Below are 49497 nucleotides of genomic sequence, written 5' to 3' on the forward strand. Positions count from 1 at the left end.
GCGCGCTCGCATCGCCGCTGGCGAGTACCCGCCCGGTGAACGCCTGCCCACCTACAAGGAGCTGGCCGAGATGTACTCGGCTGGCGTGTCCACGATCCAGAAGGCCGTGCTGCTGCTGCAGTCGGAGGGCGCCGTGGTCGGAGTCCAGGGCGCCGGCTTGTACGTCCCCGAGGACTGGAAGCCCTGACAGGATTGGGCTACCCAGCTAGCCCACCGGCGCTGCATAGGGCTGCATCTAGCCTGCACCCGTGATCTTCCCGGGGCAGGGCCCGGTCGGCTACCTTGAGCTGGCCGAGATCCTCCGCGCGCAGATCACCTCCGGCGACCTCGGACCGGGCGCCCGGCTGCCGTCCGAGGCCACTCTCTCGCAGACGTACGGGGTCGCGCCGAAGACGGCCCGGGCTGCGCTGATGCAGTTGCGCAACGAGGGCCTGGCGACCGCCGTGCGGGGCTACGGTGTGGTGGTGCGGGAGCCCGTCGAGCCCGAGCTGGTGCGCGCCGAACCGGGCGACCAGGTGTCGGCGCGCAACCCGACGCCGGGCGAGCGGGAGACGTACGAGGTGCCGGAGGGTGTGCCGCTGATCGTCGTCATCCACGCGGACGGTCTGATGGATCTGTACCCGGCGGACCGCTACCGGGTGGAGATGTCGCCGGCATAGAGCCGGACGCAGGGGATTAGATCGGCCGGAAGTTGCAGCCTGCAACGCCATGATCACTCATGTTTCGCCATCTGCGAAACATGCTCGCCCTTGGGCCACGGCAACCATCGATGGGCCACACTCCTGCGATGGGTGATCAAGTGGGGACCAGAGAGCAGCCGTCCGATCGAGATCCAGGGAGGCTGTGCGCCGAGCACGCCTACCTCCTACTCGCCGCCGTCAGCCTGACCGCCGCCATCGTGGCGTACATCGCAGACAGCGAACTGCCATTCGACCTCAACCGTGGCGCGTACGCGATCATGGTCGCCTTATTCGTGGCCGGCTACTGCGGCTGGCTTTCCCGCTCCGCCGAGCGGCGGATGCGCCGGGAGTTGGGCGCCGAGCACCGCCGGCTGGCAACCGCGCTGGAGGATCTGCGCGACCATGTCGCCCGCCAGCGGGTCGTCCACCTGCCGCCGGCGGCGAAGCAGTGCGAGGGGGTGCGGCACCTGCATGCGGCGGTGGGCGGGCAGGACAGCCCGGTCCCGATCGGGCCGCAGAGGGTGGGGCTGGACCCGGAGACGATCGCGGCGGCCCGGGCCCTCGCTCGGCGGATCGCGGACGGCCCGCGGGCGGAGAACCAGGACGGGTGACGCTCCGTAAGGGTGGAAGGGTGTACTAGAGGGTGTACTGCACCCCGCCGCAGGAAGCCGCACGGAGTACCGAAAACGCAGGTCATGCGGTGGGGTGCGGTACCTGCTGACAAACTCATAATCCCTCGGTCGCGGGTTCGAGTCCCGCCCGCCCCACCACTCTTACCAGGCCAGATGTAGCCCTGTTCTTCCTCGGGGTCATCGTCAGCGGCGAACGGGCGCCAGAAGGCCAAGAGCAGGTCCGGAGCGGTGAAACAGCCCTCCTCGTCGTCAGCTATCACGGCGGTATGCCGGCGCAGCCTCTGAACAACTTCCAACGCCGGTAGTCCGAAGACGTCAACGTCGCGGTACCGAACCACGTCCAGAGCGTGTGGCCGGGCGAGTTCCACCGCGTTGACTCGTCCGGCCACCCCAAACCCGACATTGAATGCCAGGCCACCCGGCCTGTTTGCCCAAAGCCCCGCATTGGGTGACTCACTCAGCTCCCCGACTGCGGCCAGCGCCGGCCGAGCCTCAGCGACGGTCATCCCGAGCCGCAATGGCCCGACCCCGTGGGGCGGCTCCAGTTCAAGCTCCACAGCAGCATGATCGCAGGATCCTGCCAGACGGGCCATCAAAGCAAACCTCGCCTACTGACCCCAGCTTGGCCCCCTCGGCGCAACGACGGGCCAAGGCGGGAACGTCGATGCCGTCCCGGCGATGAGGCGAGCAAGGGACGAGTCCGACCCGCTCGCTCCTACGGATCAGAACGTTAGGGGTTCGGACGCGTCGCGGGGCAGCCGGCCAGGGTCGTTGCGGTGCTGGTCGCGGTGTGCCAGGTAAACCGATCTTGTCAGTAGGGTCAGGCAGGATGCGCCAATGGAACCAATGAAGGTCGCTCAGGAGATGTGGGATCGCGTGCAGGCCCGCGACTGGGTCGGGCTCGGCGAGTTGCTGGCTGATGACCTGGTGGTGGATTGGCCGGTCAGCGGCGAACGGATCGTGGGCCGCGAGAATTACGTGGCCGTCAATGCTGAGTATCCGGAGGGGTGGGCGATCAACGTGCTGCGGATCGTGGCGGGCGGCGAGGTCGTGGTCTCCGAGGTAGAGGTCCCTCACGAGACGATGGGGGAGATCTTCCGTGTGGCGTCGTTCTGGACGGTGCGGGGCGGGAAGGTTGTGGATGGTCGGGAGTACTGGACGAGTCTGGGTTCGGACCCCTCGCCGGAGTGGCGGGCTGCATATGTGCAGCGGGTGTGATCACGTGCCAGTGACCCGGTGAGCAGTCGCCGGAGTCTGTTGCCACCAGCGGGCTTCGGCGGCGCACCGTTTGAGCGATCACCGGGCGGGCAGGGGAGCGGTCCTCCCTGCGCACCTCTAGCACTTCAAGGACCCGCCGGGCCATCCACGGGCCACAAGGTGGTGTCAACACCACGGCGACGACGGACCGGCGTGAGAGGAAGGGCCCGCGACTGGCAGCCCGACACCCGATGTGCCCGCCGACCGCCCGCGCAGGACCAGACGCGTCCGCCGACCTGACGGCCCGGCACCGACGCCAAAAGGAGGAGACCGATGCGTGACTGTCGAGGGCGCGACCATGCCACAGCAGGACCGGTCGCCGTGGCAGCGATCGCGGGGACGGTCGTGACGCTGTTGCTGGCGACCGGGTGCTCCGCGCCCGTCCGTCCCCGTGCTACGGCTCCCGCGCCGTCCCGGACGGTCGGCACCGGATCCACACCGTTCCGGCCTGGGGCGAGCGGCGGCACCGGGACTGGCGATCCGGCGCCATCGGGCTGCGGCCACCCGGCCCCCGCCGCAGTGGATCGCGTGGTCAGCTTCGCGGTCGATCCCGCCGCCGCCGAAGGCCAACGCACCCGCACCGCGTTGGTACACGTTCCGGCCGGGTACCGGCCCCAGTCACCCCATCCGGTGCTGCTGGTCTACCACGGCCACGGCGGCAACCCGGCGGAGACGGCCGCCGGAACCGGATTCCGCGACCTGGCCGACCGGAAGGGGTTCTTCGCCGTCTATCCACAAGGGCTGCCCGATGGTCCCGACGGACCACCCATGTGGGCGAGCGCCGGAGCCGTCGACCACGGAATTCAAGAGCTGCCGGCCGCACGTAGCCTGCTGGACACGCTCGCGGCCGACTACTGCATCGACGCAGCCCGCATCTACGCGACCGGCATCTCCAACGGCGGCGGGATGGCCAACTATCTCGCCTGCCGGCTCGCCGACCGCATCACGGCCGTCGCGCCCGTGGTCGGCAACATGTACTGGCCGAAGGACGGTGGCTGCCAACCCACCCGCGCCGTCTCCATTCTCGACATCCACGCCGTCGACGACCCCGTCGTCTCCTACCAAGGCAGCCGCGCCGACCCCGCGTGGATGCTGCCGGCCGTGACCGACTGGCTGGCCGGGTGGGCGGCTCTGGACCACTGCCCCACAACACCGGCCGTACCCGTGGATACCGCGGCCCTCCAGGTCAGGCAGTGGACCGGCTGCGCCGACGGCAGCGCGATCGTGGCCTACCGCGTCATGGGCGGACACCGGTGGCCGCCGTCGCTGGTCGGCTCTCCTACCGCCTCGGTGATCTGGGACTTCCTTGCGGGTCACCGGATGCCCGCCTCGACTCGATGAGCGTGAGCGTTGCGGATCCCGCGCCGATTCCGCTATCTGATCCCCGAACAGTCGGCTAGGCTGGGCGGCCGACCGGAATCCTGGCCCGGATCGCTGTGCCGAACAGGAGATGCATGTGAGCAGCACCCGCTGGGCGTCGAAGACGTACTGGACGTTCGTCGCGGTAACGATCGGCAACTATGTGTGGCAGATTCCCTACTACATGCATTTCTACGCCGTACGAGGTCGGTCGCCCGCACCCTTCTCCATCATGTTTCTGGTGACGTTCGCATGGTTCGCCGTAGCGGCGTTTCTGCTGTACCGGCGAAGGCGCGGTGGATTCACCACCATGGTGTCGTTCCTCGCGCTGCTGACCGGGTTCTACATACTGCACAACCTCAGCGGTGCTTTCCTGGCGGATCTGCCGCTGTCGGACCCGATCCTGTTCATCGCCTCCGTCCTGGGTTACCTCAACACGATCGTCGGCATCGTGCTGCTGGTACAGCTGATCCGCAGCCGCGGCGACCTGGTGGCCGGCGACCCGGCCGCAACAGCCGGGCGCGGGACCGGACAGGTCGCGGCTGCGGCGCAACCACAGCAGCCTGTACCGACGAACCGGGACTGAGAACATCGTCGTGTCCACAATGGGCGGCCCGCGGTACGGCACCGGCGTGAGCACCGGCCGCGTCGCGGGCGTCGCCTTTCGGCGACCGTGAGTATCCGTGCTCATCCGGATCCCGACCCTGTCGGGAAGGATCAGGCCGTGAACCTGACGACGTGGACGCGTACCGCGCTCGGCGGCCTGATCCTGGCGGCGGTAACGGTCGGGGCGTGGTGGGCCTGGCTGGGCTGGGAGTCCGGGTACAAAGTGGACCCGGAGACCGGCGCGACCAGCGGCCCGTACGCGCCGTGGCAGGTGGGCGGCTGCGTCCTCACCCTGGCCCTGATCGCCGCCGTCGGCGGCTGGCTGCTCAGCCCCTGGCTGGTGGCCCCGGTGATGACGGTCGCCTTCACCATCGCCTGGGCGGCGCACGCCGCCTCGACCGACGACAGCGGCCTCTGGGCGGTGGGAGCGGCCCTGGTCCTGGTCGGGACGGCCGCCGGGACCACGGTGGTGAGCGTCGCCGCCCGACTGGTCCGCCGACGCCGTCCGGGACGTTCGGCCGGCTGACCGCATCGCTCGCTGAGCATGTGCCCTGCGTGCGCGACCCGGTCGGGTAGGCGACAGCGGGCGGCGTCCGAGCAGCGCCGGCGATAGGGTCACGATTCTCGTGTACCTGGGGGAGGGCGCATGGCGGATGGCGGCTCGCCGTATCCGTCCGTCCCACTGCCGGCCCGGGCGACCGCCGGAGCAGCGCGAGACTGGTGGTCGGTGCCGCCGCGCGGCCAGGTCAGCCACCTGTCGGGTGTCGACCCGGAACTACTCGCCGTGGCGGTGGATCCGCTGCCGGAGACCGCGCCGGTGGTCGTCCGGTACCGCCCGCTCCTCGGTATCTCGCTCGCCGCGCAGGTCACCGCGATCCTCGACGAGCTGGAGTCGGCCGCCGTCGCGCTGTATCCCCGCTGGCTACCCGGCGCGGAGCGGCTCGACGAGCCGGGCATGCTCGGCGTCGCCGCAGTCCGGGCACTGGCCCGTCAGGCGGCCGCGCGCTCAGGTCACTTCGGTCCGTTCCTCGCCGAACTGGCCGGGCGTTGCCTCGATCCGCCGGGCCGTCGCCCGCCCCGCCGGCCTGGTGGGCGCTCCGGCTTCCCGGCCGAGGTACGCGCGGCAGGCCTGACCCGGGTCGTCGCCGAGGCGTACGGGCGAGACTTCTGCGTACTGCTGATCGAGCTGCCGGCGGAGCTCACCGCGTCGGACGAGCGCGTGCTTGCCGCCGCGGCCGAGTGGCTGGCGGAGCACGGCCGCCTCACGGTCTGGTTGGCCGGCCCGCCCCTTCGGCGGGTGGACCGGATCCGCCCGGTGGCGGTCTCCCTGCCGGCATACCTCACCCGGCTCGCCGACGACGTCGGTGTCACGTCGGACCGTGTCCCCGAGTCGGCACCGCCGGGGCTGACCTACCCGCCGCTGTCCGGCCTGCCACGCGCGGACAGCGCGGCTGAACTGGCCCTCGAGCGGGCTCTGGCGCCGCACGAGTGGGCCCGGGGCCGGCGCTGGAACCACACCTACGATTGGCACCTCCTCGGCCGGCCGTACCGGTTGGACCTCTACTGGTCCAGCGCCGGCCTTGCGGTTGAGGTGGACGGCCCGGAGCATCGGGGCCGGATGATGTTCGCCGACGACCGGCGGCGCGATGTGCAGCTCCAGATCCTGGGGCTCGACGTGCTCCGGTTCACCAACGAACAGGTGTTCTCCGACGTCGATGCGGTGGTGGAGAAGATCCGGCAACTGCTGGTCCGACGAGTCACGAACGGTACGTATCGACCGAGATGAGGCACCATGTCGAGCAGTAAGGACGTCCCGAGCCTGACGCCCAACCAGATCAACGCCCTGGTGGTGCTGATGGTCGAGGCGCGGGAACTCACCAACAGTGAGCTGCGGGAGCTGGCCGGCTTCGCGCTCACCGGCAGCGACAACGCGACGCTGGTGAAGCACGGGCTGGTGAAGACCGACCGGACCCACCGTCCGTTCTCGCACGAGCTCACCGACGAGGGCTGGGCGGTGGTCCGCCGGCTGCACACCGTGCCACCACCGAAGCGTGGCGGCTCCGCCAGTCGCTCCCTGTTCACCCTGTTGACGAACCTGAACCGGTCCCTGGACCGGCTGCGGATCAGCCACGGGGACTTCTTCACCCAGGCGGCCGCGGCGGTGCCGGGCGTCCCCGTCGCCACCGGGCATGCCGGTACGGCAGCCGCGAACGTCGCGTGGACGGAGCGCACCGCCGACCCGGAGGCGATGGTCCGCGCGGCGTACCGGGAGCTGGCTCCGGCCCCCGGAGCCTGGGTGGGCCTCGCCGACCTGCGGGACCGCCTCGCCGACCAGGAGCGCTCGACGGTGGACGCCACGCTGCGGGCCCTGGTCCGGCAGGAGGGCGTGCGGATCATTCCGGTCGCGAACACCAAGTCGCTGACCCCACGGGATCGGGCGGCGGCGGTCCGCATCGGTGACGAGGACAACCACGCGCTGTCGATCGGTCCGGTATGACCGTCGACGACGGCCGCGCGGTGCTGGAGGCATTGAGCTTCCACCCGGCGGCCACCCCGGACGACGTCTGGCGCCCTTCCCCCCACAACGTTCCCGAGCTGCATGAACGGGTGGTCGGCGAGATCCTCCGCGGCGTGAGCCGGGCCCGGACGGACGACACCAGCCGCCCGCTCGGCGTCGCCATGCAGGGCCGGGCCGGCTCCGGCAAGACGCACCTGCTCGGGGCGGTGCGGGAGCGGATCCAGCACGACGGGGGCTACTTCTTCCTGGTCGGCATGGTGAGTGGCAAGACCTTCTGGGCGAGCGTGGCGCTCGCCCTCGTCGAAGGCATGGGTCAGGAGGCGATCGGCTGGGGCACCCAGCTCAGGAAGTTCCTGCGCCGGCTCACCGCCCAGCTCGGCATCCCGGCCGAGGTGCGGGACGCGGTCGCCGGCACCCGGCCGGTCACCCGGGCGGACCTGGACACCTTCATCCGGGCCCTGCGTACCCACCACCGCGAGGTGGGGCGGGACTGTCAGGACACCGCCCGGGCGCTGGCGCTGCACGGGTCGACCGACTTCGAGGCGCAGGACGTCGGCTACGCCCACCTGATCAGCGAGCCGGGTGACCCGGCCGACCGGGCTGCGTGGGGTCTGACTCCGGCGATCCGTGCCCCACAGCAGATCGTCCAGGACATCTCCCGGCTGATGGCGTTGACGCTGGACCCGACCGTGATCGCGGTCGACCAGCTCGACACGCTCTTCGCCCAGACCAGCACCTCGATGCTCGACCAGCACTCGGGGCTGGAGGACGACCAGGCCAAGGTGATCGGGCCGATCGCCGACGGGCTGTTGACCCTGCGGGACGTGACCCGCCGCACGCTGATCGTGGTGTCCTGCCTGCCCGACACCTGGACCCTGATGACCAGGAGCGCTCCGACCCCGGTCGCGGACCGGTTCCGCGAGGCGGTCCTGCCGGATCGGATCCCCAGCCCTGAGATCGGACGGGCGATCGTCGAGAAGCGGTTCGCCATCGCGTTCGCCGGGCGGTGTTTCGTGCCACCCCACCCGACCTGGCCGATCGCGCCGGGGGCGTTCGCCGATGCGCCGAACCTGACCCCGCGGGCGCTGCTCCGTCGGGTGGACCGGCACATCGCCGGGTGCAGGGACCGGGACCAGGTGACCGAGCTGGACCGGCTCATCGAGAGTGGGGAGCTGCACACGCCACCGCCACCGCCACCGCCGGCGCCGGCGCCGGCGGCGACCGCTGACCTGACGCCGCTGGACGAACGATTCGCCGAGCTGGTCGCGGCGGCGGACGTGCGCGCCGCCCTGGATCCGCGGACCGAGGACGAGCACCTGCCGCCGCTGCTGGCGGCCGGCCTCGCCGCCTGGATCGGGGAGCAGGCCCCGACCGGGGCCACGTACAAGCACGACCCGCTCCCCGGGCGGAAGCCCGCGCTGCACGGCCGGCTGATCGAGGTGCTGGACGAGGCCACCGAGAACGAGGCGCACTGGTGCTTCCGGGGCATCGCCCACCCGAACGCGATCGCGGTGACCGCCCGGGTGAAGGCGGCCTGCACGATGGCGGGTCTGGACCCGGCATTCCCACAGCGGCGGCTGGTGCTGGTGCGTAACGTGCCCTGGCCGACCGGGAAGCGCACCACCGAGGTCCTGGCCGCTTTCGACGCCGCCGGCGGCATCCGCTGCGACATCCCGGAGGCGGATCTCCGGGTGTTCGCCGCCCTGCGGCAGATGAGCGCGGCGGCCGACACCACCTTTCCGGAGTGGTTGGTGGCGCGGCGGCCGGCCGGCGGCACCCGGCTGTTGCGGGCGGTACTCGGTGACCACTCACCGGCGCCGGCCGGCTCCGTCGAGCCCGCCGATGCCGGGTCAGGTGTCGCCGCCGCAGCCGCCCCGGCCGGGCGTGAATCCGGTGACGGGCAGTCGATCCGCCTCGGGCACACCGCCGACGGACGGGATCCGTTCGTGGTGGATCTGGAGTCGCTGCGGCGGCACACCGTCATCTTCGCCGGCTCCGGGTCCGGCAAGACCGTGCTGATCCGGCGACTCATCGAGGAATGCGCCCGACAGGGCGTGTCGACGATCGCGCTCGATCCGAACAACGACCTGGCGCGGCTGGGCGACGCCTGGCCGGCGCCGCCCACGGGGTGGGCGCCGGGCGACGACGAGCGGGCCCGCGACTACCTCGCGCACACCGAGGTCGTCGTCTGGACCCCCCGGGTCACGGCAGGGCGTCCGCTCAGCTTCCAGCCGTTGCCGGACTTCACTCCGGTCCGTGACTCGCCCGACGAATTCGATCAGGCGATTCGGTCCGCCGTCGAGGCGCTGGCGCCCCGGGCGGGCGTCGACCGTCCGACAAGGCTCGCCCGGCAGGGCAAGGCCGTGCTGACCGAGGCGCTGCAGGCGTACGCGAAGAGCGGCATGGTGGGCCTGGCCGGCTTCACCGAGTTCCTCGCCGAACTGCCCGACGGGGTCAGCCGGCTGGCCCGGGCGGACAAGCTGGCCCAGGATCTCGCCGAGGCACTCAAGGCGGCGATGGTCACCGATCCCCTCTTCGGTGGCGCGGGCGCTCCCGCTGATCCCGGTCTGCTGCTCACTCCGTCGCCCGGCCGGCGGGCCCGGGTCTCCGTCATCAGTCTCGTTGGGCTCACCTCCGACCAGGAGCGGCAGAGCTTCGTCAACCAGTTGCAGATGGCGCTCTTCGCCTGGATCAAGCGGCACCCGGCCGGCGATCGACCGTTGGGTGGGCTGTTCGTGATGGACGAGGCGCAGACGCTCGCGCCGTCGACCGGCGCCACCGCCAGTACGGCCAGCTCGATCGCGCTCGCGTCGCAGGCTCGCAAGTACGGCCTCGGGCTGGTGTTCGCGACCCAGGCGCCGAAGGGTCTGCACAACCAGATCGCCGGTAACGCGACGACGCAGTTCTTCGGGCTGCTCAACGCACCGGCGCAGATCGACGCGGCGCGGCAGTTGGCGGAGGCGAAGGGTGGTCGGCTGCCCGACATCGGTCTGCTGACCAGCGGCCAGTTCTACGCGGCCGGGGAGGGCTTCTCCTTCGTCAAGGTCGACACCCCGATGTGTCTCACCCACCATCCGAAGGCGCCGCTGAGTCCGGAGGAGGTCGTCGACCGGGCCCGGTGAGCCAGATCCGCGAGCCCGCCGGCGCGCTGCGTACCGCCCGGATCGGCTGACCGGCGCCCGCCTACGATGACCGGCGACGACGGGGGAGCGGCTGACCCGGCTGGACGAGGCGGCGGCGGTGGTCACCGCGATGCTCCGCGAGCCGGTCGCCACGGTGGAGGGCCGCTACCACTCGGTGCGGGCGGCGCAGAACGTGCCGACGGGCGTGCAGGGCCGCACATCCCGCTGATGATCGGCGGCAGCGGCGAGAAGCGCACCCTGAAGACCGTGGCCCGGTACGCCGACGCCTGCAACCTCACCGACCACACCGACCCGGCCTTCTACCAGCACAAGCTGGACGTGCTGGCCGGGCACTGCGCGGACGTCGGCCGGGACTACGACAGCATCCTGAAGACCGCGTCCTTCTCGGTGTTCACCGGGGCTCGACTGACAGCGGGGCGGCGACGGCCGGGAGGTCAGGACGGGAAGCCGTCGACCAGGTCGGGTCGGCGGGTCGCGGCGAACCGGTCGCGGACCTGGGGACGGCTGGCCAGGAGGAGCAGCGCGACCACCACGAGCGCCTTCGCGACGTTGATGGCCCGCACCCACCAGGGAAACGGCTGGAGCAGGGTCAGGCCGGAGCCGACCAGCACGATCACCGAGATGAAGATGACCTGCCGGTACGCCTTGCGCCGGCCCAGCCGCAGTCCGCGGATCACCACCAGGTAGGCGAGCGCGACGACCGCGACGGGCAGCACGCGGGACCACGCCGAGGAGCGCAGCGTCTCCCGGGCGGCGGCCAGGTCGGCGCCGGCGGGCAGGTCGAGGTGGGCGAGCTGGTAGTCCAGCAACTGCTCCTGGAAGACCAGCATCAGACCGGCGAGCAGGGCGCTCAGGGCCAGATTGGCGAACATCAGCACGATCATGCGGCGTACCTGCGGCGGCGTGGCCGTGGCGGCGTCGGGATCGGCGGCGGGGGCGTCCGGTGTCGTCATCGGGAGGGATCAGATCACATGGTGCCGTTTCCGCGCTGCCCGGTTCTCCCGCCGGCCCGCTCAGGTGGTGAATTCCCCGGTGATCGTGCGCAGCGCCCGGGTCAGCTCGGCCGCGGACGGCGCGCGGTCCGGGTCGACCAGCCACTGGGCCGCCAGGCCGCCGAGCAGTGCCTGGTAGAAGGAGCCGAGCGCCAGGGCGTGCGCCTCGTCGGCGTCCGGGTCGAGCCGGTGGAAGACCGCGGCCAGGCCGAGGCGGGCGCGGTGGTTGGCGGTGGCGAACGCCTCGCGCAGCTCGGGAGCGCGGTCCATCTGGGCGATCAGCTCGAACTGGATGGCCCAGAGCGGGCGCAGCCGGGCGAAGGACTCGATGATCCGGGTCCACGCCGCCTCGAACCGTTGCTCCGGCGTGGCGTCGGGGCCGGCGTCGACCGCGAGGGCCCGTTCCAGCTCCTCGCCCCACTCCGCCATCGCCTCGAAGAGGGCCTCGTTGAGCAGCGCCCTGGTGGTGCGGAAGTGGTAGCCGATGGCGGCCAGGCTGGTGCCGGAGGCGGCGGCGATGTCCCGGGCGGTGGTGGCCGCGTAGCCCTTCTCCATCAGGCAGCGCTTGGCGCCGGCGAGCAGGTCTTCCCGATTTCCCATGGCGACAGCCTAGCCGATTCTTGGCACAAACGTCTTGTACAAATGTCTGACACGCTCGTACAGTGAACGGCATGACGACCGTCCTGATCTCCGGCGCCAGCGTCGCCGGCCCCGCGCTCGCCTGGTGGCTGCGCCGCCACGGCTTCCGTCCGACCGTCGTGGAGCGCGCCCCCGCGCTGCGCGAGGGCGGCTACAAGGTGGACATCCGGGGCGCGGCCCTGGCCGTGATCGACCGGATGGGCCTGCGCGGGCAGGTCGAGCGGCACGACACCGGGATGCGGTCCGCCCGCTTCGTGGATTCGGCCGGCGCGCAGCTCGCCACCATGGACGCCGCGCTCTTCGGCGGCCGGGAGGGCGACGACGCGGAGATCATGCGCGGCGACCTGGCCCGCATCCTCGCCGACGCCACCCGCGACGTGGAGTACCTCTTCGACGATTCGATCGACACGCTGACCCCGTCGGCCGACGGGGTCGAGGTGCGCTTCGAGCGGCGGCCGGACCGGACCTTCGACCTGGTGATCGGCGCGGACGGGCTGCACTCGAACGTCCGCCGGCTGGCCCTCGGCCCCGAGTCGGCCCACCTGCGGCCGCTCGGGCACCACATCGCGATCTTCTCGGTGCCGGCGGAGTGCGGCGAGGAGCGCGTCGAGCTGATGCACCCGGCGCCGGGCCGCAGCGTCGGCGTCTACCGCACGGCCGGCTCGCCGGACGCCAGGGCGCTGTTCCTCTTCCCCTCGCCCGAGGGCGCTCCGGAGCACCGGGACGTCGCCGGCCGTAAGGCGCTGCTGGCGGAGGCGTTCGCCGGCCTGGGGTGGCAGGTGCCGCGCCTGCTCGACGCGATGTGGGACGCCCCGGACTTCTACCTCGACTCGATGAGCCAGGTCCGGATGGACCGCTGGTCGACCGGGCGGATCGCCCTGGTCGGGGACGCGGCGTACGGGCCGTCGCCGGCGTCCGGGCAGGGCACCAGTCTCAGCCTGGTCGGGGCGTACGTGCTGGCCGCCTCGCTCGCGGCGGCGCCGGGCGACCCGGTTGCCGCCTTCGCCGACTACGAGCGGCGGATGCGCCCCTTCGTCGAGGCGAACCAGGCCCTCGCCGAGCGCAACCTCAAGGGCATGGTGCTGGGCTCGGCCGCGCAGATCCGGTTCCAGACGCTGATGCTGCGCCTGATGCCGCACCTGCCTGGCCGGGAGCGGATGATCCGCCGGGTGACCGAGCCGATCCGCAAGGCCGCCACCGCCATCACCCTCCCGGACACCCCGGCGCCGCGCGGGGCGTGAGGTCCCGCGGGTCAGTGCGCCGGCGGTTCGGCGTCCAGGCGCTCGGCGTACGCGGCCCGCAGCTCGTCCCAGCCGAAGTTCGTCGACTCGGCCCCGCGGATCGGGCCGACCGGGTCGCCGTCGAGCAGATGGCCGGCGACGTCCAGGCAGAGGTGCCAGCCGGCGGCCATGATCGGCGCCAGCTCCGGCTTGTCGACGGTGTGCCGCAGGGTCAGCCGGGTGCCGGTCGCCGACGGGGTCAGCTCCCAGCGCAGCAGGCCGCCGCCCCAGGTGTACTCCAGCAGCGTCGGCCGCTCGGCGCGGAGCACGGTCGCCGGCTGCGGGAAGGTCTCGTCGCCGTTGACCGTGCTGAGCGTGGCCTCGCCCGGCGCGCCGAGGTCCCGGTCGGCCAGGAACGGCGCCCACTGGGCGAGGTGGTCGGGCTCGGTCAGCGCGGCCCACACCTTCTCCGGCGGGTGCCGCAGGTCCCGGACGAAGACCAGGTCCCACCGGTCGTCGGCGGGCACCCGGGCGACCTCGGCGAGCGGGCCGGGTCGGAAGCTGTCGCGATCCATCGTCACTCCTGACTGTCGAGATGGCGTTCGAGGGCGTCGAGGTGGTCCGCCCACAGCCGGCGATACGGCCCGAGCCAGTCGTCCACGCCCCGCAGCGGGCGTACGTCGATCCGGTAGATGCGCTGCTGGGCCGCGGTGCGGACGGTCACGAAGCCGGCCTCGCGCAGCACCTTGAGGTGCTTGGAGACGGTCGGCTGGCTCATCCCCAGCGCGTCGACGAGGTCGCCGACGCTGCTCTCGGCGCGGCGCAGCCGTTCCAGGATGCGGCGCCGGCTCGGCTCGGCCAGCACGGCGAAGGCGTCGACGGACACCATCACAATATGCCTCTCCACTCATATGCCTGTCAAGGAATAGAGGCTGGTCGTGGATCTGTCGGCACCAGGGCGCGGCGGACCCGTCCGCTTCATATGCTCGGGAGTCGCCGTCGAGGTCATGCCGCAGCTGTGACGCACTCCCCGGCGCCGGGTCCGGCCCGGCTCAGCGGGCCGGGCCGCCGGGCTCGCGCAGCACCGTGTCGAGCCGACCACCTCGGTCGACCCGTCCAGATGGTGGGTGACGATCGACTACGACCCGCCGTCGGCCACCCGGGGCGCCGGTCCCGGTCCCGGTGGGGGGCCGGGCTCGGGCTCCGGGGTGGGCGCCGGCACCGGAGCGGTCGGGTACGCCGGCGGAACGCCGACCAGGTCCGGGCCGGCCCCGGTCGGGTCGATCTCCTCCTCGGAGGGGTACACGTCGCCGCGCAGGGCGGGGTCGCGGTAGCTGCTCATCGGCGAAGGGTTCCCCGCCGACGCCCGCCCCTAACCGTGCCCGATCGACCGGTGTCCCCCCTTGACAGGGCGACGGATGATGCACCCGACGGCGGGTCCGCGAACGGGGGTACGACATGGAGCTGCGCCGGAACCGAGGGTCGCTGGTGCTGGCCGCCAGCTGCGTGGTCGGCGGCGTGACGGTGCTGGCCGTCGGCGGCGACCGGGTGCTGCGGACGCTGGTCGCCCTGGGCGCGGTCGTCCTCGGCGGCGTGGTGCTGCTGCGGCCGTTCCGCTTCGTGATCGGACCGGACGGGCTGGACGTGCGGCGGCCGGGCCTGCGCGGCACGTACCGCTGGGACCAGTTCGACGCCCTGGCGCTCGCCGACGGGCCGCCGGTGCAGGGGCGTCCCTGGACGCCACGGTTGCTCGGCGTGCCCGGCGCGGCGCTGCCGCCCGAGGTGCGGGCCGGCGCACGCCACCCAGTCGACGGGCGGGCCGCCGTGGAACTGCTCGACCTTGCCCAGGTCCGCCAGACACCCGACGAGGTGGCGGATGCCCTGGCCCGGTACGCCGCCGACCGGTTCACCGACGCGCGTGCCCGCACCACCGCCGGGCTCGTCGGCGTCGACCTCGACTTCGCCGAGTCCCTGCGCGGCTACCGGACCGAGCGGATCGACGAGCTGGTCCGGCGTGCCCAGGCGGCGCTGGCCCACGGCGACGCGGCGGCGCGGCAGGCGGCCCGCGCCGAGATCGAGCAGGCCCGGGCCGCCGGACTGCCGGTGGCGCTGCGCGGTTATTCCGTCCTTCAGGTCGACGTGGCGCTCGACGCGCTCTGCGCCGCCCTGGCCGACCCCGCCGCCACCGACCGGAAGACTGCCCCGTGACCGGCGCCCCCACCGCCGCCGGCGTCCCCCTCGCCGGCGACATCGCCGCCCGGACGACAAGCGGCGCCGCCCCACGAGACCGCGCCGGCCGGAACTGGGCCGGTAACGTCCGCTACGCCGCCCGCCGCCGGCACACCCCGTCCACGGTGGACGAGCTGCGCCGGCTGGTCGCCGGCAGCGACCGGATCCGGGCCGTCGGCACCGGGCACTCCTTCAACCGGCTCGGCGACACCACCGGCGACCTGGTCTCGCTGGCCGGGCTCCTGCCCACCGTCGAGCTGGACCCGCAGCGCGGCACCGTCACCGTCGCCGCCGGCCTGCGCTACGGCGACGTCGCCACCCGGCTGCACGCCCAGGGGTACGCCCTGGCCAACCTGGCCTCCCTCCCGCACATCTCGGTGGCCGGCGCGGTCGCCACCGGCACCCACGGCTCGGGCGACACCCACGGCAACCTGGCCACCGCGGTCGCCGCCCTCGAACTGGTCACCGCCGACGGTGACCTGCTGACCGTCGACCGGGCCGACGACCGGTTCGCCGGCATGGTGGTCAACCTCGGCGCGCTCGGCGTGGTCACCCGGGTGACCCTGGACGTGGTGCCCACCTTCGACGTCCGGCAGTACGTCCGGCTCGGCCTGCCGCGCGACGACCTCGATGCCGCCTTCGCCTCGGCGTACAGCGTCAGCGCCTTCACCGACTGGCGCTCGGCGCGGATCGACCAGGTGTGGCGCAAGCAGCGCGCCGACCAGCCGCCGCCCCCGGCGGACTGGCTCGGTACGACGGCGGCCCCGGCGCAGCACCACCCGGTGCCTGGCATGCCGGCGGAGAACTGCACCCCGCAGCTCGGCGTGCCCGGGCCGTGGCACGAACGGCTGCCGCACTTCCGACTCGGCTTCACCCCGAGCAGCGGCGACGAACTCCAGTCGGAGTACCACGTGGCCCGCGACGTGGCCGCCGAGGCGCTCGCCGCCCTGGACGCGGTGGCCGATCGGATCGCCGCCGTGCTGCAGATCTGCGAGCTCCGGACGGTCGCCGCCGACCCGCTCTGGCTCAGCCCGAACCACGGGCGGGACAGCCTCGCGATCCACTTCACCTGGATCGGTGACGAGGCCAGGGTGACGCCGGTGGTGGCCGCGGTGGAGGAGCGACTGGCGCCGTTCGCGCCGCGCCCGCACTGGGGCAAGGTCTTCGGGCTGGATCCGGCGGCGGTGGCCGCCGCGTACCCCCGGTACGCCGACTTCCTCGCTCTGCTGGCGGAGCTGGACCCGGCCGGGAAGTTCCGGACCGAACTGCTGGACCGCTACCTTCCCCGGCGCTGACGGCCGGGCTGGTCCTGGTAGGCGAACCAGGGCAGGAAGAACTGGGTGATCGGGCCCACCGCCAGCGCGTACAGCACGGTGCCGACGCCCACGCTCCCGCCGAGCAGCCAGCCCACGGCGAGCACGGTGATCTCGATCAGGGTGCGGACGAGTCGGAGGGAGCGGCCGGTTGCGGCGGACGCGCCGGTCATCAACCCGTCCCGGGGGCCCGGTCCGAAGCGCGCCCCGACGTAGACGGCGACGGAGAATCCGTTGAGCAGCAACCCTCCGACGAGCAGACCGAGCCGGGCAGGGAAGCCGAGGTGCTGGGGGATGAGCGCCAGGCCGACGTCCGACGAGTACGCCAGGACGACGATGTTGGCGACGGTGCCGAACGTCGGTCTCTGCCGGAGGGGGATCCAGAACAGCAGCACGAGCACGCCGATGACGGCGCTGATCGTGCCGAAGCTCAGCGAGGTGTGCCGCTCCAGACCCTCGTACAGCACGCTCCATGGGTTGACGCCCAGCGCGGCCCGCACCATGACCGAGAGGCTGAATCCGTACAGGGCGAGACCGAGGAACAGCTGGGGCAGACGTCTCAGCGGATCCGCGCCGAGCGGGACGTAGCCGATGGGAGGCGCAGAGGTGCCCCCGCCGGCCTTCGATTCGATGGTCTGCTGCGCCATGCCAATCGCCTCCACGTGATGCGTTACCAGCCATTCGCGGCGATTCTGTAGAGTGACTGGCCTAGATGGCACCGCCAATCCAGGGAGAGTGGTATGGCCGGAGTGAACCCCTTCGCGCCGGACCGGGCCGACCGGACCGTGGGGAGCCGACAGCTCGCCGCCATGCTGCCCGACCCGGCCGGGGCGAAGCCCGCCTACCGCCGCCTGGCCGGGGCGATCAGCACGCTGATTCTGGATGGCCGGCTCGCGCTGCACGTCAAGCTCCCCGCGGAGCGGGAACTGGCCACCGCCCTGAACACCAGCCGGGCCACCGTCACGGCGGTGTACGACCTGCTGCGCGAGAGCGGCTACGCGCACAGCCGCCAGGGCTCCGGCACCTGGACGGCCCTGCCGGAGGGGCGTGTCCCCACCGGCGTGACCCGGGTCCTCGACCCTCCGGACACCGCCATCGACCTGGCCAGGGCCGCCCCCGGGCTGCCGGAGCAGATTCTCGTCGACGCGCTCGGCCGGGTCGCCCCCCGGCTGTCCGAGCACGCGCACACCCCCGGCTACCACCCCTACGGCCTGCCGGAACTGCGTGCCGCCATCGCCGAGCGCTTCACCCGGCGGGGCCTGGCCACCGTGCCCGAGCAGATCCTGGTGACCTCCGGCGCTCAGCACGCACTCACGCTGGTCCTGGGGCTCCTGTGCGGACCCGGCGACCGGCTGATGGTGGAGAACCCGTCCTACCCGAATGCCCTCGAAGCCATGCGGCGCGCCCGGCTCCGCACCGTCTCGGTCCCGGTGACGGAGGCCGGCTGGGACATCGAGATCATCGAATCGACCCTGCGTCAGGTGGTGCCCCACCTGGCCTACCTAATCCCCGACTTCCACAACCCGACCGGCTGCCTCATGCCCGACCAGGAGCGCCTTCGCGTCCTGCGGGCCGCGCAGCGCACCGGCACCTGGCTGGTCATCGACGAGACGCTGGCCGATCTCGCCCTCGACGTCGCCGCCCCGCCACCCTTCGCCAGCCTTGCCGCGCCCGGTGGGACCGGCCAGGTCATCACCATCGGCTCGATGAGCAAGACCCACTGGGGCGGGCTGCGCATCGGCTGGCTGCGCGCCCCCGCCCGGCTGGTCACCGAACTCGCCGGCCAGCGGATCGCCACCGACATGGGCGGCTCGGTCCTGGACCAGCTGCTGGCCCTCGACCTCCTGGCGCGGGCAGGGGGGTTGCTGCCACCCCGCCTGGACCAGCTGCGCGAGCAGCGCGCGGCCCTGACCGCGGCCCTGACCGAGCACCTTCCACGGTGGACCTGGCGCCTGCCGCCCGGCGGTCTGTCACTCTGGGTCGACCTGAGCGAGCCCGTCGCCGCGCCGCTGGCCGAGCGGGCGCTGGACTACGGGGTGCGGATCGAGGGCGGTGGCTACTTCGCCGCCGACCCGGGCCTCTTCGAACAGCGCCTACGCATCCCCTACACGGCGCCTTCCGACACCTTGCGCGAGGCGGTACGCCGGATGGCCGCCGCGGTCGCCGACGGCCGCCCGCTCTCCGCCACCATCCGACGACCGCACTGGGTCGTCTGACTGGTTGCCGCTTCGTCGGATAGCGCCCCGAACTCACCGGCCGGCTGTCCCCGGCACCCCGCTGACCCGCCCGGCACCCTCGCGCAGGCTGCCGCGCTGCACCGCCCGGCTGATGTCGCTCGGCGAGACGATCCCCACCAGCCGCTGGTCGGTCACCACCAGCGCCCGGCCGTCGGCGCACTCGCTGAGCCGGGGCAGCAGGTCGTTGAGCGCCTCGTCCGGGCCGGCGAGCACCAGTTCGTCGGCTCGGCAGGACACCTCGCCCAGCGTGGTGGTGGCCCGCCGGTCTGCGGGGATGCCGCGGACCCGGTCCAGGGTGACCAGCCCGACCGGCCGGCCGTCCTCGGTCAGCGGCAGCGCCGAGTGCCGGTACGCGAAGAGGTAGTGGTCCACGAAGTCGGCGACCGTCATGTCCCCGGACGCGGTCTGCGGCTGCGGCGTCATCACCTCGCCGACCCGGACCCCGCGCAGCGCGCTGCCCATCCGGGCCTGCCGCTCCTCCATGCCGGCCGCGCCGATCAGGAACCAGCCGATCAGCGCCAGCCAGAGCCCGCCGATCCCGGCGCCGGTCAGGAACCGCCAGAGCCCGAAGGCGATCAACAGGGCGCCGAGGGCCCAGCCCGCCCGGGCCGCCACCACGGACGCCTTCGTCCGGTCGCCGGTGGCCTTCCATACCGCGGCGCGCAGCAGCCGGCCGCCGTCCAGCGGGGCGGCCGGCAGCACGTTGAAGATCGCCAGCAGGACGTTGATGCCGGCCAGCCAGGACAGCGCGCCGAGCAGCAGCCCGTGCGCGCCGGCGAGGGCGAGCACGATGGCGATGCCGCCGAAGAAGAGCCCGATCAGCAGGCTGACCAGCGGCCCGATGCCGGCGATGCGCAACTCGGCACCCGGGTCGCGGGCCTCCCCCTTCAGCTCGGACACCCCGCCGAAGAGCCAGAGCGTGATCCCCCCGACGCCGATCCCGTTGCGCTTGGCCACCACCGCGTGCGCCACCTCATGAGCCAGCAGGCCGCCGAAGAACACCACCGCGGCGCTCAGCCCCGCCAGCACGTACGCCCAGGTCGAATGGCCGGGGTAGGAGCGCGGGAACAGGCTGGCCGACAGCGCCCAGGCGATCAGCAGGAAGATGACCAGGACGCTCCAGTTGACCCCGACGGGTACCCCCGCGATCCGGCCAAGCCGGAAGCTCGCCCTCATGCGTCCGGCATACCCCGGGATGGTCGTCCCATGCCACGGGCGGAAGGTCACCGTTGACCGGTAAGGTGCGAAGGCTGAGTCGGACACCGACGGCCAGGGTGGAGGCGTCGGCGCATGCGTGAGGATTCGCCGCGCTGGGAGCAGATCAACCCCAGCTCCTACACCTGGCAGCAGGACGGGCTGCGCGAGCTGGCCAGTTACCTGCCCGACGTCGACCCGTACCACGTCTGGGCGAACGTCGAGTTCGTCGGCGCCGACGGTTCGATCAACGAGGTCGACGCGCTGGTGCTCACCCCAGCGGGCTCTAGGTGCTGGAGCTGAAGCACTGGCAGGGCGAGATCCGCGGCGACGGCACCCAGTGGGTGCGTCGGGCACCGAACTCCCGACTCATCCCGGAGGGCAATCCGTACATCCTGGGGGATGCGGGCGAGCCTGGACGTGATCGGCAGCCAGCACGTCTACGGCCTGGAGGGGCACGACTCCGGGCAGCTCGGCCTGAAGGAGCTGCTGCTCACTCCGCCCCGCAACCGGGCACACCGGGTGGACGAGGCGCGCGGACGGCAAATTGTCGAGTTGGTCCGCGGCGCCAAGATCCGGCCGAACGGATGACCGTGCCGTGTACGGCGGCGGACGCGACCGTTTGGGAAACCGACGGCGGCGGACCCCTCAGCAATACCAGTAGCGCGGCGGGGGGTTGATCGTCAGGATCGAGCCCGTGCCTTCTGATCTGTGGCCCCAATACGGCCTCACCATCTTCACGCCACGACTCGAGCTTCGCCTGCCCCGTGGAGGAGGAACTGGCGGAGCTTGCTCACCTCGCAGGCAGGGGCGTGCACCGCGCGAACGAGCGTCCGTTCCTGACGCCTTGGACCGACGGCAGTCCTGAGGATCGGGCGCGGTTCGTGCTGCAGGGACACTGGGGTCAGCTTGGAGGCTGGAGCGTGGCAGCCTGGCGGCTGGGGCTTGGGGTCTTCCGTCACGGAGAGCCGCTTGGCGTGGTCACGCTGCGAGGGCGTGACTTCCCGGTTGTTCGGGAGGTCACGACATCCGCGTGGCTGGGAATCGAACACCAGGGCAAGGGCTACGGAACCGAGGCTCGGGTCGGCCTGCTGACCCTAGCCTTCGACCACCTCGGCGCGCGTGCCGCGCTCACCGAGGTGTTCCAGGACAACCATGCCTCTCAGGGCGTGTCTCGCAAGCTCGACTATGAGTACGACGGCATCTCGGTTGACGCCCGCGGCGACGAGGCCGTCGTATCCGACCGCCTACGGCTTACCCGGGAGAGATGGATTCAGGAGAAGCGGCCCGCGGTGAGGGTGGACGGGATGGCAGCTTGCCGGCCGATGTTTGGCCTCTGACAGCATCCGCTGCGGAACACGTCCGACATTGCCGAGTTGAGGGCGTTTGGCAGGTGCATTGAACGCGACGCCAATTCACGGGTAGCTTCTCGACCGATGCATGCGGAAACCGACAGCGGGGCCGGGCCGATGTGACCCGGCTCCCTTGCTGATCAGTACGGGCGAAGCGACGTGAAGAATTGCCTCAGTTCGCTGGCGAGCAAGTCCGGTTCCTCCAGCGGCATGAAGTGTCCGCCCCTACCTGGTTCGCTCCAATGCCGGATGTTGGTGCAGGCGCGTTCGGCGATCTCGCGCGGGAAGTTGGCACACGACGGTTCGGTGCTCACCGTGAACGCGGCGGGCACCGTGATGTCGGGTCGTGGGCTGTTGTGGTCGAAGTCGAAGTACTGCCGGAACGAGGAGCCGATCGTGCCGCTCGCCCAGTACAGGGTGATGATCGTCAGCAGGGTATCCCGGTCGAAACGGCTCTCCAGGTCCCCGTGGTTGTCACTCCAGTCCCGGTACTTGTCGATGAGCCAGGCGGCCAGTCCGGCTGGGGAGTCACTCAGCGCCGCCGCGATGGTGTCCGGCCGGGTGCCCATGATGGCGCTGTAGCCGCCATCGGTCTGGTCGTACGCCGCCTCGGCATCGAGATACGCCTGCTCGGCGGGCAACAGTGGATGGGAGTCGAAGCTGGCCGGGAACGGTGGGTGGATCATATGAATGCCGACCACCTGCTCGGGATACAGGGCGCCCAGCCAACCGGTGACCACACCGCCGACATCGCCACCGAAGGCCCCGTAGCGCTGGTAGCCAAGGACGTCGGTCATCAACAGGTGCAGCGTCTGCGCCATCGCAGCGCGGGTGAGCGGACCTTTCGGCAGCTCCGAGTACAGAAAGCCTGGCAGCGAGGGAACCACCACGTCGAACGCGTCGGCGGGGTCGCCGCCGTGGCGGGCGGGGTTGGTCAGGCGATCGACCAGCGGCAGCATCTCCACGAAGCTGCTGGGCCAGCCGTGGCTCAGGATCAGCGGCAGCGGCGCGGGCGCGCCGGCCGGACGCGTCCCGGGTACGCGAAGGAAGTGCATGCGCCGGCCGCCGATCTGGGCCTGGTAATGCGGCAGTGCGTTGAGTTCGGCTTCCCGAGCGCGCCAGTCGAACCCGTCGGCCCAGTAGGACACCAGGTGCCGCAGGTAGTCGGGGTCGGTGCCGGCCTGCCATGGCTGATCGCCGCTGCGGGCGGTGAAGCGCGTACGGGCCAGTCGGGCCCGCAGGTCGTCGAGTACCTCGTCGGATACATCGATGCGGAACGGGGAGAAGGTCATTGTTCCTCCGGCTAGGAGGGCGCTCCCCGACGCGAAGTCAGCGGGCAGCGATGGCCGGGTGGAGCGCCCAGACGTGACATTGGGTGTTCACCGGGCTCACCTCCCCTCATCGCTGACAGGGGTCACTCTACACATCCTCTTCTCGGTCAGGCCTCGCCGAGGTCGGTACAGTGTGCGATCGTCGCATCGTCCGCCGCCACCGCGTGGCGCGCCTCCGCCTGCCGGACACGATGGATGATTTCGGCGGGTCCGCTCGACGCCAGGACGGCCATGACCCCTGGCCAGTCGGCGAGCCGGAGCCGGTCCACGATGCGGCTGGCTCCATTGCTGAGCAGGACGGCACCGGTCAGCTCGGAGATCGGACAGCTTCCGGTGATCGCCTCGTCTGCCGCCCGCGGGTCGTCCTTGGCCACCCAGAAGCCGCCCGGCTGGTTCCGGTTGGCGCGCAAGTCTCGGAGGACTCGGTGGTACTCGTGGCTACCCTCGGCGGCGGCCTCGAGCGCGGACCGGTACGACCGGCTGATGATCACCTCCCGGGGATCGGAGACGACGAGTGGCGCACCGTCTGCTCTGTCGAGCACGAGGACCGAGTCACCGAGCACCAGGTGCTCGATGAGGCCGTCGGACAGGCGCAGGATGGCTACGGTTGCCGACGGACTGATGGGGTCGGCGACGTCGCAGGTGTCCCGGTGACCGTCCGTCACCTGCTCGATGGCCTCGGCGAGCAGCGCCGACAGGCTGCGGTCCCGCACGAGTGACAAGAGGCTGAGGAGGCTGCCTCCCAGGCGGCTGGCGTACCAGGCCACGCCGTGCCGGCAGATCGATTCGGTGCCGGAGATGCCGGCGCCGTCGATCAGCACCGCTGCCGTCGGTATGGCGCCAGCGAAGTCCTCGTTCGCGTGGCCAGTCCGTGCCGCAGCGCTCGTCATCGTCACCCGCATGTCCTGCCGCCGCCCTCCCGCCGATTAAGGCGTCGACATTAACAACCGCCGACGCGCTTGGGGGCGCAGCCGGATTGCCGAGCGCTGGGTGAGTCGCAGGCTAATGCTGGGGTCAGGTCAGGGGTCATACCGGGGTCGTCCCCGACGCGGCGCTCCGTCCGACATTCCTAGGCTCTCCGGTTAGGTCGACATGCGTCACCAACACACGGAGTTGAGCATGCGGAAGATCGCAACAGTCGCAGGTTTCGTGCTCGGCTTCTATCTCGTCGGCCGGGCGCTCGTTGAACCGTTCGTGATCGATATGACAGATCCGAGCACCTATCGCCACGACTGGGGTGGCCCCAGCCTGTTCGGCGTGCTCGCCGTCCACTGTGGCCTTGGCCTAATTGCGGCCGCCGTCATGACGAGGATCCTGATCCGCCGCCGCGTCAGAACTCATCCTGCCCGGTGAACGCCGGATTTGGCGGCGCAGTCGCCGCGACAAACGACCGCTGATGCCGCTGGACATGCGCGCCGGCTTCGGCCGGGTCCGTCACCGATCGTGTACGGACACCGGTAGTTACGGCGCCTTCGAGTGCACGACCGGGCCGAGATCAGTGCGTCGGTGTAGTCACTCACCTCATGGAGTCGGCACGTGTCGCGCCGCCCGGATGTGGATGAGCGAGATATCCAGATGTTTGCGTGGGTGACATCGAGTTCAATGACGCCGGCCGTCAGGGGACCGAACCCTGAACTCACGGATGAAGCGCGGAACCGTCGGACCCTGGTGTCAGGCTGGCGATCATGAGGTCCTTCACCATCGAGATCCCCGAGTCCGTGCTCGACGATCTCGCAGCTCGGCTGTCCCGGACCAGGCTGCCCGCGCGTACTCCGGGTAAACGGTGGTCCGCCGGCACGGACCCGGACTACCTTCGGGGGCTGCTCGACTACTGGGCCACCGGTTTCGACTGGCGGGCCCGTGAACGCTGGCTCAATTCGTTTCCGCAGTACTTGGCGGATGTGGGCGGGCAGTCCGTGCACTTCGTCCGCGTCCCCGGTGTCCGCCCGGCCGGTGGCGCCGCGCCGATGCCTCTGGTGGTGACGCACGGCTGGCCGTACTCGTTCGTGGAGATGCTGCCGCTCGTGTCGCTGCTCACCGATCCGGCCGCGCACGGCGGCGACCCCGGCGACGCGTTCGACGTCGTGGTGCCCTCGCTGCCGGGCTACGGTTACTCCGCGCTGCCGGACAGTGGACCGGTGACTCCGGAAAGGGTCGCCGACACCTGGGCGCGGCTGATGACCGATGTACTTGGCTACCCCCGCTTCGGCACCTACGGCGAGGACATCGGCAGCAGCGTCAGCCACTGGATCGCCGCCGCGCATCCCGACCAGGTGATCGGGATCCACGTGGCCCAGGCCGCGTTCCCGCCCCCGGAGCGCAGCGCTGGCCTGACCGCCGCCGAGCAGGCGTTCCTGCAATGGTCGAGGGCCAAGTGGGAGGGCGGCGAAGGGTACGCCGAGATTCAGGCCACCCGCCCGGACACGCTCGCCGCGGCGCTGCTCGACTCACCGTCCGGCCTGGCCGCATGGCTGGTGGAAAAGTTCCAGCAGTGGAGCGACTGCGACGGCAACATCGAGCGCCGGTTCAGCAAGGACGACCTGCTGACCACGATCATGATCTACTGGGCGACCGGCACGATCGGGTCGTCGTTTCGTCCGTACTTCGACCGGTCGCACCGACTGCCCCTACCCGTTCTCACCGCGCCGACCGGGATCACGGTCGGCGTGGGCGATCTCGGAATGCCCAGATCGCTCGCTGAACGCACGTACACCGACATCCGCTTCTGGCATGACCTGCCCGCAGGTGGCCACTTCGTCGCCAAAGAGGAGCCTGGCCTCGTGGCGCACGACATCCGCGACTTCTTCCGCCCGCTCAGACATCATGAACATGAGCACTAGTCCAGAGTCTGTTCACGAGCAGGTCATCCACGAAGCAGGGGCCCGACGCGGCGCGTACGACGACCTCCGGTTGCCCCCGTGTTGCCGTAGACGTTCTCGCGCGTCCCGCCTTGCGCTCGCCGGAGCGCTGATTGTGATCGGTGCTCGTCGGGTAGGAGCACGTTGTCGTACTCATCTAGATGGCCCCGACGGGCCGCGGAAGGAGCGAACAGATGCTGGGACTCGAAGCGAAGCTGTCGAAGGACTGGGAGGGCAAGAGCGCCCAGGACCTCGCGGCCGCACCGGTCACCGCGATTCAGGGCGTGTCGGAGGGCGACGCGGACCTGCTGCTTAAGGCCTTCGGCATCAAGACCGTCCGGGACCTGGGCACCAACAAGTACTTCCGCTGGGCTCAGTCGATCGCGACGCTGGCCGCCTGACCGGCCACGCCGAGGAGGCCGGCTTTCGGCCTCCTCGGCGGCACGGCACTACGCGTGGTCGGCGTCGGATCAGCGTGATCGGCGACCTATGACCAAGACTGTAGCGATGTCCCAAGATATCGGGGGTGCGCCGCGCATCCAGGTAGCAATCACCGCTCTGCTCATCGTCGTCGGCGTGCTCGTCCTCTTCGTCCCCGCCGGTGACGAGGGTCCAGTCCTCGTGCCGGTCAGCGAAGGTCGCGGACTGTCCGCCGTAGACGGGGTCGGCGCGGCACTGCTGGCGTTGGGCGGGACCTGGCTGGAAGTGCTCGTGGTACGGCGCCTGCCGTACCTCGCCCTGCCCCCACGTGCCTTGTTCGGACTCGGCAGGTGATGCGCCCTCGTGCATGAACCTTACCGGTGGCGTGAGTCGCCATGCTGACATCTGGACATGGATGCGGGTCGCTCATCGGGATAGTTGCGAAGGTGGCGAGGTTGACCGATGAGGGCGATGACCCGTACCTCTGGCTGGAGGACCTTGATGGTCCGGACGCCGCCGGGTGGGTGCGGGACCGCAACGCGGAGACCGTCGCCGCGTTGACCGGCGGCGAGGCGTTCGCCGGCTTGCAGACCGAGATCCGGCAGGTGCTCGATGCCGAGGACCGCATTCCCTATCCGGGATGGCGTGGGGATCAGCTCTACTACAACTTCTGGACCGACGCGACGCATCCGCGTGGGATGTGGCGGCGGACGACCCTCGACCAGTACCGCCGGGCCGAGCCGGAGTGGGACGTGCTGCTCGACGTCGACGCGCTGGCGGCCGAGGAGGGCGAGAACTGGGTCTGGCAGGAGGTGACGGTACTGCGTCCCGGGTACGAGCGCTGCCTGATCAGCCTGTCCCGGGGCGGCGCCGACGCGGTCGTGGTGCGTGAGTTCGACCTGGGCCGGCGGGCCTTCGTCGAGGACGGCTTCACGCTTCCCGAGGCGAAGAGCGATGTCTGCTGGATCGACGCCGATCACATCTACGTCGGCACCGACTTCGGGCCCCGTTCGCTGACCTCCTCGGGCTACCCACGCCTGGCCAAGCGGTGGCGGCGAGGCACAGCGCTGTCCGCGGCGGAGGTCGTCTACGAGGGGCAAGCGGACGACATCGGCGTCTACGCCTCGCACGACCCGACACCCGGCTTCGAGCGCGACTTCGTGGGCCGCGGCCTGGACTTCTACCGCACCGAGAACTACCTGCTGACCGACGCGGGCGAGCGGACCCGGATCGCCGTGCCGGAGGACGCCCAGTGGGACGTGCACCGGGAGTGGCTGCTGATCCGGCTGCGCTCGCCGTGGACGGTCGGCGGGGCGACGCATCCGGCGGGCGCGCTGCTGGCGACCCGGTTCGACGCGTTCCTCGCCGGCGGGCGGGAGCTGGCGGTGCTCTTCCGGCCCGACGACCGCACCGCGCTGAGCTACCACTTCTGGACCCGGAACCACCTGATCCTGACCACCCTCGCCGACGTGAAGAGCCGGCTGGAGGTGTTGACCCCCGGCGAGACGGGTTGGCGGCGGAAGCCGCTCGCTGACGTGCAGGAGTTCGAGCACAGCCGGATCGTGGTCACCGACCCGGACCACAGCGACGCCTACCTGCTCGCCTCGGAAGGGTTCCTGCAACCGGCGACGCTGCGGCTCGGACAGGTCGGGGGCGCGGTCGAGACGCTCAAGCGGGAGCCGGCGTTTTTCGACGCGGACGGGCTGGTGGTCCGCCAGTGCTTCGCCACCTCGGCCGACGGTACGCGGGTGCCGTACTTCGTGGTGGGGGATCCGGGCGCGCCCGGTGGGCCGACACTGCTCACCGGGTACGGCGGGTATGAGATCTCCCTGACCCCGGACTACGACGGGGTCATCGGCCGGGGATGGCTCGCCAGGGGCGGCACGTACGTGGTGGCGAACATCCGCGGTGGCGGGGAGTACGGCCCCGAGTGGCACCGCGCCGCGATGCGGGAGAACCGGCCCAGGGCGTACGAGGACTTCGCGGCGGTGGCGGCCGAGCTGGTGGCGCGGGGCATCACCACGCCGGCGCGGCTCGGCATCGAGGGCGGCAGCAACGGCGGGCTGCTGATGGGGGTGATGCTGACCCGCTACCCGTCGCTGTTCGGCGCGGTCATCGCGCACGTGCCGGTGCTGGACATGCGGCGATACCACCGGCTGCTGGCCGGCGCGTCGTGGATGGCCGAGTATGGCGACCCGGACCGGGAGGTCGACTGGGCCTTTCTGCGCGAGTACTCGCCGTACCACAACGTCCGCGGCGACCGGCCGTACCCGCCGGTCCTGTTCATCACCTCGACCCGCGACGACCGGGTGCATCCCGGGCATGCCCGCAAGATGGCGGCCCGGCTGCGCGAGCACGGCCACGACGTCTCCTACTACGAGAACGTCGAAGGCGGGCACGGCGCGGCAGCCAACAACGAGCAACACGTCTTCATCTCGGCGCTGACGTTGGAGTTCCTGTGGCGGAAGCTGGCCGGACAACCGCACGCGCCCCTACCGCGCCAGGTCTCGACGGGCGCCACGGGTGAGCGGACGGGCCGTAGGATCTGGCGGTGATCGAGCTGAAGGCGCTGCAAGCGCAGGTCAAGACCCTGGTGGAGGATCTGCGCGGGCAGGTCGCGGAGGCGCCGGAAGGGGGTGACCACCTTCCTCTCCCACGCGTCGCTCTCCGTCGATGAGCGCCGCCGCGCCGAACAGGCATTCAGCGAGGCCCGGGACTGCGTGATCGTCTCCACCAGCACCCTCGAGCTGGGCATCGACGTCGGCGACCTGGACCGGGTGATCCAGATCGACGCGCCGGCCACGGTGGCGTCGTTGCTCCAACGCCTCGGCCGCACCGGGCGGCGGCCGGGGAGCAGTCGTAACTGCATCTTCCTCACCCTCGACGGGGACGCGCTGACCGAGGCGGCGGCGCTTCTGCTGCTCTGGGCCAGTGGCTGGGTGGAGCCGGTGAGCGCACCCCCCGAGCCGCGGCACATCGTCGCCCAGCAGCTGCTTGCGCTCTGCCTCCAGGAGCATCGGGTCGGCGACCAAATGTGGACGCAGGCGTGGAACGGGCTGCCGCCCTTCGGCGAGAGCGCCCGCCCGATCGTCCGTCACCTTGTGGACCACGGCTATCTCGACCAGGACGGCGGGATGCTGTTCATCGGCCCGGCCGCCGAACAGCGTTTCGGTCGCCGGCACTTCATGGACCTGACCGCGGTGTTCACCGGGCCCCCGGAATTCACCGTGCTGACCGGGCGGAACGAGCTTGGTCGCATCGACCCGAGCCTGCTCACCGAGGAGGTTCGAGGCGACCGCCGGCTGCTGTTGGGTGGCCGAAGTTGGCGCGTTACCTACATCGACTGGCGTCGGCGGCGGTGCTTCGTCGAGCCGGCCGACGGCGGCGGACGAGCCCGGTGGCGGGGCAGCGGCTGGGCGTACCTGGGCTTCGAGCTGAATCGCGCCATGCGGGATGTCCTGCTCGGTGAGGATCCGCCGGTCGCCATCACCCGCCGGGCGGCGGCCCGACTGGCCGAGGTACGTGCCGAAAAGGCGCACCTCGTCCATCCGGGCGGAACGGTGATCGTGCGGGAGAAGGACGGCGACCTGAGGTAGTGGAACTGGGCCGGTTTCCGGGCGAACGCCACCCTGACCGCGACCCTCGGCGAGGTCGTCGACCCGGTGGAGAGGTTCGACGACTGCAGCATTCGGCTGCGAGGACCTCACCCCACAAGCGTGGCGGTCGCTGACGGCGGACGCCGCGGATCGGCTGTGTCTGCCGGAGATCGACGAGAAGTCGGTGGTCGGCCTCAAGTTCAACGCCGCCCTGCCGACACGGCTCGCCATGGCGACCTTGGCAGCCCGATTGGCGGACCTGGACCGGGCGGCCACCGTGCTCGGCGAGCCCACCCGCTTCCTGACCGCCTGAGCTGGTGCATGAGGGGCTGGCCGGGAGCGGTTACCCGGGCAGTACCGCTCCTCACCAGCCGGGAGCCTCGCTGACCACGGTCGGCGAGAATTCGTTGGCCGCCTCGACCGCCCATTCCAGCGCGAAGTCGGCCTCCTCCTCCCAGCCCGGCTCGCCGCCGGCGAAGTGCGACCGCCCGGGGGAGCAGCGATACCCGGTGAGCGCGGTCGAGCTCCGGTAGAGGTTGGCGTTGGCGGAGACCACCGACGGCGGCACCACGTGGTCGGCGCCCCCGGCCATCAGCAGCAGCGGGGCCCGGTCGTCCCGCTTGTTGTCCACCTCGGTGGCCGAGTCGGGGTCCAGGTTGGCGAACGCCGCCTCGAACAGGACGTGTCCGGCACCGGGCACGGCGTACCGCCGCCAGGCCGCGTCGGACTCCTCCTGGGTCAGCGTGTTGCCGAAGGCGTACCGGAAGTCCTCGGCGGTGAACGGCACCGCGCGGTGCCGGTTGGCCGGGTTGTGCAGGATGGAGAACCCGGAGCGCAGCGTGCTGAGCGGCAGCCGCAGCACCCCCTTGACCGGGGCGGGGTGCACGCCGATCCCGGCGGCGCCGAGCCGCCGGTCGAGCAGCAGTTGCGTGATCAGGCCGCCGAACGAGTGCCCCATGATGATCGGCGGCCGGGGCAGGTCCCGGATGATTCGGGCGTAGTGGTCGGTGATGTCGGCGATCCGCTGCCCGGCGATCGGGGCGGGGTCGGCCCGCAGCTCTTCGACCTCGCCCTCCATCCCGGGCCACGCCGGGGCCAGCACGTGGAAGCCCTGCGCCGCGTACCGGTCGGCCCAGTGCTCCCAACTGCGCGGGGTCACCCAGAGCCCGTGGATCAGCACGATCGTGTCGACCCGTACCGTCGGTGCGCTCATGACCGGACCTCCCGGAGTGTCGCGACGCGCGGACCGGAGGCGGTTACCCGGTCCCGCCCGCTCCGCACCCCGGCGGGCCTGACAAATGTCACGGTCGGAAGGTGACGCGCGCTCCGGGAAACCGGGCACCGCGCGCGGGAGCATCATTGTCATGACCGACACCGCACCGGCCGTCGAACTGGCCGGAATCACCAAGACCTTCGGCCCGGTGACCGCCGTCGACGGGCTCAGCCTCCGGGTCGAGCCCGGTGAGGTGGTGGCCTTCCTCGGCCCGAACGGCGCTGGCAAGACCACCACCGTCGACATGCTGCTCGGGCTGGCCCGCCCGGACGCCGGCAGCGTCCGGCTCTTCGGCGGCACCCCCGCCGACGCCGTCCGGCACGGCCGGGTAGCCGCCGTGATGCAGACCGGCGGGCTGCTCAAGGACCTCACCGTCGCCGAGACGGTACGGATGACCGCGCGCTTCTACGGCCGGACCCGTCCGGTGGGCGAGGTGCTGGACCGGGCCGGCATCGCGCCGATCGCCGGCCGCCTGGTGGGCAAGTGCTCCGGTGGCCAGCAGCAGCGGTTGCGCTTCGCCCTGGCGCTGCTGCCGGACCCGGACCTGATGGTGCTCGACGAGCCGACCACCGGCATGGACGTCGAGGGGCGGCGGGACTTCTGGCAGGCCATCCGGGCCGACGCCCGGGCCGGCCGGACCATTCTCTTCGCCACTCACTACCTGGACGAGGCCGACGCGTACGCGGACCGGATCGTGCTGGTGCGGGAGGGCCGGGTGGTCGCCGACGGCACCACCGCCGAGATCAAGAACCTGGCCGCCGGTCGGGTGGTCCGGGCCACCCTGCCCGGCGCCGACCAGGCCGTGCTCGCCGCCCTGCCCGGCGTCCGGGCGGTCGAGGTACGCGGCGACGCGGTGCTGGTCCGCACCGACGACTCGGACGAGGTCGCCCGGCACCTGCTCACCCGCACCGCCGCCCGGGACGTCGAGATCACCTCCCGCAACCTGGAGGACGCATTCCTCGCCCTCACCACCGACAGCCTCACCACCGACAGCCTCACCACCGGCGGCCCGGCCGCCGACAGCCTGACCGCCGACCGTCCGACCGCCCAGACCATCGGAGCCTGAGATGACCGTCGCCGCCCCGTCCGCCCCGTCCGCCACCCACGCTGACCGGCGGCCCCCCGCCCTCGGCGGGTTCTCCACCGCCGTGCTGGCCATCGAGATCCGCCGGGTCCTGCGCAACCGCCGGACGATGATGTTCATCCTCGTCATGCCGGCGGTCTTCTTCCTCCTGTTCGGACTCCCACAGCGGGGGCAGGAGCTGCCCAACGGCCGCCCGGTCACCGCCTGGATCATGATCAGCCTCGCCGTGTACGCCGCCATGGTCGCCACCACCAGCGCCGGCGCCGCGGTCGCCACCGAGCGGGCGCTGGGTTGGAGCCGGCAGCTCCGGGTCACCCCGCTGCGCCCCGGCGCGTACGTGGCGACGAAGGTGGCCACCGCCATGGTGCTCGGGCTGATCGCGGTGCTCGTCGAGTTCGCCGTCAGCGCGGTCGCCGGGGTGCGGGTGCCCGTCCAGGTCTGGCTGGTGGCCGGGCTCGCCGCCTGGCTCGGCTCGCTGGTCTTCGCCGCCCTCGGGCTCTTCGTCGGCTACCTCGCCCCGGCCGAGAACGTCATGCAGTTCATGGGCCCGATCCTGGCGATCCTGGCCATGCTCGGCGGCCTCTTCGTCCCGCTCGACGTGCTGCCGCACGCGCTCCAGCAGATCGCCAAGTTCACCCCGGTGTACGGGGTCGGCCAGCTCGCCCGGGCCCCGCTGACCGGGGCCGGGATGGACTGGGTGGCGCTGGGCAACCTGGCCGGCTGGACCGTGCTCTTCGGCCTCGGCGCGGCCCGGCTGTTCCGCCGCGACACCACCCGCGTCTGACCGCGACGGGGAGGTTAGCGTGTTCCGGATGGACCTCCCGTCGGACCGGCCCCGGCCGGAGAGCCGCCACTGGCGGGTCACCGGCTGGCTGCTGGCCGCGGTCTGGCTCTTCTTCCTCAACATCCCGCTGCTCGCCGCCCTGCACCAGCCGGAGGTCTGGCGGCGGGTGGTGGGCGCGGCGACGCTGCTCGCCTTCGGGGTGTTCTACGTCTGCGTCTTCCAGTGGGCGCGAGCCCGGCGGCAGGAGCACCGGGGCATCCCCGCCGGCCGGGCGTGGGCGGCCGTGGCGTTGCTGCTCGCGCGCGGGCTGGCCGGCATCCCGGGTACCGGCGGCGACTGGTTGACCACGCTGGTCTTCGTCGCGGCGGCGGCGGTGTTCCTGCTGCCGAGCCGGCAGTCGCTGGTGGTGGTCGCCCTCGCCGCGCTGACCCCGCCGGTCACGGCCGCGCTGGTGCCCGGCTGGGAGGCGGAGGGCACCGTGGTCTTCGCGGTGCTGCTCGCCTCGTTCGCCATGTTCGGGGTGACCCGGCTGGCCCAGCGCAACAGCGAACTCCAGGCCGCCCAGCAGGAGATCCGCCGGCTGGCGGTGGCCGAGGAGCGGGCGCGTGCCGCCCGGGACCTGCACGACATCCTCGGCCACTCGCTGACCGTGGTCGCGGTGAAGGCCGAGCTGGCCGGCCGGTTGCTGGAACTGGATCCGGCCCGGGCGGCCACCGAGATCGCCGACGTGGAACGGCTGGCCCGGGAGGCACTCGCCGACGTGCGGGGCACCGTCGGGGCGTACCGGGGGATCAGCCTGGCCGGGGAGCTGGCCGGCGCCCGCTCCGCGCTGGCCGCCGCGGGCATCGCCGCGGAGCTGCCGGACGCGGCGCCGGCGCTGCCGGCCGAGCGGGACGAACTCTTCGGCTGGACGGTACGGGAAGGGGTGACCAACGTGGTCCGGCACAGCGGGGCGCGGCGCTGCGTGATCCGGGTGGAACCGGGCCTGGTCGAGGTCCGCGACGACGGGCGGGGGCCCGCCGCGGCGGCCGTGCCGGGCGGGCACGGGCTGGTCGGGCTGCGCGAGCGGGCCCGGCGGCTGGACGCCACGGTCACCGTCGGCCGCCGCCCGGACGGACCGGGTTTCCTGCTCCGCGTCGCCCTCCCGGTGGACCGGTGAGCGCGGCGCGCCGGTGTCGGGTGAGCCGGCGATGAGTGGTCCGATCCGGCTGCTGCTCGCCGACGACCAGGCGCTGGTCCGGGGGGCGCTGGCCGCGCTGCTCTCGCTGGAGCCCGACCTCACCGTGGTCGCCGAGGTGGGGCGGGGCGACGAGGTGGTCCCCGAGGCCCGCCGCACCACGCCCGACGTGGCCCTGCTGGACGTCGAGATGCCCGGCCTGGACGGGATCGCCGCGACCACCGCGCTGCGCGCCGCCATGCCCGGCTGCCGGGTGCTGGTGGTGACCACCTTCGGCCGCCCCGGCTACCTGCGGCGGGCGATGGAGGCGGGCGCCAACGGCTTCGTGGTGAAGGACACCCCGGCCCGGCAGCTCGCCGACGCGGTACGCCGGGTGCACGCCGGGCTGCGGGTGGTCGATCCGACCCTGGCCGCGGAGACCCTGGCGACCGGGGCCAGTCCGCTGACCGAGCGGGAGACCGAGGTGCTACGGACCGCCCGGGCCGGCGGCACGGTGGCCCAGCTCGCCGCCGTGCTGCACCTGTCCGAGGGGACGGTGCGCAACCACCTCTCCGCGGCGATCGGCAAGACCGGCGCCCGGAACCGGGCCGATGCGGTGCGCATCGCCGAGGAGAACGGCTGGCTGCTCGGCGAGTGAGCTCGGGACCTGCCGCCGGACCGGGCCGGCCGGGCCGGGTCAGGGCAGCTTCGCGCCGATGTGGATGGCGACCGCGTCGTGGGCGTTGATGTTCGCCGCGAACCAGCCGCCGGCGTCCACCGTGATCACCGGCCCGCTGCACGAGCCGTTGCCGAAGTCGCCGTGGATGACGTCGCAGTACCGGCCGGCGGGCAGCCCCGTGTAGTAGGAGCGGCCGGTGACCGCGAAGTCCTCGTCGTTGACGCTCAGGTAGCCCTTGCCGGCGCGGCTGAACGCGATGTGCTGGTAGCCGTTGTCGTACCAGTTGGCCACCGCGGCGCCCTGGGTGGCGTTGTTGAACGCGACCATGTTGGCGATCACCCGCCAGCGGTGCTCGCACTGCCAACCCGAATAGCAGGTGGTGTTGAGCGTCTTGTTGTTGGCGTCCGACGGCGGGCCCTGGTCCTTGTTGCTGAACGTGAAGCTCGACATCACCGTCGGCGACCCGTACGGCCAGGCCAGCATGAAGGCGTTCGCCAGCGCGTAGATGCCACCGTTCTTGTACGTCAGCACCCCGCCGTCGCGCTGGGTGTCGTGGTTGTCCACGAAAACCTCCGCCGAACCGGTGGGCAGGTAGCCCCACGCCTCGCCGAAGTTCCTCAGGTACGCCAGCCGCTCGCTGTTGAACATCCGGGCGAGGTCCTTGCCGTACCGGAACTCGTGCACGTCGCCGTTGCCGGTGTACTCGGTCGGCTGGATCGGCTCGCCACCGCCGTAGATCACCTCCTGCACGATGTACGCCGAGCGGGAGAGCTTGCCCTTGATGGCGGCGATGTCGGCGGCCGGCATGTGCTTGCTGGCGTCCAGCCGGAACCCGTCCACGCCGAGCGAGAGCAGGTCGTTCAGGTACTCGGCGATCTTCGACCGGACGTAGTCCGACTCGGTCCTGAGGTCAGACAGGTTGACCAGCTCGCAGTTCTGCACCTCGTACCGGTCGTTGTAGTTGACGATGTCGTCGCCGCCGTTGCGACCGCAGTGGTGGAAGTCCTGGGTCTGGTAGATGCCCGGGTAGTCGTAGTGCCCGTACGACGAGCCGGCCCAGCCGGTGCCGCCGTTGTCCTGGCCGGACATGTGGTTGATGACGGCGTCGACGATCACCTTCACGCCGGCGGCGTGGCAGGTGTTCACCATGGACTGGAACTGCGCCCGGGTGCCCTTGCGGGACTCGATCCGGTAGCTGACCGGCTGGTAGGCCACCCACCACTGGTTGCCCTTGACGTGTTCCTGCGGCGGGGAGACCTGGACGTAGCCGTAACCCTTGGGGCCCAGCACGGAGGTGCACTCGCTGGCCACGGAGGGCCAGTTCCACTCGAAGAGCTGGGCGATGACCTTCTTGGTGCCGGCCGGGGCCGCAGCGGCCGGGGGTGCCGCCACGGTGGTCGGTACGAGCAGGCTGGCGATCATGCCGAGGGCGAGGATCGCCGAGCGGCATCGGCGTCGATGCATCGGGACTCCTGGGGGTGCGGGGGCGGGGGTGGTGCGGCGCGGGGGAAGGGATCTCAGTGCCGGCTTCTTGCAACACCGAACTGAAATTTTCGGCAAGGTTACAAGCGTGTTGCAACGGCTGTCAACGGATAGAAATACGTCGTTGCAAACGGCGCTACACCCGCGCCCGGGGCGGGACGGTTCGACCCGCCGGCCGAAAAATTCACCACCGCGCTGATCCGCTCGCCGCGCCGCTCCGTACCTGAGGAGGGAGCAGGGTCGGCCGGTGGGGCGCCGCCGTGAGACACGATCGAGGAGCAGATGGCCCGGGCAGAGCAGAACGAGAAGGCGGCGACCGTCCGGACCGCCAGCACCAGTCGAGGTGCCCGGACCCGGTCGACGTCCGCGATGGTCGCGCTGACCGTGTCCGCGCTCGCCGTCGCGTGGGCCGGCGTCGAGCTGGCCGGCGCGGGCAGCGCGATGTACACGTACGGCTTCTTCTTCACCGAGTTCTTCGCCGGGGTGGTCACCCTGATCTCGCTCAGCCTCACCGTCATGATGGGGCTGCTCGCCACCGACCGGCTGGTGCTGCTGATCCGGCACCGGGTGCTGCTCCAGTCCGCGCACCGGGCCGCCGGCATCCTCGGCGTCGCCGGCCTGGTGTGCCACGTGATCACGAAGATCTCGATCGGCCGGGCCGGTCCGACCGACGCCGTGGTGCCGTTCATCGGTGGCCGGGGGCTCTACGTCGGACTGGGCACGGTGGCATCCTTCCTCATGGTCAGCGTGCTCTGGACCGGCCTGATCCGGGTCCGCTTCGCCGGGGTCGGTCCGAAGTGGTTCTGGCGGTCGCTGCACTCCATGGCGTACGTCTCCTGGCCGTTCGCCCTGATCCACGGCCTGAACGTCGGGCGGCCGGCGCAGTCCTGGGTGGTGGTGAGCTACCTCGCCTGCGTGCTGCTGGTGCTGGTGGCGCTCCTGGTCCGCCTCTCGATGTACGTGGGCAAGCGCAGCCGGGAGCAGCACCAGGCCGCCGCGCTGAACAAGGCGATGGCGGGCAAGCCCGCCGAGGAGAGCCGGGGCCTGTTCGCCGGCCTGGCCCGCCGGCGCTCCGGCGAGGAGGAGAAGACCGGCTCCGGCCGGGGCCGGGCGGGCGGCTGGGCCGAGACCACCGCCACGTCGTGGAGCGCGCCGGCCGGCACCGCCCGCCGCCGTGACCCCGACCGGTTCGCCGTACCGGTGGTGCCCGAGCCCGGCTCGCTGCGGGAGCCCGTCCGGGCGGTGACCCGGCGGCGCACCGCGGAGCCGGAGCCCGCCAGCCGGGGCCGGACGGACGAGCGGTCCGCCCGGCGGTACCGGGACGAGGAGGAAAGCGTCTCCCGCCGGTCCCGGGCCGAGCTGGACGCCCGGTACTCGGCGCCGCCGCAGCGGCGGGTCGAGCCGGAGGAGCCGTGGGACAGCCCGCGCCGGTGGCAGAGCGCCGAACAGCCGGTCTCCGCGGCGCCGCGCAGCGGCGCCGCCCGGCACAGCGCCGAGGACGAGGTGCCGGAGGAGCCGGACTACTGGCGGCCGCCGGCCCGGTACGTCGCGGACGACCTGCCCGTCGACGACACCCCCACCCTGGTCGACCTCGCCTCCAGACGGGCGCGGAAGGCCGCCGGCGAGAGCCGGTCGTCCCGGCGGCGCAAGGCCAGCGCCGACGCGGTCGACGGGGCGTACTGGGCCGGGCTGCGGGGTGAGGCCAAGTGATGCGGACGACGGTGCCGCCGGTGGCCTGCGTCGGCGAGCCCCGGCTCAGCGCCGGCTTCGCCGAGTTCGGCCGGCTCGACCTGCTGGCCCACGAGGAGGTGCACGGCCCGATCGGGCCGATGGAACCCGCCAGCCTGCTCCGGCTGGCCGAGGCCATCGACCTCAAGGGCAAGGGCGGCGCCGGCTTCCCGTTCGCCCGCAAGCTGCGCGCCGTGCTGGAGTCCTGTGAGCGGCAGAGCCTCTCCGCCATGGTGGTGGTCAACGCCTCCGAGGGGGAACCGGCGAGCTGGAAGGACAAGGTGCTGCTCACCCGGGCGCCGCACCTGATCCTCGACGGCGCCGCGCTGGCCGCGTACGCGTTGGACGCCGAGGAGATCGTCATCGGGGTCGCCGACGACGACGTGGGGCGTCCCTCGCTGACCGAGGCGCTCCAGGAACGCCGGATGCCGGTGCCGACCAGCATCGTCACCGTGCCGCACCGGTTCATCTCCGGCGAGGGTGGCGCGCTGGTCAACGGCATCAACGGCCTGCCACACATCCCGCCCGGCACCAAGAAGCGCTCCAGCGACTCCGGGGTGGCCGGGCTGCCCACCCTGCTCTCCAACGCCGAGACCTTCGCCCAGCTGGCGGTCGCCGCCCGACTCGGCCCGTACGAGTACGCGGCGCTCGGCACCGACGACGAGCCGGGCACGGTGCTGCTCACCGTCACCGGGGCGGCCGGCCGACCGGCAGTGGTGGAGTGCGCCGCCGGCACCCCGCTGCGGGAGATCCTCGACCTCTGCGAGGTGCCCGAGGGGCCGGGGATCCTGATGGGCGGCTACCACGGCAAGTGGATCACCCCCGAGGCCGCGGGCCGGGCGGCGGTCTCCCGCAAGGGGCTGACGGCCGTCGGCGGCACCCTCGGCGCCGGCATCATCGTCCCGCTCGGCCGGGACACCTGCCCGCTCGGCGAGGCCGCCCAGGTGGTCCGCTACCTGGCCGGCGAGTCCGCCGGACAGTGCGGACCGTGCAAGATGGGGCTGCCCGACCTGGCCCGCGCCGTCGACCTCGCGGTCTCCGGCAGCGCCCCGGACGAGATCGTCCGGGCCGCGGCCGGCGACGTGAAGGGGCGCGGCGCGTGCAGCCACCCGGACGGCACCGCGCGGTTCGCCCTCTCCGCCGTGGAGGTCTTCGCCGAGGACCTGCGGCTGCACACCACCGGCGAGGGATGTGGCAAGCGGGTCAAGGGCGTGATGGGCCTGCCGGGAGCGCCCGACGCCAACCCGCAGAAGCTCACCCTGGACTGGTCCCGCTGCGACGGGCACGGGCTCTGCGCGCACGTGGTGCCGGACTTCATCCGGCTCGACGCCAACGGCTACCCGGCCTTCCCGTCCACCCCGGTGCCGACCTGGCTGCGGGAGGGCGCGCTGAAGGCGGTCAAGGTCTGTCCCGAACTCGCGCTCCGGCTCGCCAAGGCCGAGTAGCCGACCGAGAGGAGGCGCGGATGTCGCGTCGTACCACAGTGGCCCGCCGGGCCACCGCCGCCGTCGCGGTCGCCGCGCTGCTGGGCGTCGCATCCTGCGCGGTCGGCCCGGAGCCGGTGTCGGGCGTGGCGCGGTCGGCCGCGCGCTCACCGCGACCGCCGGGCTGACCCTCGGGTACGTCGTGGTGTTCGGCGCGTTCGGCCTGGCCCTGGCGCCGCTGGCGGACTGGCTGCGCCCCCGGCTGCCCTGGACCACCGTGACGCTCGGCCTGCTGGTGGCCCTGCGGCGTCGGGCGACGGTCGCCGCCCGAGGCGGTGGACCCGGGCCCGAAGGCCCCGCGGCGGTGGCCGGGCGCGCGGCTGCCGGTCCGCCGGCGGCGGAGCTGGTCGGGGAACCGAGGCGCCGAGGCGACCCGGGACGCCGAACGGCGGGGTCGGGAGGACCCGACGCCCGCCATTCGGCGCTTGCGGTCAGCGGATCGGAGTGAGCCGGTCGGTGCCCAACTTGTCGCGGAGCACCTCCGGCACCAGCACCGAACCGTCGGGTTGCTGGAACTGCTCGAGGATGGCCGGGAAGAGCCGGCTGGTGGCCAGCGCCGACCCGTTCAGGGTGTGTACGAAACGAGTCTGCTTGCCGCCCGGCTCTCGGTAGCGGATGGCCGCCCGGCGGGCCTGGTAGTCGCCGCCCCAGGAGACCGACGAGACCTCCTTGTACTTGCCGGTGCTCGGCATCCAGACCTCGATGTCCAGGGTCTTCTTCATCGCGGCGCTGGAGTCGCCGGCGGCGAGCAGGCTGCGCCGGTAGTGCAGGCCCAGCCCCTCGACCAGGCTCTCCGCGTGGGTGAGCATCTCCTCCAGCGCGGTGCCCGCCTGTTCCGGCAGGGTGAACTGGAAGATCTCCACCTTGTTGAACTGGTGGCCCCGGACGGTGCCGCGCTCGTCCGAGTGCGAACCGGCCGACTCCCGGCGGTAGCACGGGGTGTAGGCGAACGCCTTCAGCGGCAGCTTCGCCGTCTCGAGGATCTCGTCCTGGTACGCCCCGAGGATCGCCGTCTCCGAGGTGGGCAGCAGGAACTGCCCGCGCGGGGCCGACTCACGGTCCAGGTGGTAGACGTCGTCGTAGAACTTGGGGAACTGGCCGGCGGCGAAGCCGGCGGTGTCCAGCAGCAGGTGCGGCGGGAGCAGGAACTCGTAGCCGGCCTTGATGTGCTGCTCGACGAACCAGTTGAGCAGCGCCCACTCCAGCCGGGCGCCGACCCCGGTGTAGATCCAGAAGCCCGAGCCGCCGAGCTTGACGCCACGCTCGTAGTCGACTAGGCCCAGCGCCCGGGACAGCTCGACGTGGTCTCGGACCTTCTCGATGACCGGCGGCTCGCCGAACGTCTTCACCACCCGGTTGGCCTCCTTGCCACCGGGGACGACGTCCTCGGCGGGCAGGTTGGGCAGCTCGCTCATGGTGGTCCGGAGCCGGGACTGCACCTCGTCCAGCTGGGACTCCAGCTCCGCGAGCTGCTTGCGCTCTGCCTCCGGCGCGACGGACTCCGGCGCGGTGCCGGCCCGCTTCGCCTGCGCGTACGCCCGAGCCTCGGCCTTGCGGCGCTGCCGCTCGGCGTCGATCTCGCTGATCAGGGCGCGGCGCTCCTGGTCGAGCCGCTGGATCTCGTCCAGCGCCCGGTTGACCTCGGCGGGATCCAGACGCTTCGCCAGCGCGGTCGCCACCGCCTCGCGATCCTTCCGGATCAACTCCATGTCGAGCATGCTGCTCGTACGCCTCCGTCCAGGCAGTCAGGTGGGACCCCCAGATGCTACCGTCGCGCCCCCCTCGCGCCCTCCCGCACCCGTGACCGGCCTCAGAGCCGGACCGGCATGAGAACCGAGAAGGCGTGCTCGTCGTCCGGGCGGCGCACGGCCAGCGGGGCGATCGGCCCGTCCAGCTCCAGCAGCAACTGGCCCCGGTCGCCGGCGTCCAGGGCGTCCAGCAGGTACTCCCGGTTCACCCCGACCCGGACGGCGTCCGCGCCCGGCGCCTCGTCCGGCCCGACCACCCGCAGCCCGCCCCGCGCGTCCAGCCCCAGCACGGTCACCTCGGCGCGTACCCCCTCGTGCTCCTTCACCAGCACCGGGGCGTCGGCGCCGGCCACCGCCGCGCGCAGCGCCACCACGTCCACCACGACCCGGTGGGTGGGCGCGCCGGTCACCAGACCGTGCAGCAGCCGGCGGTAGTCCGGGAAGTCGTACGGCAGGGGCGCGGTGTCCACCGTGCGGCCGGCGACCGCGACCTCGACGCGCTCCCGGTCGATGGTGACGTGCGCATCCGGGGTGATCCCGGCGCCGGTGTCCAGCAGGGCGCGCGCCTCGTCCACGAACCCGACCGGGACGAGCACCCGCACCGGCGGACCGTCCACCTTCCACCCGGTCCGGGCCACCGCCAGCCGGTGCCGGTCGGTCGCGACCAGGCGTACGCCCTCCGGCTCGACCTCGAGCAGCACCCCGGCCAGCACCGGCAGCTCCGGGTCGGCGCCGACGGCGAAGCGGACCGCGTCCACTGCGGCGGCGAGGTCGGCACGGCGCAGTACGAGTCGGGTGGTCATCGGGGTCTCCTCGGGGTCGATCAGGGCACGGACCCGGGAGAGCTCACGGCGGGCGTCGGCGAGGCCGTCCTCCAGCCGGCGCAGGTGCGCGTCCAGCAGCCGGCCGACCACCGCCGGCTCGGACCGGTGCCGCAGCGCGGCGCCGATCTCGGCCAGCGGCATGCCGACCCGGCGCAGGCCGGCCACCAGCCGGGCCGGGGCGACCTGGTCGTCGGTGTACCAGCGGTAGCCGGTCACCGGGTCGACCAGCGCGGGCATCAGCACGCCGGAGCGGTCGTAGAACCGCAGCGCGCTCACGGTCAGCCCGCTGGCCCGGGCCAGCTCGCCGATGCTGCGCAGTTCGCTCTCCACAACGACCGATCCTGTGCCCTCAACCCGGTCGAGGGTCAAGCCGCCGGGCGCTCGTCGAGCACGCGGAACGTCATCCCCGCCTTGACCAGGCGTTCCAGCAGCGCGTCGCCCATCGCGGTCACCGGGGTCACCTGCCCCGAGGTCGGCGGCAGGTCGTCGCACGCCAGGCAGAGCGCGGACTCGGCGAGCATCTTCGCCGTCTCGTCGTACCCGGGGTCACCGCCGGCCACCTCGGTGAGCACCGTCCGGCCCCCGCCGGCGCCGACGAAGCGCACCGTGAACCAGGACTTCGCCCGCTGCTCGGCGGTCGGTCCCTGCCCGGAGGTGAGCCGGCCGAGCAGCCAGCGCCGGGTCGGCGGCAGCTTCACCAGCCCGACCAGGCCGGCCATGCCGACCCCGGCGAGCAGGATCGTCGGAAGCCGCTTCACCGCGGCGAAGTGCCGGTAGCGGAAGTCCGGGCCGTACTCCGGGCGGGCCGCCGCCGAACGGCGGACCACCTGCGGGTCGATGGTCGGCAGCGGCACCGCCCACCTGCCGATCTCCTTCGACCGGCCCACCTTCCCGGGCACCGCCCGGACCCGGCGGCCCGTCGGGCGCGGCTCGACCGCCTTGCGCGCCTTCGCGGCCCGGCTCATCTCCCCGGTACGGGAGAACGCGGTCAGCGCCGAGTGGTACGTCCCGGCGGAGAACCTCCCGCCGGCCCGGACGAAGCCGTCCACGGTGATCGGCCCGTCCGACGGGAGCTGCTTGACGGTGTACCAGGCGCCGAGGTCGTGCGGGATCGAGTCGAAGCCGCAGGCGTGCACCAGCCGGGCGCCGGTGCGGACCGCCTCGGCGTGGTGCCGCACGTACATCAGGTCGACGAACTCCGGCTCGCCGGTGATGTCGAGGTAGTCGGTGCCGGCGGCGGCGCACGCCGCGACCAGCGGCTCCCCGTGGTGGATGTACGGGCCGACGGTGGTGGCCAGCACCCGGGTGCTCTCGGCGACCGCGCGCACCGACTCCGGGTCGGTCACGTCGGCGGTCAGCAGCGGCAGCCCGGCCAGCGCCGGGTCGATCGCGGCGAGCCGGTCCCGCACCGCGGCCAGCTTGCCCGGGTTGCGGCCGGCCAGCGCCCAGCGCAGCCCGGTGGGGGCGTGTCGGGCCAGGTACTCGGCGGTGAGCGCGCCGGTGAAGCCGGTCGCGCCGAACAGGACGAGGTCGTACGGGCGGTCGTCGCGCATCCGCTGAGTGTGCCACCTGCCGGCGCGCGGATCACGGGGAGAAGACGGCCCGGACGCAACCGTCGGTCCGCTCCCGGAACAGCGCGTAGCCGTCGGCGCCCCGCTCCAGCGGCAGGCGGTGGGTGGCCAGGTGCTCGGTGCGCAGCTCGTCGCGGGCCATCCGCTCCAGCAGCATCGGGATCCAGCGCTGCCCGTGCTGCCGGGAACTGCGGACGGTCAGCCCCTTGTTCATCACCGCGCCGAGCGGGAACGTGTCGACGAACCCGGTCCAGGTGCCGAGAACGACCACCGTGCCGCCCTTGCGGCAGGCGTGCACGGCCTCGCGGAGCGCCAACGGCCGTTCCGCTCCGCCGCCGAGCCGGCCGGCGAGCAGACCCGGTGGCTCCGGTTCCATCCCGACCGCCTCCACGCACACGTCCGGGCCCCGACCGCCGCTGCGTTCCCGCAGCTCGGCCGGGACGTCGACGTACCGGTAGTTGAGCGGCTCCGCGCCGACGTGCCGGTCGACCATGCGCAGCCGGTCGTCGTACCGGTCGATGACGATCACCCGGTCCGCGCCGTGTAGCTGGGCGGCCCGGGCGGTGAGCTGCCCGATGGCCCCGGCGCCCCAGACCGCCACCACGTCGCCCGGCCCGACGTCGCCCAGCTCGGCGCCCATCCAGCCGGTCGGGGCGGCGTCCGAGGCGAACACCGCCCGGTCGTCGCTGACCGGGTCCGGCACGCGGAACGCGCCGACGTCGGCGTACGGCACCCGGACGTATTCGGCGTGGCTGCCGGCGAAGCCGCCCAGCGGGCCGGGGTGGCCGTAGCAGCCGCCGGTGGGCTGGCCCCAGGCCGACTCGGTCACCGCCGCGCCGGTGCTGCCGTTGTCGCAGCAGGCGAAGAGACCCTGCCCGCAGTACCAGCAGGCGCCGCAGGCAACCGCCGCGCAGACCACCACCCGGTCGGCGATCCGGTGCCGGCGTACGTCCGGCCCGACCTCGACCACCTCGCCGAGGAACTCGTGGCCGAGCACGTCCCCGGCGGCCAGGAACGGGATCCGCCCGCTCAGCAGCGGCAGGTCCGCGCCGCAGGTGGCGCTGCGCCGGACCCGGACGATCATGTCGTGCGCGTTGCGCAGCTCCGGGTCGGGCACCTGCCGTACCGCCAGCTCGTCGGCGCCCTCCCAGCAGAGCGCCCTCACCAGGGCGCCCTCGGGCGGTCCAGCCGTGAGCGGTCCGCGCGGAGCACCTCGCCGGTCTCGGTGAGCTGCTTGGCCGCGCGCAGCGCCTCCCGGATCAGCAGCCCGGGAACGTCGCCGACCAGGTGGGCGGCCATGCCGGGCAGCCGCGGCGAGCCGCCGAGCGGCCGGGCGGCCAGCTCGGTGCCGCGCCCGCCGGGCGCCGGGCGGGCGTGCACCTCCACCGCGCCGTCGAGCCGGCGCAGTGGCTCCGGCCACCGGCCGCCGGGCAGCACCGACTCCGGCGGGCCGGCGACGGTCACCACCTGCCACCGCGCGGGCCGCGGGTCGGCGCCGGCCACCCGCGGCCAGCTCCGCCGCCGGGGTACGACCAGCGCGCGGACCGCCGTCGTCCCCGCCGCGGCCACCGCGAGGCCGAGCGTGCCCCGGGTCAGCCGTCCCATCCGTACCACCTGCCCCTCGCCTCGTCGCGGGTCGGCGGGCGGCCGGTCACGCGCGGCCGGCCGCCCGCGGGTGTCCAGCATCGGGCCGGTCCGGGTGAAGCTGGCTCGCCCCGAAGGGGTGAACCGGCGCGGGCCGGGTAACCGCTCGCCGCACGACGGGGAGCGGACGGGACGGGGGAGGGGTCGCATGCCGGAGGACCGCGACCGCGTCGGGACCGCCGACGCGCCCCCGCTGCTGGCGTCGCGGCTGTCACCCGCCGTCCTGCCCGAGCCGGTGGTGGTCCGGCCCCGGCTGCTGGACCGGCTGGACCAGGGGGTCGCCGGGCCGGTCACCCTGGTGCGCGCGCCCGCCGGCTGGGGCAAGACCACGCTGCTCGCCTCGTGGGCGCGGGCGTCCCCGGTCGAACCGCCGCCCGCCTGGGTCGCGGTGGAGGCCGGCGACACCGGGGAGCGACTCTGGTCGTACCTGACGGCGGCGCTGCGGGGGGTCGGCGAGGGGACGCCGGACGACGCACCGCGCCCGCCGGTGCCGGACACCCCGCCCCGCCCGGACCAGCTCGAAGTGCTCGCCGCGGCGCTCGCCGCCCGGGAACGCCCGATGCTGCTGGTCGTGGACGACCTGCACCGGGTCACCGACCCGGCCGCGCTGACCGGGCTGGAGTTCCTGCTGCGCCACGCCGAGCAGCGGCTGCGCCTGGTGGTCGGCGCCCGGACCGATTTGCCGCTGGCCCTGCATCGCTGGCGGCTGGCGGGGGAGCTGACCGAGATCGGCCCGGACGAGCTGGCCTTCCGCGACGAGGAGGTGGCTGACCTGCTGGTCGCGCACGGGGTGCGGCTGCCGGTCGCCGCGCTGCCCCGACTTCGGGAACGCACCGGGGGCTGGCCGGCCGGGCTGCGCTTCGCCGCGCTGGCGTTGCGCGCCCAGCCCGACCCGGCCAGGTGGGTGGAGCGGTTCGGCGGTGACCAGCCGGACGTCGCCGGGTACCTGCGCGAGGAGGTGCTCGCCCCGCTCACTCCGGACGCCCGGGACGTGCTGCGGCGCAGCGCCGTCGCCGCCGCCGTCTGCGCCGAGCTGGCCGACGCGGTCGCCGGCCGGGCGGACTCGGCGCAGCTGCTGGCCGGCCTGGCCCGGGACGGCGGGTTCCTGCGGCAGGACGACAGCAGCCCGCCCTGGTACCGGTGCCATCCGCTCCTGGCCGACCTGCTCCGCGACGAGCTGGGCCGGCTCCCCGCCGACGAGCTGCGCGACCTGCACGCCCGGGCGGCCGACTGGTACGCGCGGAACGGCCGGCCCGCGGAGGCGCTGCGGCACGCGCTGGCCGGGGGCGCCTGGGACCGGGCCACCGAGCTGTTCATCGGGCACTGGCCGGAGCTGGCGCCGTACGAGCGGGACCTGCCGGTCGCCCCGCCGCCCGCCGCCCCGCCCGCCGAGGCGGTCGACCGGGACCCGGAACTCGCGCTGGCCTGCGCGGCGGAACGGGCGTACGCCGGGGACGCGACCGCCGCCGCCGGGCACCTGCGGCGGGCCGTGGAGCACGCCCGCGGGCTGCCCGCCCCGCGCCGGGACCGGTTCCGGCGGCTGGCCACGGCGCTGGAACTCACCCTGGCCCGGCTGGCCGGCGACCACGGGGAGGTACGCCGGGCCGCCGCCCGGCTGCTCGCCACCCGCACCGCGCCGGGGCCCGGGGACGACCCGCGGGCGGGGACCGGCGAGGACGCCGACGCCCGGGCGGCCGCCGGCGCCGCACTCGGCCTGGTCGAGCTGGCCGAGGGGGAGCCCCGCGCCGCCGGGGACCGGTTCGCCGCGGCGCTGTCTGCGGCGCGGCAGGCCGACCGGCCGCGCACCGAGCTGGTCTGTCTCAGCCGGTCGGCCCTGCTCGACGCGGTCCGGGGCGACCTGCGGGGGGCCGAGCGGAGCGCGCGGGAGGCGCTGGCCCTGCCGCCCTGCCAGGGGTGGTCCTGCCGGGTGGACTGCGGGCACGCGTACCTGGCGTTGGCGTTCGTGGCCCTGCACCGGGACGAACCGGCGGAAGCGGCGGCGAACCTGGCCCTCGCCGCGCCGGCCGCCGTGGAGCCCGGTGTGGCCGCGCTGGCCGCGCTCTGCCGGGCGGAGCTGCTCGCCGAGAGCGGCGAGCCGGCCGCCGCCCTCCGGACGCTTGTCGAGGCCCGGGCGGGGCTGGTCGAGGCGCGGGCGGGATCGGCCACCCGGCCCGCCGGCGGGGAGCTGACCGCCCGGCTGACCGCTGCCGAGGCCCAGCTCCGCGCCGCCGTCGGCGACCTCGACACCGCCCGTGGCCTACTGCTCGACGCGCTGCGGCCGGCGGACGCCGACGCCGGCGCAAACGGGACGGGACCGCCGGCGGGGGAGACGGCGGCGCTGGGGGTGGTGCTGGCCCGGGTGGAGCTGCGGGCCGGTGACCCGCGGGCCGCCGCGCACGCGGTACCGGACTGGTCGGCCCCGGAGGCGGCGACCTGGCCGCTGCCGGTACGCCTCGCCGCCGGCGTGCTCGACGCGGTCCTGGCCCGGGAGGGTGGCGACGACCGGCGGGCCGGCCGGCTCGTGGAGCAGGTGCTCGACCTGGCCGAGCCGGACGGGTACCGCAGGGTCTTCACTCGCGCCGAGCCCGGGTTGCGCGACCTGCTCGCCGGCCACCTGGACTCCGGCACCGCACACTGGCCGACGGTGAGCGACCTGGTCCGCGGCGCGGACGAACGGCGCGCCGACGAGTCGGCGGACCGGCCGGGCGGGACGGATCGGGCGTTGGACGAGCCACTCACCGAGCGGGAGCTGACCATCCTGCGGTACCTGCAGAGCATCCTGTCCAACGTGGAGATAGCCAGCGAGCTGTCCCTGTCGGTCAACACGGTGAAGACGCACGTGCGCAACATCTACCGCAAGCTCGACGCCACCCGCCGGCGCGAGGCGGTCCGGCGCGCCCGTGAGCTCCGGCTGATCTGACGACGCCAGCCCCAGCCGTCCACCAGGGCTGGTCTGACGGCTCAGGCGTTCGCCGCGGCGTCCACGGCGGCCAACAGCTCCGCCAGGTCGTAACCACCGTCGTGGCGGACGTCGTTGACGAACAGGGACGGGGTGCCGTTGACGCCGCTGCGGATGCCGCCGACGAAGTCCCGCCGGACCCGGTCGGCGTGCGCGTGCCCGTTCACCTCCGCGTCGATCTCCTCGGGCGACAGCCCGAGCTGCTCGACGCCGAGCGACAGGTGCACCGGGTCGAGCTGGTCCTGGTGCTCGTAGAGCCAGTCGTGCATCTCCCAGAACCGGCCGCGCCCGCCGGCGGCCTCGGCCGCCTCCGCCGCGCTCTCCGCGTACGGGTGTACGTTGGCGATGGGGAAGTGCCGGTAGACCAGCCGAACCTGGTCCGCGCGCTGGCGCAGCACCTCGGTCAGGTTCGAGTACGCGGCCCCGCAGAACCGGCACTGGAAGTCGCCGTACTCGACGAGGGTGACCGGCGCGTTCACCGGCCCGCGGACGTGGTCGACATCGGTCACCGGGATCCGCAGCTTCGCGGTGGTGACCTGCAGCGGCGTGGTCATCCGGCCATCACCCGCCGGTCCCCGGCAGGGTGAAGCCGGGCGCGGGACGCCCGGGTCTGATCAGCCTGTTCGGATCAGTCATGCCTTCCACGGTCGCTCCGGAGGGGGTGAGCCGGGATCACCCGGGCCGGGTGGTTCCGACGGTCACCCGACCGCCCGCTCAGCGGCCCACCGCGACGTGGTTGTGCACCTCGCGGATGCCGGGCGCCGACCAGACGACCCGTTCGATCTCCTCGCGTTCCGGCACCGAGTGCACCAGGCCCTCCAGCACCACGGTGTCGCCGTGCACCCGGACGCTGATCCCCTCGGCCTCGGTCGCACCGTTGCGGGCCAGCGCGTCCACGATCCGCTCGGCCAGGTCGCGACCGTCCGTCCGGACCGCGGGCCGGACGGTGATGCCGTTGCTCACCCCGCGTACGCCGGTCAGCTTGCCGACCGCGCGCTCGGCCGCGCGGCGCTGGTACTCCCACTCGACCTCGCCGTGCAGGGTGACCCAGCCGTCCGCCACGGTCACGTCGAGGTCCTCGATCGGTACGAAGGCGTCCCATTCCAGGGCCCGGCTGGCCGCGGTGGCGATCTCCGGGTCGCTCTTCTCGGCCGCGGTGGCGATCCGCACGGCGAGGTCGTTGGCGACCGCCCGGACCCGGGACACCCGGTGCGCGGCCCGCTCGGCGGCCCACTTCTTCGCGTAGCTGTCCACCCAGCCGGTCAGGGTGACCACCCCGTCGGTGACGGTCACCCCGATCTCGTTGGGGCGTACCCGGGGTTCCCAGGTCAGCTCGTCGAGGACGTCGGTCTGGATGTCCTGGTCGGTCCGGGTAACGGTTGCGGTGGCCATCGGTCACTCCTCCACGATCGGGGTCCGCGGCGTGCGCCGCTCGCCGGCATGTACGCCGCCAAGCCCCGATCCTGCCCCCGCCCCGGGTGACCCCCCCTCACCCACCCCGGGTG

50 protein-coding genes and 1 pseudogene (1 of these 51 cut by a window edge) are annotated in these 49497 nt (G+C 72.7%); 33 read left to right on the forward strand and 18 right to left on the reverse strand.

Annotated features, from left to right (window positions below; translation table 11 throughout):
- The 10 genes from SLP03_RS09200 to SLP03_RS09245 all read left to right on the forward strand — a co-directional run.
- On the forward strand, positions 1-187 hold the 3' portion of the coding sequence (locus SLP03_RS09200; RefSeq protein ID WP_319460106.1) for a winged helix-turn-helix domain-containing protein. 41 nt of this gene lie to the left of the window's left edge; only the last 187 of its 228 coding nucleotides appear in the window; the start codon falls outside the window, past its left edge; its stop codon occupies positions 185-187.
- A gap of 61 nt (positions 188-248) precedes the next feature.
- Complete coding sequence (locus SLP03_RS09205) at positions 249-659, forward strand: winged helix-turn-helix domain-containing protein (protein ID WP_319460107.1); 411 nt, start codon at positions 249-251, stop codon at positions 657-659.
- Positions 660-787: 128 nt separating this feature from the next.
- Entirely contained in the window at positions 788-1291 is a 504-nt protein-coding gene (locus SLP03_RS09210) for a hypothetical protein (protein ID WP_319460108.1), read from the forward strand.
- 858 nt (positions 1292-2149) lie between these two features.
- Positions 2150-2530 (forward strand): nuclear transport factor 2 family protein, encoded by a 381-nt coding sequence (locus tag SLP03_RS09215; protein WP_319460109.1) that lies wholly within the window; start codon positions 2150-2152, stop codon positions 2528-2530.
- 567 nt (positions 2531-3097) lie between these two features.
- Positions 3098-3910: an alpha/beta hydrolase family esterase gene (locus SLP03_RS09220; protein ID WP_319460110.1), complete on the forward strand. Its 813-nt coding sequence runs from the start codon at positions 3098-3100 to the stop codon at positions 3908-3910.
- A gap of 115 nt (positions 3911-4025) precedes the next feature.
- Positions 4026-4514 (forward strand): hypothetical protein, encoded by a 489-nt coding sequence (locus tag SLP03_RS09225; RefSeq protein ID WP_319460111.1) that lies wholly within the window; start codon positions 4026-4028, stop codon positions 4512-4514.
- A gap of 138 nt (positions 4515-4652) precedes the next feature.
- Positions 4653-5060, forward strand: a complete 408-nt coding sequence (locus tag SLP03_RS09230; RefSeq protein ID WP_319460112.1) for a hypothetical protein — start codon at positions 4653-4655, stop codon at positions 5058-5060.
- Between the two features lie 120 nt (positions 5061-5180).
- Complete coding sequence (locus SLP03_RS09235; RefSeq protein WP_319460113.1) at positions 5181-6320, forward strand: endonuclease domain-containing protein; 1140 nt, start codon at positions 5181-5183, stop codon at positions 6318-6320.
- 6 nt (positions 6321-6326) lie between these two features.
- Positions 6327-7031 carry a hypothetical protein gene (locus SLP03_RS09240; RefSeq protein WP_319460114.1) on the forward strand — a complete coding sequence of 235 codons (705 nt, stop codon included), beginning with the start codon at positions 6327-6329 and terminating at the stop codon, positions 7029-7031.
- Complete coding sequence (locus SLP03_RS09245; protein ID WP_319460115.1) at positions 7028-10174, forward strand: ATP-binding protein; 3147 nt, start codon at positions 7028-7030, stop codon at positions 10172-10174. The genes SLP03_RS09240 and SLP03_RS09245 overlap by 4 nt, the downstream gene beginning before the upstream one ends.
- Positions 10175-10629: 455 nt before the next feature.
- On the opposite strand, the gene SLP03_RS09250 is transcribed toward SLP03_RS09245, so the two are convergent.
- Together SLP03_RS09250 and SLP03_RS09255 are read right to left on the reverse strand one after the other, a co-directional pair.
- Entirely contained in the window at positions 10630-11148 is a 519-nt protein-coding gene (locus SLP03_RS09250) for a hypothetical protein (RefSeq protein WP_319460116.1), read from the reverse strand.
- Between the two features lie 60 nt (positions 11149-11208).
- Complete coding sequence (locus tag SLP03_RS09255; protein ID WP_319460117.1) at positions 11209-11787, reverse strand: helix-turn-helix domain-containing protein; 579 nt, start codon at positions 11785-11787, stop codon at positions 11209-11211.
- 71 nt (positions 11788-11858) lie between these two features.
- Between SLP03_RS09255 and SLP03_RS09260 the strand changes: the two genes are divergently transcribed.
- Entirely contained in the window at positions 11859-13067 is a 1209-nt protein-coding gene (locus tag SLP03_RS09260) for an FAD-dependent monooxygenase (RefSeq protein ID WP_319460118.1), read from the forward strand.
- 11 nt (positions 13068-13078) lie between these two features.
- Here the strand turns inward: SLP03_RS09260 and SLP03_RS09265 are convergent, their stop codons facing one another.
- The 3 genes from SLP03_RS09265 to SLP03_RS09275 all read right to left on the reverse strand — a co-directional run bounded on the left by SLP03_RS09265 (position 13079) and on the right by SLP03_RS09275 (position 14388).
- Positions 13079-13621, reverse strand: a complete 543-nt coding sequence (locus SLP03_RS09265) for an SRPBCC family protein (RefSeq protein WP_319460119.1) — start codon at positions 13619-13621, stop codon at positions 13079-13081.
- 2 nt (positions 13622-13623) lie between these two features.
- Complete coding sequence (locus tag SLP03_RS09270; RefSeq protein WP_319460120.1) at positions 13624-13935, reverse strand: metalloregulator ArsR/SmtB family transcription factor; 312 nt, start codon at positions 13933-13935, stop codon at positions 13624-13626.
- 249 nt (positions 13936-14184) lie between these two features.
- Positions 14185-14388 (reverse strand): hypothetical protein, encoded by a 204-nt coding sequence (locus SLP03_RS09275; RefSeq protein WP_319460121.1) that lies wholly within the window; start codon positions 14386-14388, stop codon positions 14185-14187.
- 116 nt (positions 14389-14504) lie between these two features.
- Between SLP03_RS09275 and SLP03_RS09280 the strand changes: the two genes are divergently transcribed.
- Together SLP03_RS09280 and SLP03_RS09285 are read left to right on the forward strand one after the other, a co-directional pair.
- Entirely contained in the window at positions 14505-15254 is a 750-nt protein-coding gene (locus SLP03_RS09280; protein ID WP_319460122.1) for a hypothetical protein, read from the forward strand.
- Positions 15255-15295: 41 nt separating this feature from the next.
- Positions 15296-16570, forward strand: coding sequence for an FAD-binding protein (locus SLP03_RS09285; protein ID WP_319460153.1), 1275 nt, complete (start codon positions 15296-15298; stop codon positions 16568-16570).
- Here SLP03_RS09285 and SLP03_RS09290 read toward each other — a convergent pair.
- Positions 16547-17181: pseudogene (locus SLP03_RS09290) on the reverse strand (YczE/YyaS/YitT family protein); the annotation flags it as partial. The gene SLP03_RS09285 and the pseudogene SLP03_RS09290 sit on opposite strands and share 24 nt — an antisense overlap.
- Positions 17182-17328: 147 nt before the next feature.
- Between SLP03_RS09290 and SLP03_RS09295 the strand changes: the two are divergent.
- A complete protein-coding gene (locus tag SLP03_RS09295) occupies positions 17329-18804 on the forward strand; it encodes a PLP-dependent aminotransferase family protein (protein ID WP_319460123.1) in 1476 nt (491 codons plus the stop codon).
- 33 nt (positions 18805-18837) lie between these two features.
- Here the strand turns inward: SLP03_RS09295 and SLP03_RS09300 are convergent, their stop codons facing one another.
- Positions 18838-20001 carry a site-2 protease family protein gene (locus SLP03_RS09300; protein WP_319460124.1) on the reverse strand — a complete coding sequence of 388 codons (1164 nt, stop codon included), beginning with the start codon at positions 19999-20001 and terminating at the stop codon, positions 18838-18840.
- A 114-nt stretch (positions 20002-20115) separates the two neighbouring features.
- On the opposite strand from SLP03_RS09300, the gene SLP03_RS09305 reads away from it, so the two are divergent.
- The 3 genes from SLP03_RS09305 (at position 20116) to SLP03_RS09315 (ending at position 21359) form a co-directional block, all read left to right on the forward strand.
- On the forward strand, positions 20116-20322 hold the full coding sequence (locus SLP03_RS09305) for a nuclease-related domain-containing protein (RefSeq protein WP_319460125.1): 207 nt from the start codon (positions 20116-20118) through the stop codon (positions 20320-20322).
- A 99-nt stretch (positions 20323-20421) separates the two neighbouring features.
- Positions 20422-20610 carry a hypothetical protein gene (locus SLP03_RS09310; RefSeq protein WP_319460126.1) on the forward strand — a complete coding sequence of 63 codons (189 nt, stop codon included), beginning with the start codon at positions 20422-20424 and terminating at the stop codon, positions 20608-20610.
- A gap of 176 nt (positions 20611-20786) precedes the next feature.
- Entirely contained in the window at positions 20787-21359 is a 573-nt protein-coding gene (locus SLP03_RS09315) for a GNAT family protein (RefSeq protein ID WP_319460127.1), read from the forward strand.
- A gap of 152 nt (positions 21360-21511) precedes the next feature.
- Here SLP03_RS09315 and SLP03_RS09320 read toward each other — a convergent pair whose 3' ends face one another.
- Complete coding sequence (locus SLP03_RS09320; RefSeq protein ID WP_319460128.1) at positions 21512-22663, reverse strand: epoxide hydrolase; 1152 nt, start codon at positions 22661-22663, stop codon at positions 21512-21514.
- 146 nt (positions 22664-22809) lie between these two features.
- Positions 22810-23604 (reverse strand): protein phosphatase 2C domain-containing protein, encoded by a 795-nt coding sequence (locus tag SLP03_RS09325; RefSeq protein WP_319460129.1) that lies wholly within the window; start codon positions 23602-23604, stop codon positions 22810-22812.
- Between the two features lie 217 nt (positions 23605-23821).
- Here SLP03_RS09325 and SLP03_RS09330 point away from each other — a divergent pair, with 217 nt between their 5' ends.
- The 8 genes from SLP03_RS09330 to SLP03_RS09365 all read left to right on the forward strand — a co-directional run bounded on the left by SLP03_RS09330 (position 23822) and on the right by SLP03_RS09365 (position 29889).
- The gene (locus tag SLP03_RS09330) at positions 23822-24055 is read left to right on the forward strand and encodes a hypothetical protein (RefSeq protein ID WP_319460130.1); all 234 of its coding nucleotides are present in this window, start codon (positions 23822-23824) and stop codon (positions 24053-24055) included.
- Between the two features lie 332 nt (positions 24056-24387).
- Entirely contained in the window at positions 24388-25542 is a 1155-nt protein-coding gene (locus tag SLP03_RS09335; RefSeq protein ID WP_319460131.1) for an epoxide hydrolase, read from the forward strand.
- A gap of 212 nt (positions 25543-25754) precedes the next feature.
- Complete coding sequence (locus tag SLP03_RS09340; RefSeq protein WP_319460132.1) at positions 25755-25961, forward strand: hypothetical protein; 207 nt, start codon at positions 25755-25757, stop codon at positions 25959-25961.
- A 106-nt stretch (positions 25962-26067) separates the two neighbouring features.
- Entirely contained in the window at positions 26068-26334 is a 267-nt protein-coding gene (locus SLP03_RS09345) for a hypothetical protein (protein ID WP_319460133.1), read from the forward strand.
- A gap of 92 nt (positions 26335-26426) precedes the next feature.
- The gene (locus tag SLP03_RS09350; RefSeq protein ID WP_319460134.1) at positions 26427-28535 is read left to right on the forward strand and encodes a prolyl oligopeptidase family serine peptidase; all 2109 of its coding nucleotides are present in this window, start codon (positions 26427-26429) and stop codon (positions 28533-28535) included.
- The gene (locus tag SLP03_RS09355; RefSeq protein ID WP_319460135.1) at positions 28532-28657 is read left to right on the forward strand and encodes a hypothetical protein; all 126 of its coding nucleotides are present in this window, start codon (positions 28532-28534) and stop codon (positions 28655-28657) included. Before SLP03_RS09350 ends, SLP03_RS09355 begins: the two co-directional genes overlap by 4 nt.
- The gene (locus tag SLP03_RS09360; RefSeq protein ID WP_319460136.1) at positions 28617-29576 is read left to right on the forward strand and encodes a helicase-related protein; all 960 of its coding nucleotides are present in this window, start codon (positions 28617-28619) and stop codon (positions 29574-29576) included. Before SLP03_RS09355 ends, SLP03_RS09360 begins: the two co-directional genes overlap by 41 nt.
- A 184-nt stretch (positions 29577-29760) precedes the next feature.
- Positions 29761-29889 carry a hypothetical protein gene (locus SLP03_RS09365; RefSeq protein WP_319460137.1) on the forward strand — a complete coding sequence of 43 codons (129 nt, stop codon included), beginning with the start codon at positions 29761-29763 and terminating at the stop codon, positions 29887-29889.
- Between the two features lie 51 nt (positions 29890-29940).
- Here the strand turns inward: SLP03_RS09365 and SLP03_RS09370 are convergent, their stop codons facing one another.
- Positions 29941-30789 carry an alpha/beta hydrolase gene (locus SLP03_RS09370; protein WP_319460138.1) on the reverse strand — a complete coding sequence of 283 codons (849 nt, stop codon included), beginning with the start codon at positions 30787-30789 and terminating at the stop codon, positions 29941-29943.
- Between the two features lie 151 nt (positions 30790-30940).
- Between SLP03_RS09370 and SLP03_RS09375 the strand changes: the two genes are divergently transcribed.
- From SLP03_RS09375 to SLP03_RS09390, 4 genes are read left to right on the forward strand one after another with little or no spacing between them, the layout of a single operon-like run.
- Positions 30941-31915: an ABC transporter ATP-binding protein gene (locus tag SLP03_RS09375; RefSeq protein ID WP_319460139.1), complete on the forward strand. Its 975-nt coding sequence runs from the start codon at positions 30941-30943 to the stop codon at positions 31913-31915.
- 1 nt (position 31916) lies between these two features.
- Positions 31917-32717 carry an ABC transporter permease gene (locus tag SLP03_RS09380; RefSeq protein ID WP_319460140.1) on the forward strand — a complete coding sequence of 267 codons (801 nt, stop codon included), beginning with the start codon at positions 31917-31919 and terminating at the stop codon, positions 32715-32717.
- A 28-nt stretch (positions 32718-32745) separates the two neighbouring features.
- Complete coding sequence (locus SLP03_RS09385; RefSeq protein WP_319460141.1) at positions 32746-33876, forward strand: sensor histidine kinase; 1131 nt, start codon at positions 32746-32748, stop codon at positions 33874-33876.
- A gap of 31 nt (positions 33877-33907) precedes the next feature.
- Positions 33908-34531, forward strand: coding sequence for a response regulator transcription factor (locus SLP03_RS09390; protein WP_319460142.1), 624 nt, complete (start codon positions 33908-33910; stop codon positions 34529-34531).
- Between the two features lie 39 nt (positions 34532-34570).
- Here the strand turns inward: SLP03_RS09390 and SLP03_RS09395 are convergent, their stop codons facing one another.
- Positions 34571-36016 (reverse strand): alpha-amylase family protein, encoded by a 1446-nt coding sequence (locus tag SLP03_RS09395; protein ID WP_319460143.1) that lies wholly within the window; start codon positions 36014-36016, stop codon positions 34571-34573.
- A 300-nt stretch (positions 36017-36316) separates the two neighbouring features.
- Here SLP03_RS09395 and SLP03_RS09400 point away from each other — a divergent pair, with 300 nt between their 5' ends.
- From SLP03_RS09400 to SLP03_RS09410, 3 genes are read left to right on the forward strand one after another with little or no spacing between them, the layout of a single operon-like run.
- Positions 36317-37744 carry a hypothetical protein gene (locus SLP03_RS09400; RefSeq protein ID WP_319460144.1) on the forward strand — a complete coding sequence of 476 codons (1428 nt, stop codon included), beginning with the start codon at positions 36317-36319 and terminating at the stop codon, positions 37742-37744.
- Positions 37741-39207 (forward strand): NADH-ubiquinone oxidoreductase-F iron-sulfur binding region domain-containing protein, encoded by a 1467-nt coding sequence (locus tag SLP03_RS09405; RefSeq protein ID WP_319460145.1) that lies wholly within the window; start codon positions 37741-37743, stop codon positions 39205-39207. The genes SLP03_RS09400 and SLP03_RS09405 overlap by 4 nt, the downstream gene beginning before the upstream one ends.
- A 20-nt stretch (positions 39208-39227) precedes the next feature.
- Complete coding sequence (locus SLP03_RS09410; protein WP_319460146.1) at positions 39228-39374, forward strand: hypothetical protein; 147 nt, start codon at positions 39228-39230, stop codon at positions 39372-39374.
- A 303-nt stretch (positions 39375-39677) separates the two neighbouring features.
- Here SLP03_RS09410 and serS read toward each other — a convergent pair whose 3' ends face one another.
- The 5 genes from serS to SLP03_RS09440 form a co-directional block, all read right to left on the reverse strand.
- A complete protein-coding gene (gene serS / locus SLP03_RS09420) occupies positions 39678-40964 on the reverse strand; it encodes a serine--tRNA ligase (RefSeq protein WP_319460147.1) in 1287 nt (428 codons plus the stop codon).
- 92 nt (positions 40965-41056) lie between these two features.
- Positions 41057-42136: a MerR family transcriptional regulator gene (locus SLP03_RS09425; protein WP_319460154.1), complete on the reverse strand. Its 1080-nt coding sequence runs from the start codon at positions 42134-42136 to the stop codon at positions 41057-41059.
- A 47-nt stretch (positions 42137-42183) separates the two neighbouring features.
- Complete coding sequence (locus SLP03_RS09430; protein ID WP_319460148.1) at positions 42184-43371, reverse strand: saccharopine dehydrogenase family protein; 1188 nt, start codon at positions 43369-43371, stop codon at positions 42184-42186.
- 31 nt (positions 43372-43402) lie between these two features.
- Complete coding sequence (locus SLP03_RS09435) at positions 43403-44554, reverse strand: zinc-dependent alcohol dehydrogenase (RefSeq protein ID WP_319460149.1); 1152 nt, start codon at positions 44552-44554, stop codon at positions 43403-43405.
- Positions 44551-44994, reverse strand: a complete 444-nt coding sequence (locus tag SLP03_RS09440; RefSeq protein WP_413644490.1) for a hypothetical protein — start codon at positions 44992-44994, stop codon at positions 44551-44553. The genes SLP03_RS09435 and SLP03_RS09440 overlap by 4 nt, the downstream gene beginning before the upstream one ends.
- 187 nt (positions 44995-45181) lie before the next feature.
- On the opposite strand from SLP03_RS09440, the gene SLP03_RS09445 reads away from it, so the two are divergent.
- Positions 45182-47953 carry a helix-turn-helix transcriptional regulator gene (locus SLP03_RS09445; protein ID WP_319460150.1) on the forward strand — a complete coding sequence of 924 codons (2772 nt, stop codon included), beginning with the start codon at positions 45182-45184 and terminating at the stop codon, positions 47951-47953.
- 41 nt (positions 47954-47994) lie between these two features.
- Here SLP03_RS09445 and SLP03_RS09450 read toward each other — a convergent pair whose 3' ends face one another.
- Complete coding sequence (locus SLP03_RS09450; protein WP_319460151.1) at positions 47995-48546, reverse strand: DsbA family protein; 552 nt, start codon at positions 48544-48546, stop codon at positions 47995-47997.
- 160 nt (positions 48547-48706) lie between these two features.
- Positions 48707-49384, reverse strand: a complete 678-nt coding sequence (locus tag SLP03_RS09455; RefSeq protein WP_319460152.1) for a BON domain-containing protein — start codon at positions 49382-49384, stop codon at positions 48707-48709.
- Between the last annotated feature and the right edge of the window lie 113 nt (positions 49385-49497).

The organism is Micromonospora sp. RTP1Z1, from assembly GCF_033804685.1.
GTDB lineage: Bacteria > Actinomycetota > Actinomycetes > Mycobacteriales > Micromonosporaceae > Micromonospora.

What these genes read in the sequence shown, in the direction of transcription:
- SLP03_RS09210 (WP_319460108.1), top strand. Translation starts at nt 788, where the DNA reads ATGGGTGATCAAGTGGGGACCAGAGAGCAGCCGTCCGATCGAGATCCA.
- SLP03_RS09215 (WP_319460109.1), top strand. Translation starts at nt 2,150, where the DNA reads ATGGAACCAATGAAGGTCGCTCAGGAGATGTGGGATCGCGTGCAGGCC.
- SLP03_RS09235 (WP_319460113.1), top strand. Translation starts at nt 5,181, where the DNA reads ATGGCGGATGGCGGCTCGCCGTATCCGTCCGTCCCACTGCCGGCCCGG.
- SLP03_RS09240 (WP_319460114.1), top strand. Translation starts at nt 6,327, where the DNA reads ATGTCGAGCAGTAAGGACGTCCCGAGCCTGACGCCCAACCAGATCAAC.
- SLP03_RS09245 (WP_319460115.1), top strand. Translation starts at nt 7,028, where the DNA reads ATGACCGTCGACGACGGCCGCGCGGTGCTGGAGGCATTGAGCTTCCAC.
- SLP03_RS09250 (WP_319460116.1), bottom strand. Translation starts at nt 11,148, where the DNA reads ATGACGACACCGGACGCCCCCGCCGCCGATCCCGACGCCGCCACGGCC.
- SLP03_RS09255 (WP_319460117.1), bottom strand. Translation starts at nt 11,787, where the DNA reads ATGGGAAATCGGGAAGACCTGCTCGCCGGCGCCAAGCGCTGCCTGATG.
- SLP03_RS09260 (WP_319460118.1), top strand. Translation starts at nt 11,859, where the DNA reads ATGACGACCGTCCTGATCTCCGGCGCCAGCGTCGCCGGCCCCGCGCTC.
- SLP03_RS09265 (WP_319460119.1), bottom strand. Translation starts at nt 13,621, where the DNA reads ATGGATCGCGACAGCTTCCGACCCGGCCCGCTCGCCGAGGTCGCCCGG.
- SLP03_RS09270 (WP_319460120.1), bottom strand. Translation starts at nt 13,935, where the DNA reads ATGGTGTCCGTCGACGCCTTCGCCGTGCTGGCCGAGCCGAGCCGGCGC.
- SLP03_RS09275 (WP_319460121.1), bottom strand. Translation starts at nt 14,388, where the DNA reads ATGAGCAGCTACCGCGACCCCGCCCTGCGCGGCGACGTGTACCCCTCC.
- SLP03_RS09280 (WP_319460122.1), top strand. Translation starts at nt 14,505, where the DNA reads ATGGAGCTGCGCCGGAACCGAGGGTCGCTGGTGCTGGCCGCCAGCTGC.
- SLP03_RS09295 (WP_319460123.1), top strand. Translation starts at nt 17,329, where the DNA reads ATGGCCGGAGTGAACCCCTTCGCGCCGGACCGGGCCGACCGGACCGTG.
- SLP03_RS09300 (WP_319460124.1), bottom strand. Translation starts at nt 20,001, where the DNA reads ATGAGGGCGAGCTTCCGGCTTGGCCGGATCGCGGGGGTACCCGTCGGG.
- SLP03_RS09305 (WP_319460125.1), top strand. Translation starts at nt 20,116, where the DNA reads ATGCGTGAGGATTCGCCGCGCTGGGAGCAGATCAACCCCAGCTCCTAC.
- SLP03_RS09310 (WP_319460126.1), top strand. Translation starts at nt 20,422, where the DNA reads ATGCGGGCGAGCCTGGACGTGATCGGCAGCCAGCACGTCTACGGCCTG.
- SLP03_RS09320 (WP_319460128.1), bottom strand. Translation starts at nt 22,663, where the DNA reads ATGACCTTCTCCCCGTTCCGCATCGATGTATCCGACGAGGTACTCGAC.
- SLP03_RS09325 (WP_319460129.1), bottom strand. Translation starts at nt 23,604, where the DNA reads ATGCGGGTGACGATGACGAGCGCTGCGGCACGGACTGGCCACGCGAAC.
- SLP03_RS09330 (WP_319460130.1), top strand. Translation starts at nt 23,822, where the DNA reads ATGCGGAAGATCGCAACAGTCGCAGGTTTCGTGCTCGGCTTCTATCTC.
- SLP03_RS09335 (WP_319460131.1), top strand. Translation starts at nt 24,388, where the DNA reads ATGAGGTCCTTCACCATCGAGATCCCCGAGTCCGTGCTCGACGATCTC.
- SLP03_RS09340 (WP_319460132.1), top strand. Translation starts at nt 25,755, where the DNA reads ATGCTGGGACTCGAAGCGAAGCTGTCGAAGGACTGGGAGGGCAAGAGC.
- SLP03_RS09345 (WP_319460133.1), top strand. Translation starts at nt 26,068, where the DNA reads ATGTCCCAAGATATCGGGGGTGCGCCGCGCATCCAGGTAGCAATCACC.
- SLP03_RS09370 (WP_319460138.1), bottom strand. Translation starts at nt 30,789, where the DNA reads ATGAGCGCACCGACGGTACGGGTCGACACGATCGTGCTGATCCACGGG.
- SLP03_RS09375 (WP_319460139.1), top strand. Translation starts at nt 30,941, where the DNA reads ATGACCGACACCGCACCGGCCGTCGAACTGGCCGGAATCACCAAGACC.
- SLP03_RS09380 (WP_319460140.1), top strand. Translation starts at nt 31,917, where the DNA reads ATGACCGTCGCCGCCCCGTCCGCCCCGTCCGCCACCCACGCTGACCGG.
- SLP03_RS09385 (WP_319460141.1), top strand. Translation starts at nt 32,746, where the DNA reads ATGGACCTCCCGTCGGACCGGCCCCGGCCGGAGAGCCGCCACTGGCGG.
- SLP03_RS09390 (WP_319460142.1), top strand. Translation starts at nt 33,908, where the DNA reads ATGAGTGGTCCGATCCGGCTGCTGCTCGCCGACGACCAGGCGCTGGTC.
- SLP03_RS09395 (WP_319460143.1), bottom strand. Translation starts at nt 36,016, where the DNA reads ATGCATCGACGCCGATGCCGCTCGGCGATCCTCGCCCTCGGCATGATC.
- SLP03_RS09400 (WP_319460144.1), top strand. Translation starts at nt 36,317, where the DNA reads ATGGCCCGGGCAGAGCAGAACGAGAAGGCGGCGACCGTCCGGACCGCC.
- SLP03_RS09410 (WP_319460146.1), top strand. Translation starts at nt 39,228, where the DNA reads ATGTCGCGTCGTACCACAGTGGCCCGCCGGGCCACCGCCGCCGTCGCG.
- serS (WP_319460147.1), bottom strand. Translation starts at nt 40,964, where the DNA reads ATGCTCGACATGGAGTTGATCCGGAAGGATCGCGAGGCGGTGGCGACC.
- SLP03_RS09430 (WP_319460148.1), bottom strand. Translation starts at nt 43,371, where the DNA reads ATGCGCGACGACCGCCCGTACGACCTCGTCCTGTTCGGCGCGACCGGC.
- SLP03_RS09440 (WP_413644490.1), bottom strand. Translation starts at nt 44,994, where the DNA reads ATGGGACGGCTGACCCGGGGCACGCTCGGCCTCGCGGTGGCCGCGGCG.
- SLP03_RS09445 (WP_319460150.1), top strand. Translation starts at nt 45,182, where the DNA reads ATGCCGGAGGACCGCGACCGCGTCGGGACCGCCGACGCGCCCCCGCTG.
- SLP03_RS09450 (WP_319460151.1), bottom strand. Translation starts at nt 48,546, where the DNA reads ATGACCACGCCGCTGCAGGTCACCACCGCGAAGCTGCGGATCCCGGTG.
- SLP03_RS09455 (WP_319460152.1), bottom strand. Translation starts at nt 49,384, where the DNA reads ATGGCCACCGCAACCGTTACCCGGACCGACCAGGACATCCAGACCGAC.